This window comes from Citreimonas sp., from assembly GCF_042096055.1.
Taxonomy (GTDB): Bacteria; Pseudomonadota; Alphaproteobacteria; order Rhodobacterales; family Rhodobacteraceae; genus Citreimonas.
The window spans coordinates 1-54,506 of sequence record NZ_JBELMH010000009.1 but is presented as its reverse complement, the minus strand read 5'-3'; the positions used below and the strand labels follow the sequence as shown (position 1 = coordinate 54,506).

General features: G+C 69.3%; 55 protein-coding genes (1 of these 55 running past the window's edge). 30 read left to right on the top strand and 25 right to left on the bottom strand.

Annotation, left to right across the window (positions count from 1 at the left end):
- Positions 1-36: the final stretch of a 23S rRNA (pseudouridine(1915)-N(3))-methyltransferase RlmH gene (gene rlmH, locus ACFDTC_RS04125; RefSeq protein WP_375257604.1), read on the top strand. The gene continues 435 nt to the left of window position 1, outside the view; the window shows 36 of its 471 coding nt (coding positions 436-471); the start codon falls outside the window, past its left edge; the stop codon is at positions 34-36.
- On the opposite strand, the gene ACFDTC_RS04120 is transcribed toward rlmH, so the two are convergent.
- Positions 33-836 carry an undecaprenyl-diphosphate phosphatase gene (locus ACFDTC_RS04120; protein WP_375257603.1) on the bottom strand — a complete coding sequence of 268 codons (804 nt, stop codon included), beginning with the start codon at positions 834-836 and terminating at the stop codon, positions 33-35. The two genes, rlmH and ACFDTC_RS04120, sit on opposite strands and share 4 nt — an antisense overlap.
- Positions 837-1,057: 221 nt before the next feature.
- Here ACFDTC_RS04120 and ACFDTC_RS04115 point away from each other — a divergent pair, with 221 nt between their 5' ends.
- From ACFDTC_RS04115 to queG, 7 genes are all read left to right on the top strand, one after another.
- Entirely contained in the window at positions 1,058-2,494 is a 1,437-nt protein-coding gene (locus ACFDTC_RS04115; protein ID WP_375257602.1) for an NAD(P)-dependent oxidoreductase, read from the top strand.
- On the top strand, positions 2,491-2,916 hold the full coding sequence (locus ACFDTC_RS04110; RefSeq protein WP_375257601.1) for a GFA family protein: 426 nt from the start codon (positions 2,491-2,493) through the stop codon (positions 2,914-2,916). Before ACFDTC_RS04115 ends, ACFDTC_RS04110 begins: the two co-directional genes overlap by 4 nt.
- Positions 2,913-7,454 carry a glutamate synthase large subunit gene (gene gltB / locus ACFDTC_RS04105; RefSeq protein ID WP_375257600.1) on the top strand — a complete coding sequence of 1,514 codons (4,542 nt, stop codon included), beginning with the start codon at positions 2,913-2,915 and terminating at the stop codon, positions 7,452-7,454. The genes ACFDTC_RS04110 and gltB overlap by 4 nt, the downstream gene beginning before the upstream one ends.
- Before the next feature lie 277 nt (positions 7,455-7,731).
- Entirely contained in the window at positions 7,732-8,301 is a 570-nt protein-coding gene (locus tag ACFDTC_RS04100) for a hypothetical protein (RefSeq protein ID WP_375257599.1), read from the top strand.
- A 38-nt stretch (positions 8,302-8,339) separates the two neighbouring features.
- Complete coding sequence (mtgA, locus tag ACFDTC_RS04095) at positions 8,340-9,056, top strand: monofunctional biosynthetic peptidoglycan transglycosylase (RefSeq protein WP_375257598.1); 717 nt, start codon at positions 8,340-8,342, stop codon at positions 9,054-9,056.
- A 96-nt stretch (positions 9,057-9,152) separates the two neighbouring features.
- Positions 9,153-9,818 carry a glutathione S-transferase family protein gene (locus ACFDTC_RS04090; RefSeq protein ID WP_375257597.1) on the top strand — a complete coding sequence of 222 codons (666 nt, stop codon included), beginning with the start codon at positions 9,153-9,155 and terminating at the stop codon, positions 9,816-9,818.
- Positions 9,819-9,927: 109 nt separating this feature from the next.
- Entirely contained in the window at positions 9,928-10,938 is a 1,011-nt protein-coding gene (gene queG, locus ACFDTC_RS04085; protein WP_375257596.1) for a tRNA epoxyqueuosine(34) reductase QueG, read from the top strand.
- 129 nt (positions 10,939-11,067) lie between these two features.
- Here the strand turns inward: queG and ACFDTC_RS04080 are convergent, their stop codons facing one another.
- Positions 11,068-11,562, bottom strand: coding sequence for a hypothetical protein (locus ACFDTC_RS04080; RefSeq protein WP_375257595.1), 495 nt, complete (start codon positions 11,560-11,562; stop codon positions 11,068-11,070).
- Between the two features lie 162 nt (positions 11,563-11,724).
- On the opposite strand from ACFDTC_RS04080, the gene msrB reads away from it, so the two are divergent.
- Positions 11,725-12,174 carry a peptide-methionine (R)-S-oxide reductase MsrB gene (gene msrB / locus ACFDTC_RS04075; protein ID WP_375257594.1) on the top strand — a complete coding sequence of 150 codons (450 nt, stop codon included), beginning with the start codon at positions 11,725-11,727 and terminating at the stop codon, positions 12,172-12,174.
- Positions 12,171-12,680: a peptide-methionine (S)-S-oxide reductase MsrA gene (msrA, locus tag ACFDTC_RS04070; protein WP_375257593.1), complete on the top strand. Its 510-nt coding sequence runs from the start codon at positions 12,171-12,173 to the stop codon at positions 12,678-12,680. Before msrB ends, msrA begins: the two co-directional genes overlap by 4 nt.
- Positions 12,681-12,746: 66 nt before the next feature.
- On the opposite strand, the gene ACFDTC_RS04065 is transcribed toward msrA, so the two are convergent.
- Positions 12,747-13,922, bottom strand: coding sequence for an MFS transporter (locus tag ACFDTC_RS04065; RefSeq protein ID WP_375257592.1), 1,176 nt, complete (start codon positions 13,920-13,922; stop codon positions 12,747-12,749).
- A 131-nt stretch (positions 13,923-14,053) separates the two neighbouring features.
- Between ACFDTC_RS04065 and ACFDTC_RS04060 the strand changes: the two genes are divergently transcribed.
- From ACFDTC_RS04060 to ACFDTC_RS04050, 3 genes are all read left to right on the top strand, one after another.
- On the top strand, positions 14,054-16,066 hold the full coding sequence (locus ACFDTC_RS04060) for an FAD-dependent oxidoreductase (RefSeq protein WP_375257591.1): 2,013 nt from the start codon (positions 14,054-14,056) through the stop codon (positions 16,064-16,066).
- A 111-nt stretch (positions 16,067-16,177) separates the two neighbouring features.
- Positions 16,178-16,738, top strand: a complete 561-nt coding sequence (locus ACFDTC_RS04055) for a type 1 glutamine amidotransferase domain-containing protein (protein ID WP_375257590.1) — start codon at positions 16,178-16,180, stop codon at positions 16,736-16,738.
- Positions 16,739-16,938: 200 nt separating this feature from the next.
- Positions 16,939-17,844, top strand: a complete 906-nt coding sequence (locus ACFDTC_RS04050) for a LysR family transcriptional regulator (RefSeq protein WP_375257589.1) — start codon at positions 16,939-16,941, stop codon at positions 17,842-17,844.
- 1 nt (position 17,845) lies between these two features.
- On the opposite strand, the gene ACFDTC_RS04045 is transcribed toward ACFDTC_RS04050, so the two are convergent.
- From ACFDTC_RS04045 to ACFDTC_RS04030, 4 genes are all read right to left on the bottom strand, one after another.
- Complete coding sequence (locus ACFDTC_RS04045; RefSeq protein ID WP_375257588.1) at positions 17,846-18,760, bottom strand: OmpA family protein; 915 nt, start codon at positions 18,758-18,760, stop codon at positions 17,846-17,848.
- Positions 18,750-19,319 (bottom strand): peroxidase-related enzyme, encoded by a 570-nt coding sequence (locus ACFDTC_RS04040; RefSeq protein ID WP_375257587.1) that lies wholly within the window; start codon positions 19,317-19,319, stop codon positions 18,750-18,752. Before ACFDTC_RS04040 ends, ACFDTC_RS04045 begins: the two co-directional genes overlap by 11 nt.
- A gap of 84 nt (positions 19,320-19,403) precedes the next feature.
- The gene (locus ACFDTC_RS04035; RefSeq protein ID WP_375257586.1) at positions 19,404-20,138 is read right to left on the bottom strand and encodes a GNAT family N-acetyltransferase; all 735 of its coding nucleotides are present in this window, start codon (positions 20,136-20,138) and stop codon (positions 19,404-19,406) included.
- Entirely contained in the window at positions 20,135-20,857 is a 723-nt protein-coding gene (locus ACFDTC_RS04030) for a competence/damage-inducible protein A (protein WP_375257585.1), read from the bottom strand. Before ACFDTC_RS04030 ends, ACFDTC_RS04035 begins: the two co-directional genes overlap by 4 nt.
- A gap of 46 nt (positions 20,858-20,903) precedes the next feature.
- Between ACFDTC_RS04030 and sfsA the strand changes: the two genes are divergently transcribed.
- The 3 genes from sfsA (at position 20,904) to ACFDTC_RS04015 (ending at position 23,753) form a co-directional block, all read left to right on the top strand.
- Positions 20,904-21,608: a DNA/RNA nuclease SfsA gene (gene sfsA, locus ACFDTC_RS04025; protein ID WP_375257584.1), complete on the top strand. Its 705-nt coding sequence runs from the start codon at positions 20,904-20,906 to the stop codon at positions 21,606-21,608.
- Positions 21,609-21,691: 83 nt separating this feature from the next.
- Entirely contained in the window at positions 21,692-22,501 is an 810-nt protein-coding gene (gene map / locus ACFDTC_RS04020) for a type I methionyl aminopeptidase (RefSeq protein WP_375257583.1), read from the top strand.
- 31 nt (positions 22,502-22,532) lie between these two features.
- A complete protein-coding gene (locus ACFDTC_RS04015; RefSeq protein ID WP_375257582.1) occupies positions 22,533-23,753 on the top strand; it encodes an MFS transporter in 1,221 nt (406 codons plus the stop codon).
- Here ACFDTC_RS04015 and ACFDTC_RS04010 read toward each other — a convergent pair.
- The 3 genes from ACFDTC_RS04010 to ACFDTC_RS04000 form a co-directional block, all read right to left on the bottom strand.
- Entirely contained in the window at positions 23,720-24,715 is a 996-nt protein-coding gene (locus tag ACFDTC_RS04010; protein WP_375257581.1) for an MBL fold metallo-hydrolase, read from the bottom strand. The two genes, ACFDTC_RS04015 and ACFDTC_RS04010, sit on opposite strands and share 34 nt — an antisense overlap.
- A gap of 73 nt (positions 24,716-24,788) precedes the next feature.
- Positions 24,789-25,346, bottom strand: a complete 558-nt coding sequence (rsmD, locus tag ACFDTC_RS04005; RefSeq protein ID WP_375257580.1) for a 16S rRNA (guanine(966)-N(2))-methyltransferase RsmD — start codon at positions 25,344-25,346, stop codon at positions 24,789-24,791.
- Entirely contained in the window at positions 25,343-26,545 is a 1,203-nt protein-coding gene (locus ACFDTC_RS04000; RefSeq protein WP_375257579.1) for an NAD(P)/FAD-dependent oxidoreductase, read from the bottom strand. Before ACFDTC_RS04000 ends, rsmD begins: the two co-directional genes overlap by 4 nt.
- A gap of 78 nt (positions 26,546-26,623) precedes the next feature.
- Here ACFDTC_RS04000 and ACFDTC_RS03995 point away from each other — a divergent pair, with 78 nt between their 5' ends.
- Positions 26,624-27,112: a peroxiredoxin gene (locus ACFDTC_RS03995; protein ID WP_375257578.1), complete on the top strand. Its 489-nt coding sequence runs from the start codon at positions 26,624-26,626 to the stop codon at positions 27,110-27,112.
- Between the two features lie 112 nt (positions 27,113-27,224).
- On the opposite strand, the gene ACFDTC_RS03990 is transcribed toward ACFDTC_RS03995, so the two are convergent.
- Positions 27,225-27,539, bottom strand: coding sequence for a DUF1244 domain-containing protein (locus ACFDTC_RS03990; RefSeq protein ID WP_375257577.1), 315 nt, complete (start codon positions 27,537-27,539; stop codon positions 27,225-27,227).
- Between the two features lie 379 nt (positions 27,540-27,918).
- On the opposite strand from ACFDTC_RS03990, the gene pyk reads away from it, so the two are divergent.
- The 3 genes from pyk (at position 27,919) to rplT (ending at position 30,084) form a co-directional block, all read left to right on the top strand.
- Entirely contained in the window at positions 27,919-29,364 is a 1,446-nt protein-coding gene (pyk, locus tag ACFDTC_RS03985; protein WP_375257576.1) for a pyruvate kinase, read from the top strand.
- Between the two features lie 138 nt (positions 29,365-29,502).
- Positions 29,503-29,703, top strand: a complete 201-nt coding sequence (gene rpmI, locus ACFDTC_RS03980; RefSeq protein WP_375257615.1) for a 50S ribosomal protein L35 — start codon at positions 29,503-29,505, stop codon at positions 29,701-29,703.
- Positions 29,704-29,718: 15 nt separating this feature from the next.
- Positions 29,719-30,084: a 50S ribosomal protein L20 gene (gene rplT / locus ACFDTC_RS03975; protein ID WP_375257575.1), complete on the top strand. Its 366-nt coding sequence runs from the start codon at positions 29,719-29,721 to the stop codon at positions 30,082-30,084.
- 230 nt (positions 30,085-30,314) lie between these two features.
- On the opposite strand, the gene ACFDTC_RS03970 is transcribed toward rplT, so the two are convergent.
- Positions 30,315-31,973: a DNA polymerase Y family protein gene (locus tag ACFDTC_RS03970; RefSeq protein ID WP_375257574.1), complete on the bottom strand. Its 1,659-nt coding sequence runs from the start codon at positions 31,971-31,973 to the stop codon at positions 30,315-30,317.
- A 169-nt stretch (positions 31,974-32,142) separates the two neighbouring features.
- Positions 32,143-33,024, bottom strand: coding sequence for a hypothetical protein (locus ACFDTC_RS03965; RefSeq protein ID WP_375257573.1), 882 nt, complete (start codon positions 33,022-33,024; stop codon positions 32,143-32,145).
- A 150-nt stretch (positions 33,025-33,174) separates the two neighbouring features.
- On the opposite strand from ACFDTC_RS03965, the gene ACFDTC_RS03960 reads away from it, so the two are divergent.
- Complete coding sequence (locus ACFDTC_RS03960; protein WP_375257572.1) at positions 33,175-33,669, top strand: GNAT family N-acetyltransferase; 495 nt, start codon at positions 33,175-33,177, stop codon at positions 33,667-33,669.
- 40 nt (positions 33,670-33,709) lie between these two features.
- Here the strand turns inward: ACFDTC_RS03960 and ACFDTC_RS03955 are convergent, their stop codons facing one another.
- Together ACFDTC_RS03955 and ACFDTC_RS03950 are read right to left on the bottom strand one after the other, a co-directional pair.
- A complete protein-coding gene (locus ACFDTC_RS03955; RefSeq protein ID WP_375257571.1) occupies positions 33,710-34,312 on the bottom strand; it encodes an exopolysaccharide biosynthesis protein in 603 nt (200 codons plus the stop codon).
- A gap of 158 nt (positions 34,313-34,470) precedes the next feature.
- On the bottom strand, positions 34,471-35,298 hold the full coding sequence (locus tag ACFDTC_RS03950; protein ID WP_375257570.1) for a YdiY family protein: 828 nt from the start codon (positions 35,296-35,298) through the stop codon (positions 34,471-34,473).
- 348 nt (positions 35,299-35,646) lie between these two features.
- On the opposite strand from ACFDTC_RS03950, the gene ACFDTC_RS03945 reads away from it, so the two are divergent.
- Both ACFDTC_RS03945 and ACFDTC_RS03940 read left to right on the top strand, forming a co-directional pair.
- Positions 35,647-36,354 carry an NYN domain-containing protein gene (locus ACFDTC_RS03945; RefSeq protein WP_375257569.1) on the top strand — a complete coding sequence of 236 codons (708 nt, stop codon included), beginning with the start codon at positions 35,647-35,649 and terminating at the stop codon, positions 36,352-36,354.
- A 185-nt stretch (positions 36,355-36,539) separates the two neighbouring features.
- The gene (locus ACFDTC_RS03940; RefSeq protein WP_375257568.1) at positions 36,540-37,289 is read left to right on the top strand and encodes a B12-binding domain-containing protein; all 750 of its coding nucleotides are present in this window, start codon (positions 36,540-36,542) and stop codon (positions 37,287-37,289) included.
- On the opposite strand, the gene ACFDTC_RS03935 is transcribed toward ACFDTC_RS03940, so the two are convergent.
- The 7 genes from ACFDTC_RS03935 to ACFDTC_RS03905 all read right to left on the bottom strand — a co-directional run bounded on the left by ACFDTC_RS03935 (position 37,273) and on the right by ACFDTC_RS03905 (position 42,036).
- Entirely contained in the window at positions 37,273-38,205 is a 933-nt protein-coding gene (locus ACFDTC_RS03935) for an AEC family transporter (RefSeq protein WP_375257567.1), read from the bottom strand. The genes ACFDTC_RS03940 and ACFDTC_RS03935 overlap by 17 nt on opposite strands.
- Positions 38,206-38,235: 30 nt before the next feature.
- Positions 38,236-39,144 carry an ornithine cyclodeaminase family protein gene (locus tag ACFDTC_RS03930; protein ID WP_375257566.1) on the bottom strand — a complete coding sequence of 303 codons (909 nt, stop codon included), beginning with the start codon at positions 39,142-39,144 and terminating at the stop codon, positions 38,236-38,238.
- Entirely contained in the window at positions 39,141-39,761 is a 621-nt protein-coding gene (locus tag ACFDTC_RS03925) for an HAD family hydrolase (protein ID WP_375257565.1), read from the bottom strand. Before ACFDTC_RS03925 ends, ACFDTC_RS03930 begins: the two co-directional genes overlap by 4 nt.
- Entirely contained in the window at positions 39,758-40,216 is a 459-nt protein-coding gene (locus ACFDTC_RS03920; RefSeq protein WP_375257564.1) for a YaiI/YqxD family protein, read from the bottom strand. The genes ACFDTC_RS03925 and ACFDTC_RS03920 overlap by 4 nt, the downstream gene beginning before the upstream one ends.
- Positions 40,213-41,040 (bottom strand): S-formylglutathione hydrolase, encoded by an 828-nt coding sequence (gene fghA / locus ACFDTC_RS03915; RefSeq protein WP_375257563.1) that lies wholly within the window; start codon positions 41,038-41,040, stop codon positions 40,213-40,215. The genes ACFDTC_RS03920 and fghA overlap by 4 nt, the downstream gene beginning before the upstream one ends.
- An 88-nt stretch (positions 41,041-41,128) precedes the next feature.
- Entirely contained in the window at positions 41,129-41,743 is a 615-nt protein-coding gene (locus ACFDTC_RS03910) for a TetR/AcrR family transcriptional regulator (RefSeq protein ID WP_375257562.1), read from the bottom strand.
- Positions 41,744-41,862: 119 nt separating this feature from the next.
- A complete protein-coding gene (locus ACFDTC_RS03905) occupies positions 41,863-42,036 on the bottom strand; it encodes a hypothetical protein (RefSeq protein ID WP_375257561.1) in 174 nt (57 codons plus the stop codon).
- A gap of 284 nt (positions 42,037-42,320) precedes the next feature.
- Between ACFDTC_RS03905 and zapE the strand changes: the two genes are divergently transcribed.
- Positions 42,321-43,382 carry a cell division protein ZapE gene (zapE, locus tag ACFDTC_RS03900; protein WP_375257560.1) on the top strand — a complete coding sequence of 354 codons (1,062 nt, stop codon included), beginning with the start codon at positions 42,321-42,323 and terminating at the stop codon, positions 43,380-43,382.
- Between the two features lie 266 nt (positions 43,383-43,648).
- On the opposite strand, the gene ACFDTC_RS03895 is transcribed toward zapE, so the two are convergent.
- Positions 43,649-44,923: a bifunctional folylpolyglutamate synthase/dihydrofolate synthase gene (locus tag ACFDTC_RS03895; protein ID WP_375257559.1), complete on the bottom strand. Its 1,275-nt coding sequence runs from the start codon at positions 44,921-44,923 to the stop codon at positions 43,649-43,651.
- A gap of 10 nt (positions 44,924-44,933) precedes the next feature.
- Complete coding sequence (gene accD, locus ACFDTC_RS03890) at positions 44,934-45,878, bottom strand: acetyl-CoA carboxylase, carboxyltransferase subunit beta (protein WP_375257558.1); 945 nt, start codon at positions 45,876-45,878, stop codon at positions 44,934-44,936.
- 176 nt (positions 45,879-46,054) lie between these two features.
- Here accD and ACFDTC_RS03885 point away from each other — a divergent pair, with 176 nt between their 5' ends.
- The 6 genes from ACFDTC_RS03885 (at position 46,055) to ACFDTC_RS03860 (ending at position 54,151) form a co-directional block, all read left to right on the top strand.
- A complete protein-coding gene (locus ACFDTC_RS03885) occupies positions 46,055-47,311 on the top strand; it encodes an ABC transporter substrate-binding protein (protein WP_375257557.1) in 1,257 nt (418 codons plus the stop codon).
- Positions 47,308-50,031, top strand: coding sequence for a putative bifunctional diguanylate cyclase/phosphodiesterase (locus tag ACFDTC_RS03880; protein WP_375257556.1), 2,724 nt, complete (start codon positions 47,308-47,310; stop codon positions 50,029-50,031). Before ACFDTC_RS03885 ends, ACFDTC_RS03880 begins: the two co-directional genes overlap by 4 nt.
- Before the next feature lie 88 nt (positions 50,032-50,119).
- Positions 50,120-51,883 (top strand): dihydroxy-acid dehydratase, encoded by a 1,764-nt coding sequence (ilvD, locus tag ACFDTC_RS03875; protein ID WP_375257555.1) that lies wholly within the window; start codon positions 50,120-50,122, stop codon positions 51,881-51,883.
- A 41-nt stretch (positions 51,884-51,924) separates the two neighbouring features.
- Positions 51,925-52,473, top strand: coding sequence for a dihydroxy-acid dehydratase (locus tag ACFDTC_RS03870; RefSeq protein WP_375257554.1), 549 nt, complete (start codon positions 51,925-51,927; stop codon positions 52,471-52,473).
- 28 nt (positions 52,474-52,501) lie between these two features.
- The gene (locus ACFDTC_RS03865; RefSeq protein ID WP_375257553.1) at positions 52,502-53,116 is read left to right on the top strand and encodes a DUF6478 family protein; all 615 of its coding nucleotides are present in this window, start codon (positions 52,502-52,504) and stop codon (positions 53,114-53,116) included.
- Between the two features lie 120 nt (positions 53,117-53,236).
- Positions 53,237-54,151, top strand: coding sequence for a DMT family transporter (locus tag ACFDTC_RS03860; protein WP_375257614.1), 915 nt, complete (start codon positions 53,237-53,239; stop codon positions 54,149-54,151).
- On the opposite strand, the gene ACFDTC_RS03855 is transcribed toward ACFDTC_RS03860, so the two are convergent.
- Positions 54,148-54,506: NAD(P)/FAD-dependent oxidoreductase (locus ACFDTC_RS03855; protein ID WP_375257552.1), on the bottom strand; the 359-nt coding region annotated here is incomplete at its 5' end. The two genes, ACFDTC_RS03860 and ACFDTC_RS03855, sit on opposite strands and share 4 nt — an antisense overlap.

Below are 54,506 nucleotides of genomic sequence, written 5' to 3'. Positions count from 1 at the left end.
TCCATCCTAGCCGGCAGCCCGTACCACCGCGTCTAGGTGTAGGCGATCCACAGCAGGATCACGCCGAGAATCAGCCGGTACACTACGTAGGGCGTGAAGCTGACCGAGCGCAGCAGCCGCATCATCAGCGTCAGCGCCAGCAGCGCCGACACGAACGCGAGCGCGGCGCCGATCGCGCCGTCGCGCGCGGCCTGCAGGTCGGCGTCGGCCGCGACCTCGAGCCCCAGCAGCGTGCCCGAGGCGATGATCGTCGGGATCGACATCAGCATCGACAGGCGCGCAGCGTCATGGCGCGCGTAGCCCAGGCGGCGCGCCGCCGTGATCGTGATGCCCGACCGCGATGTGCCGGGGATCAGCGCCACCGCCTGCCACAGGCCCATGATCCAGGCGTCGCGCAGGCTCCAGCCCTCGGCGCGCTTTTCCTCGGCGCCAGTATGGTCGGCCCAGTAGAGTACGATGCCGAATATGATCATCGTCCAGCCGATCACCGCGACCGAGCGCATGGCGTCGTCGAGCCCGGTCAGGTTCAGCACGAAGCCCACGACGATGACCGGCACCGTCGCGATGGCCAGGCACAGAGCCAGGAACGCGCCGCGCGTGTCGACCTTGCCGCGCAGCAGGCGGCCGGTGCCGAACAGCGCCTCGCGCACGTCGGACCAAAAGTAGACGATCACCGCGCCCAGCGTGCCCACGTGCACCGCGACGTCGATGACCTGCCCCTGATCGGCCATGCCGCTGAGATTCGGCAGCAGGATCAGGTGTCCGGACGAAGAAATCGGAAGGAACTCTGTAATTCCCTGGATCAGTGCTATGATTGTCAGATGAAGGAAGGTCATTGCCGTGCGGTCCCAACCGGTGTTCCGCGCCTGTATAAATGACTGAATTGCCTGTGTAAGGGAATTATTGGGTCCGGTTCGTTACCTGCTTTTGAGCAAATTCCGGCGCGGCGTTCTGGCCGAGCGTAAAATAATGCTATATAGGTCAGTATAGGTGACTTTTATTCGCCGCGCGCACGCTGTAGACAGCGCGGACCCTTTCGGAGAACGGAGACGAGCCGATGGCAAAGCAGCCGATGCTGAAATTCGTGAACGTCGGGCGCGAGATGCCCGAGAAGCGCGATGCCGACAGCCGCCGGGAGGATTTCGACGAGATCTACGCCGAGTTCGCGCGCGAGAAGGCGGCCGAGCAATCCGGCCGCTGCAGCCAGTGCGGCGTGCCCTATTGCCAGAGCCACTGCCCGCTGCACAACAACATCCCCGATTGGCTCAAGCTGACGGCGTCCGGCCGTCTTCAGGAAGCCTACGAGCTCAGCCAGGCGACGAACACCTTCCCCGAGATCTGCGGCCGCATCTGCCCCCAGGACCGCCTGTGCGAGGGCAATTGCGTGATCGAGCAGTCGGGCCACGGCACCGTGACCATCGGCGCGGTCGAGAAGTATATCACCGACACCGCATGGGACGAGGGCTGGGTCGAGCCGATCAAGCCGGCGGCCGAGCGTCCCGAGTCGGTGGGCATCATCGGCGCGGGCCCCGGCGGGCTGGCGGCGGCGGATTTCCTGCGCCGTGCCGGCGTGCAGGTCACCGTCTACGACCGCTACGACCGCGCGGGCGGCCTGATGATCTACGGCATTCCGGGCTTCAAGCTGGAGAAGCACGTGGTCACGCGCCGCAACGACCAGCTGGAAGCGGGCGGCGTGAAGTTCGTGCTGAACTGCGAGGTCGGCCGCGACATCACCTTCCAGGAGATCCGCGACCAGCATGACGCGGTGATCATCGCCACCGGCGTCTACAAGTCGCGCGACCTGCCCGGGCCGGGCGCCGGCGCCAAGGGCATCGTGCGCGCCATCGACTTCCTGACCGCGTCGAACCGCGCGGTGAACTTCGGCGACGACGTGCCGGAATTCACCAGCGGCGAGCTGAACGCGAAGGGCAAGCGCGTCGTCGTGATCGGCGGCGGCGACACCGCGATGGATTGCGTGCGAACCTCGATCCGCCAAGGCGCGACCAGCGTGAAGTGCCTCTACCGCCGCGACCGGGCGAACATGCCCGGCAGCCAGCGCGAGGTGGCCAACGCCGAGGAAGAGGGCGTCGAGTTCCAGTGGCTGACCTCGCCCAAGGGCTTCAAGGGCGATCCGGTCAGCGGCGTCATCGTGCAGCAGATCCGCCTGGGCCAGCCCGACGCGACCGGCCGCCAGGCGCCGGAGATCATCGAGGGCAGCGACTACGAGGAACCCGCCGACCTGGTCATCAAGGCGCTGGGCTTCGAGCCCGAAGAGCTGCCGACCCTGTGGAACCAGCCCGAGCTGGAAGTCACCCGCTGGGGCACCGTGAAGGCCGAGTTCACTACCGGCCGCACCGCGCTGCCGGGCGTCTACGCGGTGGGCGACATCGTGCGCGGCGCAAGCCTCGTGGTCTGGGCGATCCGCGACGGGCGGGACACCGCCGGGGCGATTCTCGAGGACCTGACGGCCAGCGCGGCCGTCGCCGCCGAATGAGCGCGGCCGCGATCGAGGGGCGGTGCCTTTGCGGTGCCGTGCACGTCGCGGTGGGTGATCCGCCCGGCTGGGTCGGGATCTGCCATTGCGACATGTGCAAGCGGTGGTCGGGCGCGGTCTTCGCCTGTTTCGGCGCCTCGGACGTGACGGTGACAGGGCCGGTGGTCGAATACCGATCCTCGCCTAAATCGTTCCGGGCGTTCTGCGGCCAGTGCGGCAGCCACCTCTACATGGCCGACGAGGGGCGCGCCGAGCGCGACCTGATGCCGGGGCTGTTCGCCGAGACGAAGGACTGGCCCGTCCGGTCCGAGATATACACCGACCGCGCCCTGTGCTGGGCCCGGGTGCCGGGCGATCACGCCCGGGCAACCGAAGCGGAATACCAGAAGAAACATCCATCCCCACTGGGAGAGACGTCATGACCAAGTACGACGCCGATTGGGTCGCCGCCGAGGAGGCCAAGCGCCGCTGGCTGGCCGAGAACGGGCTTTATTCGGAAACCGACGAGCATTCCTCGTGCGGGGTCGGCCTTGTGGTCAGCGTCGAGGGCAAGGCCAGTCGCAAGGTGGTCGAGGCCGGGATCGACGCGCTCAAGGCGGTCTGGCACCGGGGCGCGGTCGACGCCGACGGCAAGACCGGCGACGGCGCGGGCATCCACGTGCAGATCCCCGTCAGCTTCTTCTACGACCAGATCGACCGCACCGGGCATTCCCCGCGCAAGGACGAGCTGATCGCCGTGGGCCAGGTCTTCCTGCCGCGCACCGATTTCAACGCGCAGGAGGCGTGCCGCACCATCGTCGAGACCGAGGTGCTGCGCATGGGCCATTACATCTATGGCTGGCGCCACGTTCCCGTGAACGTCGAGTGCCTGGGCGAGAAGGCCAACGCCACCCGCCCCGAGATCGAGCAGATCCTGATCTCGAACGCCAAGCGCATCCCCGAGGAAGATTTCGAGCGCGAGCTCTACGTCATCCGCCGGCGGATCGAGAAGGCCGCCGCCGCGGCCGGGATTAACGGGCTGTATATCGCGTCGCTGTCGTGCCGGTCGATCATCTACAAGGGCATGATGTTGGCCGAGCAGGTCGCCGACTTCTATCCCGACCTGATGGACGAACGGTTCGAGAGCGCCTTCGCGATCTACCACCAGCGTTACAGCACCAACACCTTCCCGCAATGGTGGCTGGCCCAGCCCTTCCGCATGCTCGCCCATAACGGCGAGATCAACACGCTGAAGGGCAACACGAACTGGATGAAGAGCCACGAGATCCGCATGGCCTCGGGGGCCTTCGGCGACATGGCCGAGGACATCAAGCCGATCATCGCGCATGGCGCGTCGGACTCGGCCGCGCTGGACGCGGTGTTCGAGGTGCTGGTCCGCGCCGGGCGCAGTGCTCCGATGGCCAAGACCATGCTGATCCCGGAGTCGTGGTCCAAGCAGGCGCTGGAACTGCCCGACGCCTGGCGCGACATGTATTCCTACTGCAACTCGGTGATGGAGCCATGGGACGGCCCCGCCGCGCTGGCGATGACCGACGGCCGCTGGGTCTGCGGCGGGCTCGACCGCAACGGCCTGCGCCCGATGCGCTACGTGCTGACCGGCGACAACCTGCTGATCGCGGGCTCCGAGGTGGGCATGGTCCCGACCGACGAGGCCACCGTGAAGGAGAAGGGCGCGCTGGGCCCGGGCCAGATGATCGCCGTCGACATGGACGAGGGCAAGCTCTACCACGACGTCGAGATCAAGGACCGGCTCGCCGCGGCCCAGCCCTTCGGCGAGTGGGTCGGCAAGATCAACGAGCTCGACGAACCGCTGGCCGCCGTCACCGAGAAGCCGCTGTTCGAAGGCGCCGAGCTGCGCCGCCGCCAGATCGCGGCCGGCTACACGATCGAGGAGCTGGAAAGCATCCTCGCGCCGATGGCCGAGGACGGCAAGGAAGCGATCGCCTCGATGGGCGACGACACGCCGTCCGCGGTGCTGTCGAAGAAGTACCGCCCGCTGTCGCACTACTTCCGCCAGAACTTCAGCCAGGTCACCAACCCGCCGATCGACAGCCTGCGCGAATTCCGCGTGATGTCGCTCAAGACGCGGTTCGGCAACCTCAAGAACGTGCTGGACGAGGACAGCAGCCAGACCGAGATCCTGGTGCTGGACAGCCCCTTCGTCGGCAACGCCCAGTTCGCCGAGCTGCGCACGCATTTCAACGCCCCCGAGGTCGAGATCGACTGCACCTTCCCGACGGGCGGCAAGCGCGACAGCCTGCGCAACGCGCTGGCCCGCATACGGTCCGAGGCCGAGGACGCCGTGCGCTCGGGCGCCGGGCACATCGTGCTGACCGACGAGCATTCGGGCGAGGGCGCCATCGCGATGCCGATGATCCTGGCCACCAGCGCGGTGCACAGCCACCTGACGCGCAAGGGCCTGCGGACCTTCACCTCGATCAACGTGCGCAGCGCGGAATGCATCGACCCGCATTACTTCGCCGTCCTGATCGGCGCGGGTGCGACGGTGGTGAACGCCTACCTGGCCGAGGACAGCCTGGCCGACCGCATCAAGCGCGGCCTGCTGGACGTGACCCTGACCGAGGCGGTCGGCCGCTACCGCGCCGCCATCGACCAGGGCCTGCTCAAGATCATGTCGAAGATGGGCATCTCGGTCATCTCGTCCTATCGCGGCGGGCTGAACTTCGAGGCGGTGGGCCTGTCCCGTGCCATGTGCGCGGAATACTTCCCCGGCCTGATCAGCCGCATCAGCGGCATCGGCCTCAACGGCCTGCAGCGCAAGGCGGAAGAGGTCCACACCCTCGGCTTCGCCGGCGGCCGCGACGTGCTGCCCATCGGCGGCTTCTACAAGGCGCGCAAGTCGGGCGAGACGCATGCCTGGGGCGCGCAGTCGATGCACCTCATGCAGGCGGCCTGCAACAAGGCCTCCTACGAGATGTGGAAGACCTATTCCAAGGCGATGCAGGCCAACCCGCCGATCCACCTGCGCGACCTGCTGGCGATCAAGCCGCTGGGCACCGCGATCCCGCTGGAAGAGGTCGAGAGCATCACCGCGATCCGCAAGCGGTTCGTCACGCCGGGCATGAGCCTGGGCGCGCTGAGCCCCGAGGCGCACAAGACGCTTAACGTCGCGATGAACCGCATCGGCGCGAAGTCCGACAGCGGCGAGGGCGGCGAGGACCCGGCGCACTTCGTGCCCGAGCCCAACGGCGACAACCCGTCGGCGAAGATCAAGCAGGTCGCCTCCGGGCGCTTCGGCGTCACGGCCGAGTACCTGAACCACTGCGAGGAACTGGAAATCAAGGTCGCGCAGGGCGCCAAGCCCGGCGAGGGCGGCCAGCTTCCGGGCATGAAGGTCACCGACCTGATCGCGCGGCTGCGGCATTCGACCAAGGGCGTGACGCTGATCTCGCCCCCGCCGCACCACGACATCTACTCGATCGAGGACCTCGCGCAGCTGATCTACGACCTCAAGCAGATCAACCCGCGCTGCAAGGTGACGGTCAAGCTGGTGGCGTCGTCGGGCGTCGGCACGATCGCCGCCGGCGTGGCCAAGGCCAAGGCCGACGTGATCCTGATCTCGGGGCATAACGGCGGTACCGGGGCATCCCCGGCGACCAGCATCAAGTATGCCGGCCTGCCGTGGGAAATGGGCCTGACCGAGGCGCACCAGGTGCTGTCGATGAACAACCTGCGCGGCCGCGTCACGCTGCGCACGGATGGCGGCCTGCGCACCGGCCGCGACATCGTCATGGCCGCGATGATGGGCGCCGAGGAATACGGCATCGGCACCGCCGCGCTGATCGCGATGGGCTGCATCATGGTCCGCCAGTGCCAGTCGAACACCTGCCCGGTGGGCGTCTGCACCCAGGACCCGGCCCTGCGCGAAAAATTCACCGGCAACGCCGACAAGGTCGTGAACCTCATCACCTTCTATGCGCAGGAAGTGCGCGAGGTGCTGGCCTCGATCGGCGCGCGGTCGCTCGACGAGGTGATCGGCCGGGCCGACCTGCTCAGCCAGGTCAGCCGCGGGTCCGAGCATCTGGACGACCTCGACCTCAACCCGCTGCTGATCCGCGTGGATGGGTCCGAGGACATCGTCTACGACCGCAACAAGCCGCGCAACGAGGTGCCGGATACGCTCGATGCCGAGATCGTGCGCGACGCCGCGCGGTTCCTGGAGGACGGCGAGAAGATGCAGCTGTCCTACGCGGTGATGAACACGCACCGTACCGTGGGCACGCGCGTGTCTTCGCACATCGTGCGCAAGTTCGGCATGCGCAACGCGCTGCAGCACGACCACCTGCACGTCAAGCTGACGGGCAGCGCCGGCCAGTCGCTGGGCGCCTTCGCGGCCCCGGGGCTGAAGCTCGAGGTGTCGGGCGATGCCAACGACTATGTCGGCAAGGGCCTGTCCGGTGGCCTGATCGTCGTGCGTCCGCCGCAGGTCAGCCCGCTGACCGCGTCCGAGAACACGATCATCGGCAACACGGTGCTCTACGGTGCGACGGGCGGCGCGCTGTTCGCCGCCGGCCGCGCGGGCGAACGCTTCGCGGTGCGCAACTCGGGCGCGCAGGTCGTGGTCGAGGGCTGCGGCTCCAACGGGTGCGAGTACATGACCGGCGGGGTCGCGGTGATCCTCGGCAGCATCGGCGCCAACTTCGGCGCCGGCATGACCGGGGGCATGGCGTATCTCTACGACCCCGAGGGCCTGGCCGAGGTGCTGATGAACAAGGAAGGCCTCGTGACCTGCCCGGTGAAGACCCCGGAATGGGAAGCCGAGCTGCGCGGCCTGATCGAGCGCCACGCCGCCGAGACCGGCAGCCGCAAGGCGCGCGACATCCTGCAGCACTGGGACCTCGAACTTCCGAAGTTCCTGCAGGTCTGCCCGACCGAGATGCTCGACAAGATCAAGCATCCGCTGGGCATCGAGGACAAGCTGGCGATGCCGGCGGAGTGATCCGGTCGAATTGACGCGAAAGGCCCGGGGGACACACCCCGGGCCTTTTTCGTTGCGTGGCGGCCGATTTCCCGTTTCGGCGCGGACGGTCGCTGTCCTACGCTCTCTGCAATCGGACGCCGCGCCGGGACCGCTTTCGAAGACCCGCGCGTAGCGAGTGAACAGGAGGGCCGGAATGTTCCCGGTTTGTAAGGACGACTGGGCGTGTTTTCGGCACGGCCACCAGGAACGCTGGCCGTAAATGGAAGGCGCTTCGTGGCAGAAAACGAAGGCCTGGATGCAGGCCCGCGCGCCGATTCCGCCGGAAGAGTATGCCGCCGGTGGGGGGCTTTGGACGTGGTTCTTTTGGGTCTGGCTCGGCGTCGCCGTCGCGATCTGCTATGCCGCAGCATTCTTGAATGCCGACGGGGCGCTTGTCTCGGCGGAGGCTGTCGAGCGCGTGCTGCCGCAAGCGGCGAAACGGATCGAATTGCTCGCCGCGCACGATCTCAGATCCTTGCACGCCTACACGGCGACCTTGGCCTCGGGACTCGTGATCGTTCCGCTGACCGTCGCGGTGTTCGCTGTCGGCTATTGGAAAACCGTGGTCTCACCGGGGCGCTGCCAGCCGGTCGGCGCGAGCGTCCTTATCCACATTTCCGCATGTCTTGCGTTTTCCTGGGGCTTCATGTGGGCCGTCTTTTTCGAGGAATGGCCGCTAGATACGCACGGAAAGGGTTTCTCCGTTTTATGGCCCGTTTTCCCGTTTTGGGCCGGTCCCACGCTGGCACTTGTCGGCAAGATTCTTTTGGTGGCGTTCGTAGGTCTGTTTAAGCTCATCCTTGGCCCGCGCGGACACAACCGCTGATCTGGACTTTGGCCCGGGGCGCGGGCAAGACGGCGGCGATGGCGAAGCAACGGAAAAAGAGCAAGGCAAAGCGCCGTTTCGCGCCGCTGCGGTGGCTGCGGCGCTGGCTGGTGCGGCTGGGTCTGGGTCTCGTGGCGCTAATGCTGGTCCTGATCGTGCTCTTCCGCGTGATCAACCCGCCCACGACCTTCACCATGCTCTCCGAATCCCGCCGCCTGGGCGGGATCGAGCGTGAATGGGTCCCGGTCGACCGCATCGCGCCGGTCATGCTGCGTAGCGCGGTGGCGGCCGAGGATGCGGGGTTCTGCACCCACTGGGGCTTCGACATGAACGCGATCCGCGACGCGATCGCCGACGGTGCCTCGCGGGGCGGCTCGACCATCAGCCAGCAGGTGGTGAAGAACGTCTTCCTCTGGCAGGGGCGGTCCTGGGTCCGCAAGGCGTTCGAGGCGGCGCTGACCCCGGTGGTCGAGGCGGTCTGGCCCAAGTGGCGCATCCTCGAGGTCTATCTCAACGTGGCCGAGTTCGACGAGGGCGTGTTCGGCATCGAGGCCGCGGCGCGGCACTATTTCGGCGTGGCCGCGGCCGATCTCAGCCCCGCCGAGGCGGCGCGCCTGGCGGCGATCCTGCCCAGCCCCAAGACCCGCAGCGCCGCCGACCCCACCGCCGCCACCCGCAGCCGCGCGGCGCAGATCGCCGACGGCGCGGTGGTCATCGCCCGCGACGGCCGCGCCGCCTGCTTCGAGGCGGAGTAGCGCCGATCCCCGCCCCGGGCCGAGTGCTGTCGGCTTGAACTGCGCCTGCCTTCGGGACTAAGACGGGCGCGATTTCCCCCAATCCGCGGACCTGCCATGGCCAAGCTCTACCACGTGCCGTTGTCGCCCTTCTGCCGCAAGGTCCGGCTGTCGCTGGCCGAGAAGAAGATCCAGTGCGAGCTGGTCGAGGAACGGTACTGGGAGAAGGACGCCGACTTCCTGCGCCGCAACCCCGCGGCGAAGGTGCCGGTGCTCAAGATCGACGGCAAGGTCATGGCCGAGAGCGCGGCGATCTGCGAGTGGATCGAGGAGAAGTACCCCGAACCGCCGCTGATGCCGCGCGCCGCCGACGCCCGCTACGAGGTGCGCCGCCTGGTGGGCTGGTTCGACGACAAGTTCCACAACGAGGTGACGTCGAAGCTGCTCTACGAGCGGGTCAACAAGAAGGTGATGAAGCAGGGCTTCCCGGATTCGACCAACGTCAAGTCGGGCGCCAAGGCGATCAAGTACCACCTCGACTACATGGCGTGGCTGCTGGACCACCGCCGCTGGCTGGCGGGCGACGTGATGACGCTGGCGGATTTCGCCGCGGCCGCGCACCTGTCTGCGCTGGACTACATCTCGGACGTGGACTGGAACCGCAGCGCGGCGGTCAAGGACTGGTACGCCAAGATCAAGTCGCGCCCGGCCTTCCGGTCGATCTTGGCCGACCAGGTGCCGGGCTTCCCGCCGCCGCGGCACTACGCGGATCTCGATTTCTGAGGATGACGGGACGGCGCGCGCCTGCGGCGACGCCCCGCCCGCCATCCCTTTGGCGCATCGCCCAGAGGAGACAGGTATCGCCGACCCGGAGGATCTGAAGCGCCGCGTCGTGGCGCGCGCGCTAAACGAGGGGTTTTCCGTCGCCCGGATCTGCGCGCCGGACGCGGTGCCGCAGGTGATGGACCGGCTGCGGGCGTATCTCGACCGCGGGTATCACGGGCAGATGGGCTGGATGGAAGATCGCGTGCATTGGCGCGGCGATCCGGCCGCCTTGTGGCCCGAGGCGCGCTCGGTCGTCATGCTGTCCGAGAATTACGGGCCGGATCACGACCCCTTGGCGGTGCTGGAACAGCGGGATCGCGCGGCGATCAGCGTCTACGCGCAGAACCGCGATTACCACGACGTGGCCAAGAAGCGGCTGAAACGGCTGGGTCGCTGGCTGATCGACGAGGCGGGCGGCGAGATCAAGGTCTTCGTCGACACCGCACCGGTCCCCGAGAAGGCGCTGGCGCAGGCGGCGGGGCTGGGCTGGCAGGGCAAGCACACGAACGTCGTCAGCCGCGAGTTGGGGTCGTGGTTCTTCCTGGGCTGCCTGTTCACGACGCTGGACCTGCCGAAGGACGCGCCCCAGGTCGATCACTGCGGATCGTGTCGGCGGTGCCTGGACATCTGCCCGACCGAAGCGTTTCCCGCGCCCTACCAGCTGGATGCGCGGCGCTGCATTTCCTACCTGACGATCGAGCACAAGGGTCCGGTGGACGAGGCGCTGCGCCCCGCGCTGGGCAACCGGATCTATGGCTGCGACGACTGCCTCGCGGTCTGCCCGTGGAACAAGTTCGCCGAGCGCGCCGCCGAAGCGAAGTACCACGCGCGCGTTGACCTTCTGGCGCCGCCGCTCGAGGAACTGGCGGCGCTGGACGATGCGGCGTTTCGCGCGCGGTTCTCGGGTTCGCCGATCAAGCGGATCGGGCGCGACCGCTTCGTGCGCAACGTCTGCTACGCTATCGGCAATTCGGGGACGTCACGGTTGATGCCGGCGGTTCAGGCGCTGTGCGAGGATCCCGATCCCGCGGTCGCCGACGCCGCGCGCTGGGCGGTGGCGCGGCTGCGCGGCACCTGAGCGCCTGACGCATGCCGGAACGAAGAAGGCGCCAGCCGGAGACCGGCCGACGCCCTTTGGTAGTCGTGCCTTGGGAGAGAAAGCCCAAGGCTCCTCAATTATCCGCTGAGTGGCGGATTGCAAGCCCCATCAGCCGCGCGTGTCGATCACGAGCGCGATTTCCGAGGCCGACGACCCGTAGGCGGCGATCACGTCGCCGGGCGTATAGCCGGCCTCTTCCACGGCGGCGCGCAGGGTGGGGCTGGCTTCGACGCCGGCGCGGATGCGGCCGATCTTGCCCGAGGCATCGGAGAGGGCGGGGTCGAGCCCCTCGACGTCGCCGGACAGGCTGTCGAGCATCACGGTCTCGACGTCGGTCATCGAGGACACGGACTGCCAGGCGATCTCGGGCAGGCCGCCGTCGGTGAGATCGGCGATCAGCGTCGCCATGTCGTCCGGCGCGCCCTCGGTCTCGGTCTCGTTCAGCGTGGTGGTGACGCCAAATTGCGCGGCGTTGCCGGACGAGCCGAAGGTGGCGACGCCGTCGTCCTGTGCCAGCGCGGGCAGCGCGAAAAGCGCGAACGCGCCGCCGAGAACGGCGCCGGTGCGGGAAGCGGTCGGGGCGATGGGCATGAAGCGTGACATTGTCTTCGTCCTCCTTGTCGGATTGTCGTCGTCGTTGTCGTCTTTCACGGGTACCGAACGCATGACGTGGGGGAAAGGTTCACCGCTCACACACGCGCGACGGGCGTTGCACGATCGCGTGTGCGGCCCACATAATGGGCAGGACAATGCAGGAGAACGGCAATGGCCAGATATGAGCGGCGCGCCGAAGTGATCGACACGCTGACGCCCGAACAGTACCGGGTGACGCAGCAGAACGGCACCGAGCGGCCCGGAACGGGTGAATACCTCAGCAACAAGGAACCGGGCATCTACGTCGACGTGGTTTCCGGAGAGCCGCTGTTCGCGTCGGCCGACAAGTACGAATCCGGCTGCGGCTGGCCGAGCTTCGTCAAGCCGCTGGAGCCCGCGCACGTGACCGAGCTGCGCGACAGCAGCCTGGGCATGATCCGCACCGAGGTGCGCAGCGCGCATGGCGACAGCCACCTGGGCCACGTCTTTCCCGACGGGCCGCCGGATCGCGGCGGGCTGCGCTACTGCATCAACTCGGCGTCCCTGCGCTTCGTGCATCGCGACGACATGGAGGCCGAGGGCTATGGCGACTACCTGGATCAAGTGGAGGAACGGGCATGAGCATGGAACGCGCAGTGCTGGCAGGCGGATGCTTCTGGGGCATGCAGGACCTGATCCGCAAGCTCGACGGCGTCGAGAAGACCCGCGTCGGCTATACCGGCGGCGACGTGAAGAACGCGACCTATCGCGACCACGGCACGCACGCCGAGGGGATCGAGATCTGGTTCGATCCGGCGCGCATCAGCTACCGGCGGATCCTCGAGTTCTTCTTCCAGATCCACGATCCGACCACGCTGAACCGGCAGGGCAACGACCGCGGCATGAGCTATCGCAGCGCGATCTACTACGTCGACGATGCCCAGCGGCATGAAGCGCTGGACACGATCGCGGATGTCGAGGCGTCCGGCATCTGGCCGGGCAAGGTGGTGACCGAGGTCGAGCCGGTCGGCGATTTCTGGGAGGCCGAGCCCGAGCACCAGGATTACCTGGAGCGGTTCCCGGGCGGCTATACCTGCCACTTCCCGCGCCCCGACTGGGTGCTGCCGCGTCGCGACGCGGCGGAATAGGACCGGTTCCGGCGGGCGGCTCTCGCCGCTGCGCGGCATCGCCCGCCCGCCGACCCTTTCAGGCGTTCAGTCCCCGACCGGACGTTCGCGGATCGTTGCCCGCATCAGAAGCAGAAGCGTGATCGCCGGCAGCGCCGCAATTGTCAGGAACATGGCGCCTCCGCCTGCGGCCTGCGACAGGAAGCCCGCGGCGGCCGGGCCGAGCGCGCTGCCGGCCGCCACCGCGAGCAACGCGGCGGTGAAGCCACGCGACGGCGCGTCGGGGTAGAGCCGTTCGGTCCAGAACGACAGCGCGGCACTGGTCATCATCACATGCGCGCCCTGAAGGCCCGCCGACAGCAGGACGGCGCTCCACATGGCCGGGGCGAGGGCCACCAGACCCGCCGAAAGCGCCGCGGTCGCCTGCAGCGTGTAGAGCAGCCGCGGCAGGCCGAGCCGGTCATGCAGCCAGCCGGTGAGCGCCCCGCTCAGGCCGAAAATGCCGTAGGCGAGGAAGACGACGCCCGGTGCGGCCGCAGGCGCGAGGCCGGGCAGACCGCCCGCCTGCTGTACGCGGTCGGCCGCGAACGAGATCCAGATCGCCGAGACGGTGCCGTATGAGGCCGCTACGCCGTAGATCGGCCAGGCGGCGCGATGGACGAGTTCCGCCAAGCAGCGGTCCGGACGCGGGCCGGGTCGCGCGGCCTCGCCGCCGAGGTCGAGCGCGTTGACTAGTGTCGCCAGCGCGCCGGCCAGCGCGAAGCCGGTCCAGCCGAGGCGCCACGACAGCCCGAGCATGTGCAGCGCCAGCGCCGTCAGACCGGCCGCGGCGACGCCGACGCTGGTGCCGGTGCTGACCAGCGACAGCGCGCGCGGGCGATCCTGATCGGCGATCACGCGGTGCGCGGCGTCGTTGAACGGTGCCCACGAGAACCCCGCGCTGGCCATCGCCAGCAGCACGCCCGCCGCCAGCACCGCCGCGTTCGGCGCCAGCGCGACCAGCGCGAAGCCCGCCGTCGCGGCACCGAGCCCCAGCGTCACCGGCCAGCGCGGCCCGCGGCGCGCCAGGAGGGCGTAGGCCACCAGCAGGCCGACGAGGAATCCGGAAAAGCCCAGGGTCGAGATCAGGCCCGCCATGCCGGTCGACAGCGAGAAATCGGACCGGAATTCGCCCAGGAACAGGCCGAAGCCCATGCGGGCCGGACCGTAGGTCATCGCGGTGGCCAGGAACCCCGCCGTCGAGATCGCCCAGAAGCCGGTCATGGCACCTCCGTCACCCGGGGAAGGTTTGCGGCAGGGGCCATGTTCCATCCGCGGTCCGCTCTGACGTCACGTGGCGCGTGACAGCGCGCGCGGGATCATGTGAGGCTCCCGCAAAACCGAAAGGCCCCGCGATGACCGCCTATCCGCACATGCTCGCCCCGCTCGACCTCGGCTTCGTGACGCTGCCGAACCGCGTACTGATGGGGTCGATGCACACCAACCTCGAGGAGAAGGGCGACTGGAACCGCGTGGCCGAGTTCTACGCCGCCCGTGCGCGCGGCGGCGCGGGGCTGATGGTCACCGGCGGCATGGCACCCAACGTCGAGGGCGGCGTGTTTCCGGGCGCGGCGGGGCTGTTCACGCCGCAGGACATCGCCAACCACCGGGTGGTGACGGACCGGGTGCACGACGCGGGCGGCCGGATCGCGATGCAGATCCTGCATGCCGGGCGCTACGCCTACGGGCCGAACTGCGTCGCGCCCTCGGCCATCAAGGCGCCGATCGCGCCGTTTCCGCCGAAGGAGCTGGACGAGGCGGGGATCGAGAAGCAGATCGCGGACATCGCCACCGCGGCGGTGCGCGCACGCGAGGCCGGCTACGACGGGGTCGAGGTCATGGGGTCCGAGGGCTATTTCCTCAACCAGTTCCTGGTGACCCACACGAACAAGCGCACCGACCGCTGGGGTGGGTCCTACGAGAACCGGATGCGCCTGCCGGTCGAGGTCATGCGCCGCGTCCGCGCCGCCGTGGGCGACGATTTCATCGTGATCTTCCGCCTGTCGATGATCGACCTCGTGCCCGACGGCTCGACACATGACGAGGTGGTCGAGCTGGCTCAGGCGGTCGAGGCGGCGGGCGCCACGATCATCAACACCGGGATCGGCTGGCACGAAAGCCGGGTGCCGACCATCGCCACGTCCGTGCCGCGCGCGGCCTTCGCCTGGGTGACGCGAAAGCTGATGGGCCAGGTCGGCGTGCCGCTGATCGCGTCGAACCGGATCAACACGCCCGAGGTGGCCGAGCAGGTGCTGGCGGACGGCTGCGCCGACATGGTCAGCATGGCGCGGCCCTGGCTGGCGGACGAGGCTTTCGTGAAGAAGGCGGCCGAGGGGCGGGCGCACCTGATCGCGCCGTGCATCGCCTGCAACCAGGCGTGCCTGGACCACACGTTCCAGGGCAAGGTCTCGTCGTGCCTCGTGAACCCGCGCGCGGCGTTCGAGACCGAGATCGTGATCGAACCGGCGGCCGAGCCCAAGCGCGTCGCCGTCGTGGGCGCAGGACCGGCGGGCATGTCCGCTGCGATCACCGCGGCGCAGCGCGGCCACGCGGTGACGCTGTTCGACGCCGAGGACTGCATCGGCGGACAGCTGAACATGGCCCGCGCCGTCCCGGGCAAGGAAGAATTCCACGGCCTCGTCGCGTGGTTCGACGCCACGCTGGACGAGGTCGGCGTGACGCGGCGGCTGGGCGCGTGGGTCGGTGCGGACGACCTCGCGGAGTTCGAGGCGGTCATCGTCGCCACCGGCGTGACGCCGCGCGACCCGCAGATCCCCGGCCAGGACCATCCCATGGTGGCCGGCTACGCCGACGTGCTGCGCGGTCGCGTGACGCCCGGCCGGCGCGTGGCGGTCGTCGGCGCCGGCGGCATCGGCTTCGACGTGTCCGAGTTCCTCGTGACCGACGAAAGCCCGACCGAAAGCCTGCCCGACTGGATGCGCGAATGGGGCGTCACCGACCCCGAGACGCGCTCGGGCCTCGCGCCCGAGGGGCCGCGGCCGGACCGTCCGGCGCGCGAGGTCGTGCTGCTGCAGCGCAAGGCGGAGAAGCCCGGCCGCCGGCTGGGCAAGACCACCGGCTGGATCCACCGCGCCAGCCTCAAGATGCGCGGCGTGACGATGCGCAGCGGCGTCACCTACGACCGCATCGACGACGCGGGGCTGCACGTCACGGTCGACGGAGCGCCCGAGCTGATCGCCTGCGACACGGTGGTGCTGTGCGCCGGGCAGGAAAGCGCCCGCGACCTGGCCGATGCGCTGCGGGCGGCGGGCCGCGATTGCCACGTGATCGGCGGGGCGGACGTGGCGGCGGAGCTCGACGCCAAGCGCGCGATCGACCAGGGCGTCCGGCTGGCCGCGACGCTCTGACGGGCACACTCACGCGGATGCGATGACGCGCGTGGAACCCGGCCCGCGGGGGTCCGGTTGGCGGGGTGAATGCAGCGACACGCTGCACCACACACGCAAAGGAGGTTTCCCATGACCGCCATCGCAGACGCACGCATCCTGATCATCGCCACCAACGGCTTCGAGCAGTCCGAGCTTGAAGTGCCGCGCGACACGCTGCGCGAACAGGGCGCGACCGTCGAGATCGCCACCACCGACGGCAAGGCGATCAAGGGCTGGGACGAGACCGACTGGGGCCGCGAGGCCGAGGCGGATCTGAAAATCGAGGACGTCGATCCGAACCGCTACGACGCGCTTGTCCTGCCCGGCGGCCAGATCAACCCCGACCTGCTGCGCGTTCACGCGCCGGCGATCGCCGCGATCAAGGCCTTCGCCAAGCAGGACAAGATCATCGCCGCGATCTGCCACGCGCCGTGGCTGCTGATCGAGGCCGAGCTTGTCGCCAGCCGCGAGCTGACGTCCTACCACTCGATCAAGACCGACGTCGTCAACGCGGGCGGCCGCTGGATGGATGCCGAGGTCGTCGCCGACAACGGCCTGATCACCTCGCGCAACCCGGGCGATCTGAAGGCGTTCTGCAACAAGATCGTCGAGGAGATCGAGAGCGGCCACCACGCGCGCAAGGCCGCCTAAGCCCTGGCCGTCGGGGCAACGCGCCCCGACCGATCCGAAGACCCCGCGCGGTTCGCCCGTGCGGGGTTTTTCGTCTGCGCCGGCTGTTTCTCCTGCACCGACAGCGCCCGCAATCACCCCGCAATTGTCTGCGCGGCGCCACGGTTCAGCCCGATTTGAACCGGATACCAGGCGCATCGGGACGCAGACGGGAGACGGGCATGGATCGCCTGACCGAGATGGAGGCTTTCGCGACGGTGGTCGATCAGGGCGGCTTTACCGACGCGGCGAAAAAGCTGGGCATCTCGAAATCCGCGGTGTCCAAGCACGTCTCGAGCCTCGAGGCGCGGCTGGGCGCGCGGCTGCTGAACCGCACCACGCGCCGCGTCAGCCCGACCGAGATCGGTCTGGCCTATTACGACCGTGCGCGCCGGGTGCTCAACGACGCGGGCGAGGCCGACGCGCTGGTCACCTCGATGCAGTCGGCGCCCTCGGGGCTGCTGCGCATCAGCGTGGCCACCGATTTCGGCGTGAACCACCTGTCGCCGGTGCTGGGCGACTTCCTGTCGGAATTCCCCGACATCACCGTGAACATGGTCCTGAACAACCGCTACGTCGAGTTGATCAGCGAAGGCTTCGACATGGCGATCCGGATCGGCGATCTGGACGACAGCACCCTGCGCGCCCGCAAGCTGACCGAGACGACGAAGCGGATGATCGCCGCACCGCGCTATTTCGAGAAGTTCGGCCGCCCGGCGCGGATCGACGACCTGAACGCGCACAAGCTGCTGCACTATTCCAACCAGTCCTCGGGCAATGTCTGGAAGGTCACGGCACCCTCGGGCGAGAAGCGCCAGGTGCGCACCGCGGGATGGCTGTCGGTCAACGACGGGCAGTCGCTTCTGAACGCCTGCATCGCCGGGCTGGGGATCGCGTATCTTCCGTCCTACCTGTACCATGACGCGATGCGGAAGGGGCTGGTCGAGGACGCGATGCCCGACCTGCCGGTCGAGACGCAGGGCATCTACGCGGTCTACCCGCCGGGCCGGTTCACCCAGCCCAAGGTGCGCGCCTTCATCGATTTCCTCGTGCACGCCTTCGCCGAGAAGGGCCCGCAGGTCTGGTAGGTCACTCGACCGGCAGCAGCACCGCGTCGACCCGCCTGTTGGCGCGCCGTCCGGACTCGGTCAGGTTGGACGCGACCGGCGCAAGGTAGCCCGCGCCCTCGGCCGAGACCCGCGCCGGCCCCAGATCGTGGCGCGCGCGCATGTAGTCAACCGCCGCCTGGGCGCGCTGCCGCGACAACGCGCGGTTCGCCTCGAGCGAGCCGGTGGCGTCGGTGTGCCCGACGAACAGCACCCGCCGGTCGGGGTGGTCGCCGAGGTAATCCGCCAGCAGGTCGAGAGACTCGACCGCGCCATCGCCCAGGCCGGCGTCGCCGGTGGCGAAATCCAGGTCGCGCAGCGTGGCGCGGCCGTCACGCTCGAGCCGCGCGATCAGGCCGGCGGGGTCCTCCGCGACGGGCCCGGCCTCGACCTCGGGCGCCGGGGTGCGCTCGGTGGTGTCGGCGCGGATGATCTGAAGGTAACCGGCGCCGGGATCGGTGCTGGCGATCGCCGAGACACCCGAGCCGTCCGGCGCGATCGCGGAGACCGCGCGATATTCGCGCAGGTCCACGAACATCGCCGGCGCCGCGATCACCCGCGTGCCGAAGCGGAAGTCGAAGCCGCCGCATTGCTCGGCGCCGCAATCCAGCACGATGGTCCAGCCGGCCTCGCGCAGCGCCTCGCGGATGGGGCGGATGATCTGCTGCGGCGTCAGCCCCGGCGGCACGCGCCAGGCGCTCTCCTCGACCGCGCCCTCGATCACGGTGACGGGCACGCCCTCTCCGGCCTCCCACGGGCCCGACGGCAGGGCATAGCGGCCTTCCTCGAACACCTGCGTGTGCGTCAGGCTGGCCCCGCGCGGCAGCGGCAGGCTTTGCGCCTGTGCCCCACCCGCCAGGGCCACGGCCAGCGCGACCGCCCAGCCCCTAGCGATCAAGCCCGTGATAGGCGTCATTGGGACGCATGTCTGTGGCGCTTGCGACCCGGTTGGTCATGTTGAAGAAGCCCGCGACGTTGGCGATGTCCCAGATGTCGGCGTCCGAAAAGCCCGCGTCGCGCAGCGCCTCGCGGTCGTATTCGGCGATCTGGGACGAGTTCAGCGTCATCTTCTCGGCGAAGGACAGCATCGCGCGCTGCCGGTGGTCGAGGTCCGCGACGCGCCAGTTCATCACCAGCATCTCGCCCAGCTTCGGGTCGCCCGAGAGCGCGCGCACCGCCTGGCCGTGCGCGGTCAGGCAGTAGAAGCACCGGTTCACCGCCGACACGACCACGGCGATCATCTCGCGCTCGAGCTTGCTCAGCCCGCTGTCGGCCAGCATCAGCTGGTTGTAGATCCCGGCGAAGGCGTCGAGCTTGTCGATGTCGTGGGCGTAGGCCTTCAGCACGTTGGGCACGAGGCCCAGCTTCTCCTGGCAGACGTCGAAGTATTTCTGCGTCCGTTCGGGCAGCGGGTCGACCATGGGCAGGTCGAGCGCGGTGGGCTTGTCGTCGCTCATGCATCCTCCTCGGGCGCGGAGCACTCGGCCGCGCGTCTTGCCGACGCCCGTGCGGGCATCTGGATCAACGCCCGGGTGGGCGTCCTACCGCGCCTCGGGCGCCATACGGTAGTGGTAGCCGCCCGCGCGCTGCATCCGCAACCGATCATAAAGCGCGTTGGCGCCGGAATTGGCCTCGGTGCACAGCACGGCCATCCATTCGGCACCCTGCTCGCGTGCCCAGAACGCCGCCTGCCGCATCATCCAGGCGCCCAGACCCTGCCGCCGGAAAGCGGCGGCGATTTCCAGAGCGTGGACCATGGCGATACGGTCGTGCACCGCGCAGAAACCGGCGCCGGCGGGCTGGTCCATCGTCCGCCCGAAGAGGCCTGTCTTGGGGCCGCCAGCACGCTCCATCACCTGCACGCGGGCGGGGCCGATCCCGCCGGCTTCCCAGATCTCGCGCATCACCGCCAGCGGCTCCCCCACGCAGAAGGCGGTGAGGCGCGGCACCGCGCGGTTGGTCAGCCGGTCGACCGGGCACAGCCACAGCACCGTCGGATCGGCGACCGTGTAGCCGCGCGTGGCCAGCGCGGCGTCGAGCGCGTCCGCGTCCGCAGGGACCATGAACAGCGGGGCCTGCCCGGCCTCGCGCATCGCCGCCTCGGCCGAGTCGATCCGCGCCTCCAGTGCGTCCCCGTCCCCGTCCCACGTGGCGGCGGAGACGCGCTTGCCGCCGCCCGCGCCGTCGCGCAGCGTGAAGCCCGCCACGGGCCATATCCGCGCCGCGGGCCATGTCGCGTGGATCGCGCCGAACAGCCGGTCGGGGCCGGGTGTCATTCCTGCATCAGCCGCGACAGCCGCGTCATCGCGGCGTCGATCCGCGCCCCGTCGGTGCCGCGCACCACCACGTTGGCCCCGAACGCGCCGTTCTTCTGGAACGGGTACGAGCCGAACTGCAAATCGTCGAACTCGGCCGCAAGCTCGCCCAGCGGACCGGCGATGTCGCCCTCGCCCCGGTCGATGCGCAGCGTCTGGGACAGAAGTGGTTCGCCCCCCGTCAGGGTCGGCAGCACGCTGGCCACCATCGCCTGGAACACCGACGGCACGCCCGCCATGACATGCACGTTGCCGATGGTGAAGCCGGGCGCGGCCGAGACCGGGTTCTCGATCAGCGTCGCCCCGTCGGGGATGCGCGCCATGCGCAGCCGCGCCGCGTTCATCGTGCTGCCTTGCCGGTCGTAATGCGCCTGCAGGATCGCGCGGGCGTCGTCGCGCACGTCGATGCCGACGCCGAAGGCGCACGCGACGCAATCGGCGGTGATGTCGTCGTGCGTGGGCCCGATGCCGCCCGAGGTCACGACCGTGTCGTGGGCTGCGCGCAAGGCGTTCAGCGCCGCCACGATGGCATCCGGATCGTCGGCGACCACGCGCACCTCGCGCAGGTCGATGCCGTGGCGGGTGAATTCCTGCGCCAGGAAGTGCATGTTGGCGTCGCGGGTGCGCCCGGACAGGATCTCGTCTCCGATCACCAGCATGGCGGCGGTGGGGTTGGGCATGGGTCGCTCCTTGCGGGCTTTCGGCCTTCGGTATAGGCCGCGCGCCATGCGCTTTCAAACCCCGCTGATCCGGGCCACCCTGCTGCGCCGGTACAAGCGCTTCCTGGCCGATTGCCGGCTTCGCGACGGGCGCGAGATCACGGCGCACGTGGCCAATCCCGGTTCGATGCTGGGCCTGGCCGATCCGGGCATGACGATCTGGCTGGAGCCGAACGACGATCCGAAGAAGAAGCTGCGCTTCGCCTGGCGGCTGGTCGAGGACGCGCGGGGCGCATTGGTGGGCGTCGACACCGGCGCGGCGAACCGCATCCTGCGCCCGGCGCTTCAGGCGGGCGCGGTGCCGGGCCTAGAGGGCTACGACACGCTCCGGCCCGAGGTCCGCTACGACGAGGGCAGCCGCGTCGATTTCCTGCTGTCGGCCGAGGGCCGCCGCGACGCCTATGTCGAGGTCAAGTCGGTGACCCTGTCGCGCGCGCCGGGATTGGCCGAGTTTCCCGACTGCGTCACCGCGCGGGGCACGCGCCACCTGGGCGCCCTGGCGCGGATGGTCGGACAGGGGCACCGCGCGGTGATGCTGTACCTCGTGCAGCGCGACGATGCCGACCGGATGGCGCTGGCGGCCGATCTCGACCCGGCCTATGCCGCGGCCTTTGGCGCCGCCCGCGCCGCGGGGGTCGAGGCGCTGGCGCTGGGCTGCGCGCCGGGCCCCGAGGGCATCGCGCTGTCTTCGCCGCTGCCGCTTGTGTCATGAGGCCGCGGCCATGCTGCGCCGCCGCACTGGCAAACCGCGGCCGAAGGCATTAAATATGATGCAAACGCAAGGGAAAGCATGCCGTGAACCATGATACCGGTGGCCGTCTCACCCGGGACGGCATCCGCATTTACCAGAAGGACGACTTCGCCGGGATGCACCGCGCGGGCGAACTGGCCGCGCGCATCCTCGACGAGGTGGCCGAGCTGGTCGAGGTGGGCCAGACCACCGGCGCGCTCGACGACTTCATCCGCAACCGGGTGGAGCAGGCGGGCGCGACCTCGGCCACGATCGGCTACAAGGGCTACCAGCACGCCAGCTGCATCAGCGTGAACCACGTGGTCTGCCACGGCATTCCCGGCGACAAGAAGCTGAAGGACGGCGACATCCTCAACATCGACGTCACGGTGATCGTCGACGGCTGGTTCGGCGATACCAGCCGCATGTTCGTCGCCGGCAAGCTGCCCCGCAAGGCCGAGCGGCTGATGGACGTCACCCACGACGCGCTGATGCACGGCATCGACGCCGTCCGCCCCGGCGCGACCTTCGGCGACATCGGCTACGCGATCCAGAGCTTCGTCGAGGCGCAGCGCATGTCGGTGGTGCGCGATTTCTGCGGCCACGGGCTGGGCCGCGTGTTCCACGCGCCGCCCAACGTGCTGCATTACGGCCGCCCCGGCACCGGTCCGGTGCTGGAAGAAGGCATGTTCTTCACGATCGAGCCGATGGTGAACCTCGGCCGCCCCGAGACCAAGGTGCTTGCCGACGAATGGACCGCCGTGACGCGCGACAAGTCGCTGTCGGCGCAGTTCGAGCATTCGGTCGGCGTGACCGCGGCCGGGGCCGAAATCTTCACCCTGTCGCCCGCGGGCCGATTCCACCCGACCTACTGATGCGCGCCGCGCCGGACCCGGCGGCACGCGCATGAGCGCGGCCGAGGACGCCGCGCCCGCACCGTCGTGGATGGCCGTCGTCGCCATCCTGTCGGCGTGCAACTTCACCATCGGCATCGGCGTCTTCACCGTCGTCGGTCTGATCCCGAACCTGGCGGCCGCGCTGGACGTGCCGGTCACCGCGACCGGCGGGCTGCTGACGATCTACGCGCTGGCCTACGCCGTGGGCTCGCCCGTTCTGGTGTCGCTGACCGGCCATGTGGGCCGGCGGCGAGTGCTGCTGGCCGGCCTTGCGATCTTCGGCGTGGCCAGCGCGCTGGCCGCCGTGATGCCGAACCTCGGCGGTCTGTTCGGCGTGCGGGCCCTGGCTGCGGCGGGGGCCGCGCTGGTCACCCCGGTCAGCACGGCGGTCGCCGCGGCGATCAGCCCGCAGGCGCGGCGCGGCCGGGCGCTGGCCTTCACGATGTTCGGCCTGACGGCGGCGCAGGTCGCCGGTCTGCCCGCCGGGGCCTGGATCTCGGCGCAGTTCGGATGGCACGCTGTGTTCGCCCTCGGCGCGGCGTTGACGGTGCCGTGCCTGTGGCTGGTGGCGACTCGGGTGCCGCGCGGGTTGCGCGTGCGCCCCGTCTCGCTGCCGGACCTGGGCGCCACGCTGCGCGACGGCGTGACCATGGGCGCGGTGCTGTTCACCTCGGCCTATCTCGGCACGATCTACGTCGCCTTCACGCACCTGCCCACCCTGCTGACCGAGCGGATGGGCTTCGGCACCGGGGCGGTCTCGCTGACGCTGACGCTGTTCGGACTGGGCTCGGTCACGGGCAACCTGCTCGGCGGGCTGCTGGCCGACAGGCTGGGGCCGAAGCCGACCTCGGTGGCGCTGTGCCTGGGCCAGATCCTGATCCTGCCGTGGCTGTCGGGCCTGCCGCTTCCGGCGGCGGTGTTCTTCCCGTTCGTCTTCGTGTGGGCGATGACCGGGTGGAGCTTCATCGCGTCGCAGCAGGTGCGGCTGATCGGCATCGACCCGGCGCGCACCAGCGTGATCCTGGCGCTGAACTCGTCGGCGATCTTCATCGGCATCGCAGGCGGCTCGGCCTTCGCGGGCGCGGTGCTGACGCGGTTCGGCCTGGACGCGCTGGGTGCCGCGGCGGGCTGCGCCGCCTTCGCGGCGCTGCTTCACCTGCTGGCCAGCATCCGGGCCGAGAACCTGCGCGCGGCGACCTACCAGCGCCAGAGCGCAGGGATGAAGCGGTAGGCGTCGCCCTCGGGCTTGACGTGGCCCACGCCGGGGAAGGGGAAGTGGTAGCCCAGCACGGCCATCTCCTCGGTCGCGGCCATGTCCAGCAGCCGGCGGCGCGTGGCGACCGTCTGCTCGCCGTCCATGTCGAACTCGTTGTACCACTCGGGGTGCACGAAGTTGGTCCAGACGTGGCTCATTGCGTCGCCGAGCGCCAGCAGCGGGCGGTCGCCGGTGTCGATCAGCACCGACATGTGCCCCGGCGTGTGGCCCGGGGTGCTGATGACGCGGACGCCTGGTGCTATCTCCTGGTCGTCCTCGAGCAGCGTCCAGTCGGCGCCGTCCACCTCGATCGAATTCTGCGCCCCGAGGACGAATTGCTGCATCTCGGCCGGCACCTGGTCGACCAGCCCGTCCTGCATCCAGAAATCGTGCTCGTCCCGGCCGATGAAGTACCGAGCGCCGGGCACGATCGCCTCGTCGAAGCCGTCACGCACGCCCCAGATGTGGTCGGGATGCGCGTGGGTGATGACCACGTGCGTGATGCTGTCGCGGTCGATGCCCGCAGCGTCCATGTTGTCCCACAGCCGGCCCGCCGTCGGCAGGAAGCGGTCGCCCGACCCGACGTCGATCAGCACCTTCGCGTCGCCGCGTTCGATCAGCAGGTGGTTGGTGTGCGAGTAGTTCTGCTCGGTCGACAGGGCGTAGTCGCGCAGGAAGGCCTCGACCGTTTCGGGGTCGGCGTTGACGCCCAGCCCCGAGGCGGCCAGTTCCAGGTGTCCGTCCGAGATCACGGTCAGTGTGGCGTCGCCCAGGCTGAAGCTGAAATGCGCGGGGTTGCCGGCGGGCGGCGCGCCCAGCAGTTGCGCGCGCCCGGCCACGGGCAGGGTCAGCGCGGGCATGGCGGCGGCCATCGACAGCAGGTCGCGGCGGGTCGGTCGGTAAATCACGGCATCCTCCCTGAATTCACGTATTCGCATAGGATCGTACCAGCCGGGACGCCAAGCGCCACGCGGAATCTTCGGGCGCGCGCATCCTGGCGCGGGCGACGGATCAGTCCGCGCGCAACAGCGTGACGGTCGTGTCGCCGTAGCGGCGGGATTCGAGCGTCCCGAACCCCTCGGGCGCGACCTGCGCCGCCGCTTCCTCCCACACGACGAGCGCCCCTTGCGCGATCCAGCCGCCCGCGCGCGCGGCGGTCAGCGCGGCCGCGCCCAAGGCCTTGCCGTAGGGCGGGTCGAGAAAGATCAGGTCGCACGGGGCATCCGCCGCGGGCAGGCGCGCGGCATCGTGCGCGATCAGCCGGGTCTGGGCGGCGGCGTCCAGGGCGGCGATGTTCTCGCGCAGCAGGCGCCCCGCCACGCGTCCGTCGTCGACGAAGGTGACATGTGCGGCACCCCGCGACAGTGCTTCCAGCCCCAGCGCGCCGGTGCCCGCGAACAGGTCAAGCACGCGCGCGCCGGTGATCGGCTCGCCGAAGCGGCCGCCCTGCAGGACGTTGAAAAGCGCCTCGCGCACGCGGTCGGTGGTGGGGCGCAGGTGCGCGCCGGCGTCGCCCTTGCCAAGCGCGGCGAGCTTGCGGCCCCGGTGCGTGCCGCCGACGATCCTCATGCCTTCAGCAGGGCCTTGAGGTCGGTTTCCGGATCGGCAATCGCGGCGGGGTCGGGCGCCTTGCCGGCCTCGATCAGACGCTTGCCGACCATGTAGGCGCGGCTGTCGTTCATCGCGTCGATCGCAAGCAGGCTGTCACCGGCGTAGTACCAGTGCGACCGGCCCGCGCCGTCGCGCACCACCACCCGGTCGTAGCCGGCGCTGAGGCCGGCGATCTGCAGCTTGACGTCGTACTGGTCCGACCAGAACCACGGTGCCGCGGCGTAGTCCCGCTCGGCCCCCATGAGGTTGTCGGCCACCAGTTCGCCCATGTCGATGGCGTTGCCGACCGATTCCAGACGCATCGCGCCGCCCGCGCCGGGGAAGGATGCGCAATCGCCGGCCGCCCAGACATGCGGGTCGGACGTGCGGCCGTGCGCGTCGACCGCGATGCCGTTGTCGATCCGCAGGCCGGCGGCCTCGGCGAGTGTGGTACAGGGCGCGATGCCGACGCCGACCACCACGAAGTCGACCGCGATCTCGCGCCCGTCCGACAAGACCGCGCCCGAGACGTGGCCGTCGCCGGTCAGGCGGTCCAGCCCGGTGCCTTCGAGGATCGTAACGCCGTGGGTCTCGTGCAGCGCGCGGAACCAGTCGGCGGTCTCGGGGGCCGCGACGCGGGACAGGATGCGATCGGCCGCCTCGACCAGCGTCACGTCGAGGCCAAGCGTCGCGGCGACCGCCGCCGCCTCGAGCCCGATATAGCCGCCGCCGACGATCAGCACCCGCGCACCTTCCGCGAAGCGCGGCGCCATGGCATCCACGTCGGCCAGCGTGCGCACCACGTGCACGCCGTCCAGCTCGCCGCCGATCCGTGCCGGAAGCCGGCGGGGCGCCGAGCCGGTGCACAGGATCAGGTCGCCGTAGGGGATGGCCTCGTCGCCGACGCTCACGGTGCGGGCGTCGGTGTCGATCGCTGTGACGGGCTCGCCCAGCATCAGGTGCACGGCGTTGTCGCGGTAGAAGGCCTCGGGGCGCAGGAACAGGCGGTCCAGCGCCATGTCGCCCAGCAGGTAGGCCTTGGACAGGGGCGGGCGCTGGTAGGGGGGCACCGGCTCGTCCCCGATCAGGGTGATTGAGCCGTCGAAGCCCTTGGCGCGCAGCCGCGCCACCGCCGATGCCGCCGCCTGTCCGCCCCCAACGATCACCACGTCCGCCATCGTCCGCCTTCCGGTTTTCCTTTTGTCGCCGCACCCTATAATTCGCCGCACAACAAGTGCAAACGAGAGAGACAGGACATGAGCATTTCCGCGGGTGACGCCCTTCCCGGCGCGACGCTGACGAAAATGGGACCCGACGGCCCCGAACAGGTCGATCTGGCCAAGATCACCAAGGGCCGCAAGGTGGCAATCTTCGCCGTGCCGGGCGCCTACACGCCCACCTGCACCATGGCGCACCTGCCCAGCTTCATCCGAACCAAGGCGCAGTTCGACGAGAAGGGCGTGGACGAGATCGTGTGCATCTCGGTCAACGACCCCTTCGTGCTGAACGCCTGGGGCGAGGAGACGGGCGCGCATGATGCCGGCATCACGATCCTGGGCGACGCGGAATCGGCCTTCACCACGGCGATCGGCATGGATTTCACCGCCCCGCCGGCCGGCCTGATCGCGCGGTCCAAGCGCTACGCGATGCTGGTCGAGGACAACGTGGTCAAGGTGCTGCACGTCGAGGACAGCCCCGGCACCTGCGAGGCGACCGCCGGAGAGGCGCTGCTGGCCGAGCTCTGAGGCCGGTCCGGGAAAGAAGGAGGGGGCGCTGCCCCCTCTTGGCCTGCGGCCAATTCACCCCCGGGATATTTCCAGAGAGAAGAAGACGCGGCGGGTCGGTCGCCGCGTGCGTTCAGCCCTTGTCGGTCACGTTTTCCTTGAAGGATTTCTCGAACGCGGCCTGCTGGTCCGGGGACGCGTCGGTCTGGCTTTGCGCCTTCCACTGGTCGTAGGGCATGCCGTAGAAGATCTCGCGCGCATCTTCCTTGCCCATCTCGATGCCGCGTTCGGCCGCGGCCTCCTGGTACCAGCGCGACAGGCAGTTGCGGCAGAAGCCGGCCATGTTCATCAGGTCGATGTTCTGCACGTCCGGCCGGTCCTGCATCAGGTGCTGGCGCAGGCGGCGGAAGGCGGCGGCCTCGAGTTCGGTGCGGGTGGCGTCGTCCATTTGTCTCTCCTTCGGATGTCGATGGGTATGCGAGCGGCAAGGTCGTCGGGCCCGGAACCCTGTCGCGCGTCGCTTCCTGTGTGATATGGGGGTTATGTCACGGCGTCGCCAGCCGTGCCAAGGCGTCCCGGGTGGCCGCGCCGGCAAAGGGAATTGCGGCCCGCCCCGCTAGCGTGCTACCGGAGGCGCGACGCGCGTTAGCGATAACGCTGAAAGATTGAGCGCCCTGGGCGATTGAAACCGGGGCGAAACGAATGAAAATGGCGGCGAAGCGAACATCCCGGGCGACCGGTGGCGTCGCGCAACCGCCGCGCCGGGACGATGCGCCGCGGCGTGGGGCAACAGGATCGTTCGGGGTGCCGGGCAAGGAGACAGCGACATGAAACGCAGCCGAAGAGTGAAGATCGTCGCCACGCTGGGGCCGGCGTCGTCGACTTACGAGATGATCCGCCAGTTGCACGAGACCGGCGCCGACGTCTTCCGCCTCAACATGAGCCACGGCTCGCACGCGGACATCGCCGAACGCCACGCGATCATCCGGCAGGTCGAGAAGGACCTGGACAGTCCGATCGCGATCCTCGCCGACCTGCAGGGGCCGAAGCTGCGGGTTGGCGAGTTCGCCAACGGCTCGGAAGAGCTGGAATGGGGCGCGTCCTTCCGGCTGGATCTCGACACCACGCCCGGCACGCAGGACCGCGTCTGCCTGCCGCACCCCGAGATCTTCGCCGCGCTCGAACCCGGCGCCACGCTGCTGATCAACGACGGCAAGCTGCGCCTGCGGGTCGAGGAATGCGCCGAGGATCACGCCAACTGCACCGTGGTGGCGGGCGGCACGATCTCGAACCGCAAGGGCGTGAACGTGCCCGACGTGGTGCTGCCGCTGGCGGCCCTGTCCGAGAAGGACCGCAAGGACCTGGAATTTGTCGCCGAACTGGGCGTCGACTGGCTGGCGCTGTCCTTCGTGCAGCGCGCCGCCGACGTCGAGGAGGCGCGCAAGCTCTGCGGCGGCCGCGCGGCGATCCTGTCGAAGATCGAGAAGCCCGCCGCGGTCAAGGCCTTCGACGAGATCCTGGCCGTGTCCGACGGGATCATGGTGGCGCGCGGCGACCTGGGCGTCGAGCTGCCGGTGCAGAACGTGCCGCCGATCCAGAAGCGCCTGGTGCGCAAGTGCCGCGCCGCGGCCAAGCCTGTGATCGTGGCGACGCAGATGCTGGAATCGATGATCGAAAGCCCGATGCCCACCCGGGCCGAGGTCAGTGACGTCGCCACCGCGATCTACGAGGGCACCGACGCGATCATGCTGTCGGCGGAATCCGCGGCCGGCAAGTACCCGATCGAGGCCGTGGCGACGATGGACAACGTCGCGCGAGAGGTCGAAAGCGACCAGACCTACATCGAGGTGATCGAGGCCAGCCGCATGGCCAAGCGGGAATCGGTGGCCGACGGCATCGTCGCCGCCGCGCGCCAGATCGCCGAGGCGACGGACATCAAGGCAATCTGCTGTTTCACCTCGTCGGGGGTCACCGCGTCGCTGGTCGCGCGCGAGCGTCCCTGGGTGCCGATCATTGCGATGACCAGCCTGCGCGGCACCGCACGGCGGCTGTCGCTGACTTGGGGCACGCAATGCGTCATGACCGGCGAGCTCGAGCGCTTCAAGCAGGCGGTGGTCAATGCCGCGCGGGCGGCGCGCGCCCTGGGCTATGCCGAGGAACACGACCAGATCGTCGTCACTGCCGGCGTGCCGTTCAACACCGCGGGCACCACGAACATCCTGCGCGTCGCGCCCTGCGACGAGCGGCTGATCTATCGCACCGATCCGGGTTGACCGGAAAAAGGGGCGGTGCACACCGCCCGCCCCGCTTGCCAAGCGCGCCGCATGCCCCTATACGGCGCCTCTGATCCGCGCGGCCGGCCGAAGTGGCATGCCGAGTCGCGCGAGTGGGTCGAGAAGAAGGAGACCGAAATGCCCAAGATGAAGACCAAGTCGAGCGCCAAGAAGCGCTTCAAGGTGAGCGCGACCGGCAAGGTCATCGCCGGCCAGGCGGGCAAGCGCCACGGCATGATCAAGCGCACCAAGAAATTCATTCGCGACGCCCGCGGGAGCACTGTGCTCAGCGAACCCGACGCCAAGATCATCAAGGGCTTCATGCCCTACGACCGCTGAGAAGGAGGATAACAGATGTCCCGAACCAAAGGCGGAACCGTCACCCACGCACGGCACAAGAAGGTCATCAAGGCGGCGAAAGGCTATTACGGCCGTCGCAAGAACACCTTCCGGGTCGCGGCCCAAGCCGTCGACAAGGCCAACCAGTACGCCACGCGCGACCGCAAGAACCGCAAGCGCAATTTCCGCGCCCTGTGGATCCAGCGTATCAACGCCGCCGTGCGCGCGCATGACGAAAGCCTGACCTATTCGCGCTTCATCAACGGCCTGTCGCTGGCCGGGATTGAAGTGGACCGCAAGGTGCTGGCCGACCTCGCCGTGCACGAGCCCGACGCGTTCAACGCGATCGTCGACCAGGCGAAGGGCGCGCTGGCGGCCTGACCGCCCGGCCTGACTCTGCAATTCGAAGGGGCATGGACCGATCGGTCCGTGCCCCTTTTTCGTTCGCGCAATCAACGATTTCGCCGGTTATCGCCGAGGGGAGGGGGTTGATTGCGTCGGGTGACCCGGCCGGTCTGGGCTGACCCGAGGGAAGAGCCGGGCAGGCGTGGGCTTGTTCGTGCAGTATCGACGCGACATCGGCGGGTTGCGCGCGCTTGCCGTGTGCGCGCTCAGGCAAAGGCGCCGTGGCAGAACCATCCCGGCGACAGGGTCGCGCCGTGCGCGTAGAACAGCCACAGCCTCTCGCCGCGGTCGGTCTCGAACCGCCAGTAATCCCGCGCGCCCGACCGCCAGGCCGGGTCGTCCAGCCACCATTCGGGCGCGATGCGCTCGGGGCCGGTGGCGCCCTCGACGACCCAGTCGCGCCCGCGCCAGCGGAACGTAGCCGGCGGGTCGGGGTGGTCGGGGGCCTGCACCGGTTCGGGCAGCGGCCACAGCGTCAGCGGCCGCGGCACCGCGGGGGCGGGCCAGGCGCCGCAGGGCTCGGACCACGCGGCGGCCAGGGTCAGCGCCTCCTTCTCGGGAAGGTGGCTCTGGCCCGGGTGCCGGCGGGTGATCGCCTCCATCCCCAGCCGGGCCCCCAGTCGCCCGATCAGGTCCTCGAACGCGACGGATTGCCCGGTGCGGGCGGTGGCGCGACTGGCGGCCTCGGCATGGCCGGCGGGGGTGCGGTCGTGGATCGGCTCGGTCCGCTGCGCCTCGAGCCGCAGCATGTCGATGCCCTGCCCGGCGTCGAGGTCGTCGAGCTTCATCGCCAGCAGCGGCTTGAGGCGCGCGGCGTCGAAGCTGGCCACCGCCGCGGTCACGCCGCGGTCGGTCATCGTGCCGTCGCAGCGCCATGCCTCGAGCCGCAGGACACGCGCGCCGACGGCCCGCCGGCGCAGGCGGCCGCAGAGATGCTCCAGCAGCCGGTCGAGCGCGGCCTCGACGTCGTCGCGCAGCCCGATCGGGTCTGGGAAAGACAGGCGCACGGCGAAGCGGTGCGGTGCGGCGGCGGGCGAGATCGGCTCGGGCGCGGCGCCGGTCGCCTGGTCGAGCCGGTCGACGAGGCCACGCCCGAAGCGGCGTGCCAGCCCGGCGCGCGGCTGGCCCAGCAGGTCGCCCACGCGGCGCAGCCCCAGCCGCGCCAGCTGCGCCTGCGTGTCGGGCTCGAGCCGAAGGGCGGCCACCGGCAGCGGCGACAGGGCCTGCCAGCTTTGCCCCGGCGGCGCGATCCGGCCCTGCGCGGCCGAGGCCGCCACGACCGGGGGGGCCGCGCCGCCGCGTTCCCAGTGTCGTCGCTTGCCGGCGCGGGCGCGGGTGGCGCGGGCCTCCTGCTCGATCGCGTCGCCGGTGCGGTGCGCGCCCGGGGCGGCGCCGGCGTAGCGGGCCAGGGCCCAGGCCGCGCCCAGCGTGTCGGCCAGGCCCAGCCGCACGGTCAGGCCCAGGTCGGCGCAATCCTGCGCCACCTGTTCGGCAAGCGCGCTTTCGCCGCCGAAGAGGTGCGCACAGCCCGTGAGGTCCACCACCAGCGCCTCGGGCCGCTCGGCCGACACCCAGGGCGAGAACTTGCCCGCCCAGCGGTGCAGCGCGTCGAGAAAGGCCCGCTCGGCCCGGCTGTCGCGGGGGCGGGTGACCAGGTCGGCGCACATGGCGGTGGCGTCGCGCAGGGGCTGGCCCCGGTGCAGGCCCGCGCCCGAGGCCGCCAGCGAGAGCGAGGAGAGGACCTGCGACGGGCCGTCCTGCTCGACGATGGCAAGCGGGCGGTCGGCCAGAAACGGTTCGGTCCGGATCGCCCGTTCGGCGCCGAGGCGGGGAAACCAGAGCGAGAGGATTCGGCGGTGGGGCATGGCGGCGGCAGCGTTTGTTCACGACCTATTCTAGGTGCCGCAGCGCCATGAGTCGAGTCCCCGCGAGGGCCGAGATCCTAACGAAGTCTGAATCCGTCTCTGCAAGCCATTGATTTTCCTTGCGCGCACAAATGTCCCTTCGTGGGACACCCCAGATCGCCCCCCTCGCTCAGCCGGCGCGGTTCGACAGGGCCGCCGCGCTGCCGACGACCCGGGTCACCGCGCGATCGACGGCGCCGGAGGCCGGCCAGGCGGGGTCGGGCTCGATATGCCGGCCGAGGTCGAGATGCGACCGCACCGCGACGGCCACCATCGCATCGTCCCGCCCCTGGTTTTCGAGGATCGTGTTGGCCGTGGTCAGGACCGTGTCCGCCGCGGCGGCCATCCGCGCGCCCTCGGCATCGGGCAGCGCCGCGGCCATCGCGCGCAGCGCCTCGGCCAGGGCCAGCACCTCGACCACGTGGGCCTGCACGGGGTCGCCCGGGTCCAGGTCGGCAGCCGTCGCGACCGGCGCGACGTAGGCCTGCGCGGACGGGGCGGGCGGGGCATCCCACGGCGTCGGCCCGACCGTGTCGAGCGTGACGGCCTCGGTAAAGGCGGGGGTCCAGAACTGGACGAAGAATTGCGTGCCGCCGCCCACCAGCCACCAGTCGGGCAGCACGACGCCCTGCTTGTCCATCGCCGGCTGGGACTCGATGGTCCCGGTCCAGCATTGCAGCGCGGCATCCTCCTTGACGGTCAGGGCCTCGACCTCGGTCCCGTCGTTCCAGGCGGGCACCACGGCGTTCGAGGCGCGCCATGCGCCCTCGGTCGTGCCGGGGGCCGGGGCCTCGGGCGCCCAGAAGCCGCCCTTCGCGGCTGCCTTGCCGCCGAAGACGCGGTAGAGCTTGTCCCCCGGTTCGAGCGTGACGGGCTTGGCGCCGGTGAAGGTGACCGCCTGCTTGCCCAGAAGCGTGAAATACCCCTCGGCGTCCAGCGGTCGATCGGGCAGGCCGAGCAGCAGCATCGCGTTCATCTCGGCGCCGGGAATGGGGGGCGTGGGATCGGGCATGGCAATTCTACCTTAGAATGAATGATGAAATAGAACTTCATCCTAAGACAGATCGTCTTCGCGCGCGCGTGTTTCCTGCAAACGTCTTGAATACGTCGCCGACCGACCGAGGTGCTTTTCCCGGCCGGCGGAACGTGGCACCAGACGGGGATGAGCACGCTGACGATCCGCCCTTACACGCCCGAAGACGGTCGCGCGGTGACCGCCATGCTGATGCCGGTCTTCCGGGCAGGTGAGACCTATGCCATCGACCGCGATATCGCCGAGGCCGACGCGCTGGCCTACTGGACCGGCGGCGGGCGCGCGGTCTTCGTCGCCGAGGACGCGGGCGACATGCCGCTGGGCACCTTCTACGTGGTGCGCAACCAGGCGGGCGGCGGGGCGCATGTGTGCAACGCGGGCTTCGTCACCGCGCCGGACGCGCAGGGCCGCGGCGTGGCGCGCGCCATGCTGGACCGCGCCTTGGCCGAGGCGCGGGCGCTTGGCTTCGCGGCGATGCAATTCAACTTCGTGATCGAGACCAATGCCCGCGCGGTGGCCTTGTGGCAGCGCGCCGGGTTCGAGATCGTCGGCCGCCTGCCGGGCGCGTTCCGGCACCCCGACGCAGGCGCGGTCGACGCGCTGGTGATGTTCCGCGGGCTTTAGCCGCGACTTCGGACGCGCGGCAGCCGGCCGCTGTGCCGCCTCAGCCGCTTCCGCCGCCGGCGAGCAGGCCCCAGGCGCCGCCCGCGATGGCGATCGCGGCGCCGGCGAAGCCCAGCAGCATCAGCAGCCCGTCGCGGTAGAGCAGACCCAAGCCGAAGATGGCGATGACGATCATCGGGCCGGAGGTGGCGAACGGGATAAGCTCGAGCGGCGGAACGGTCAGCAGCAGAAGCAGGATCACGATGCAGGCGGCGCGGCGGCCGGTCGGGCCGGCGAAGCGCTTCACGCGCTCGTGCAGCTTGGCGTCGATGCGCAGCGACACGGGCTTGAGCCATTCCAGGGACGTCATCACCTTGTCTGAATCGAGATGCCGCCGGCGCACCCATTGCGGCGCCCAGAAATGCTCGTAGCCCATCAGCAGGCGGATCACGATGCTGGCCAGCGCCAGCGCCAGCAGCGTCGGGAATCCGGGTATGCCGCCGATGGGCGTGAGTTCGATCAGCGGCAGCACGGCGAGGGCGGGGCCGTAGCCCCGATGGTCGAGCGCGTCGATCAGGTGGCCGACCTGTACCTTGTCCTCGTTCCGGGACGCCTGCTCCAGCTCGTCGACGATGTCGGTGAGCGCGCCTTGCTGCTGTTTCATGCATGCACTCCTTTAGCGGAGAACGTGGCGTGTCACGGCGTGTTCCGCCGGTGCGTGCCGCGCAGGCAGGGGCGCACGAAAAGGGGCGCACGGTTGCCCGTACGCTCCTGTCCGAAGCGGGCACGCGGAAAGTCCGCGCGCCCGGATGCGGGATCGCCTTAGTTCAGGCCGATCACCAGCGACACGCCCAGCGTGTTGTCGGTGTCGTCGAAGCCGTCCTGCGGGTCGGTGTGATACTCGGTCCCGAGGCTGGTGCGCAGCGCCAGGGTATCGTTCAGCGCGACGTTCAGGCCGATCTCGTTGTAGATGACCGTGTCCGACTCCGACCCGATGATGTCGGTGTCGTTGGTCATGAACGTGGTCGGCGAGATCTGGTAGGAGAACGCCGAGGACAGGCTGAGCGCCTCTTCCTCGAAGTCCGCGTCCAGCGCGTCGTCAAGCTCGGCCACGCGGTAGCCGGGGCCACCCTGGACCGCCCACTTGATGGTCGGCTGGTCGTAGATCCAGTAACCGGCACCGATACCGACGAAGGTGTCGCTGTCATAGGCCGAGAACTCGTCGACCGTGCCCTGCACCTTGGCGAAGCCGTAGGCGCGGCTGGTGAAGTCGCGGGTGTACTGGAAGTCGTAGAACAGGCTTTCCTCGGTCGTGTCGCCCTCGTCCTCGGCATAGGTGTAGTTCAGACGCAGGGTGTAGCCGTTGGTGCCGTCGTAGTAGCCCAGGTTCGAACCGATCCCGAGATAGACGTCGTCGCTGTTGCCGCTGGTGGCCGAGCCGCGCAGCGCGACCGAGCCGTCGAAGCCGAGCGCGCGACCACGGTTGCCGAAGTCGTCGATGTCCCGCTCGAAGTCATCCTCGATGTCCTCGGCCAAGGCCTCGTTGCGGTCTTCCGCCATGTTGGTGTTGTCGAACGCCGTCTGCGCGAAGGCAGGCGTGAAGGCGACGATGCCGGCCAGCGTGATGTATGGCAGTGTGCGGTTTCCCATGGGACTCCCCTTTCGATTGGTGTCGCGGTTTGAACATGCCCACCTAGCGGGTTGATCCGCCGGGTAAGGCCCGCCCGCGGGAAGTGTTGCGCGGTTGCTACGGTGCGGGTGGGCGTGATCCGACGGCCACGGTCGTGGAAATTCCTTTAACCGCATGATTTTGAATGATATAATTTTAGGCGTCGCTGGCCGCGACGTGTCCTGTAAAGAAGATGTGAATGTTTTAATGGAACCGCTTGGTTGCATCCCGATTCCGGCGGGCGCGTCCCGCGGGTGCCAGGTCGCGCGGCCATGCCCCCTCGTCACGCGGGGCGCGTCAGGGTACAAGGCCGCAACAACGGAGGCCCCATGCCAGACGAGACCAAGCTGCTTGCGGTGTTGATCGACGCCGACAACACCTCGCCCAAGTACACCAAGGCGATCTTCGACGAGATCGCATCCATCGGCGAGGCGTCGGTGCGGCGCTGCTACGGCGACTTCTCAAGCCACCAGATGCACGGCTGGTCCAAGGTGCAGGCCGAGTTCGGGCTGGTCCCGCTGCACCAGCCGGCCAACACCGTGGGCAAGAACGCCAGCGATATCGCGTTGGTCATCGACGCGATGGACCTGATGCATACCGGCCGCTTCGGCGGGTTCGTGCTGGTGAGTTCGGACTCAGACTTCACGCGGCTGGCCTCGCGCCTGCGCGAGCAGGGGCTCGACGTCTACGGGATGGGGATGCAGAAGACGCCAGACGCGTTCCGCAAGGCGTGCAAGCGGTTCATCTACCTCGAGAACCTCGACAACGCGCCGGAGAAGGCCGAGGGCGAGCGCCCCGCGCCGACGGGCGACCTTAAAGAAGCGCGCGACCTCATCTTCAAGGCGATGGCCGGGCTGGACCAAGATGACGAGTGGTACGCGCTGGGCCCGCTGGGCCAATACATCACCGCCGCGCATCCCGATTTCGACACGCGGACCTACGGCAAGCGCAAGCTGTCGGACTTGGTCGCCGACCTGAAAGTGTTCGAGACGCGCCGCGGTCCTGGGAACCAGTTGCTGGTCCGGCGTGTTGACTAAGCCCGCCTGCGCCATAACCTGTGGTTGACGGGACCCCCTGCCGCGGCGCACCGTGAACCACGGGCGAGCCGCCCGGCGTGCGAGGGTCGCGGTCCGGGGGGGACAGGATGGCCGATCTGCCAGTACGGACATTCGGGCACGACGGCGAAGCGGCTGCACGGGTCGCGGCGCTTCCAGACTCGGTTTTGATCACCTTCGCGCACGAGGTCATCTCGCGCCTCGCGCGCTGGGCCGACGACGTGGATCGCGCGCGGCACGAGGCCGAGCGGCCAAGGCAGCAGCCCGACGTGCCCGAACTGTGCCGCGCGCTGATCTCGCTCGACCCGCAGGCCGCCCGCAAGATGATCCTCAAGGCCCACGACGAGGGCGCGAGCCACGCGGACCTGTGCCTGTATCACATCAGCCCCGCCGCGCACCGCCTGGGCGTGCTGTGGGACCTGGGACGCGTGTCGTCGTCCGACATGCGGCTGGCCGGCGCGCGCACGCTGACGCTGCTGCGCGACCTGCGCGACCTCGCCCCGCCGTTCGAGCCGCGCCGCGGCCGCTGCGCGCTGTTCGCCACAGTGCCGGGTGAGGATCACGTACTGGGCATCACCATGGCGTCGGACCTGTTCCGCGACGACGGCTGGGACGTGCACCTGGAACTGGGAACCACCGAGGAACGGCTGGTCGAAATGGTCAAGCGGGCCCGCTTTCCCATCGTCGGGTTGTCGGCGGGCAGCCTCGAACGGCTGCCGGCTCTGGCGCACGTGATCGTGGCACTGCGCGTCGTTGCGCCCAAGGTGCTGGTCTTCGTGGGCGGCCGGCTGGCGCGCGACGATGACGGGCTGGCCGCGCGGGTGGGCGCGGACGGGGCGGCCTGGCAGATGGAGCATTGCCGCACCGAGCTCGAGCGGCTGCACGGTCTGCTGCCGGGCCTCAGCCAGAGCCGCTGACCAGCGCGATCACCGCGCTGACCGTCAGGATCGACGCCGTGGTCGAGATCAGGATCGACGCCGACACGCGCTGAGGCGCGACCCCGTAATGCTGCGCCAGGATGAAGACGTTGCCGGCCACCGGCAGCGCCGCGGCCGAGATCGCGACCGACGCCTTGTAGGCGTCGACCGGGAAGACGAAGAACGCCGCCAAGGCGACCAGCGCCGGGTGCAGCACCAGCTTGCAGAAGCTGAGCCACCCGGCGATCTGCAGCCGCTCGGCCGATTTCGACGCCAGCGATGCGCCGATGGCGAACAGCGCGCCAGGCGTCGCGGCGTTGCCGAGGATGGTCAGGAAGTCGTTGACCGGCGCGGGCAGCGGCAGCCCGGTCCAGGCAAAGGCAAGCCCCGAGACGATCGCCACGATCATCGGGTTCTTCACCAGCCCCAGCAGCACGGTCCGCACGATCGCGCCCGCGCCGCCCGTCCCGCGCGAGCCGGTGACCAGGATCACCAGCGCCGACGAGAACACGATCAGGTCGATGGACAGCACCAGGATGATCGGGCCGACCGCCTCCTGCCCCAGCAGGACGGCCAGCATCGGCACGCCGAGAAAGCCGGTGTTGCCGATCGCCGCGCATTGCGACTCGATCGCCGCGGTGGGGGTGTCGAGGCCGCGCAAAAAGGCCACGAGCATGGCGATGCCGTAGACGAAGGCGGTGCCCCACAGATACGCCATGGCCAGCCGCGCGTCGAAGATCTGGTCGATCGACAGCGTGGCCGAGAACCGGAACAGCATCGCCGACAGCGCGAAGTAGAAGACGAACTTCGTCAGGTAGGCGGTCGCCTCTTCCGAGAAGAAGTGCGTGCGCGCGGCGCCGTAGCCCAGCCCGATCAGGGCGAAGAAGGGCAGGGTCTTCAGCAGGATCTCAAGCATGGGCGCGGCCGCGCGCGAGCGGGCGGATCATCAGGGCGCGTCCACCGCGTCGAGGATGTGGCGCGCGACCATGAGGTCGAGATGCGCGCCACCGCCGTTCTTGAACAGCGTGATCTCGTCGTCGCTGGTGCGTGTCATGCGGTCCATGTCGTAGTAGTCGGCGATCACGTGGTCGGGCGTGAGGACGCCGGCCTCGAGCGGGATCTTCAGCTCTCCGATATGGCCCAACGTGGTGTCGCGGCTGTCGACGAAGACACGCGCGCGTTGCAAGGCGGTGTCGTCGGCCTCGCGCATGTCGGGCCGGTAGGCGCCGATCAGGTCGACATGAGTGCCGGGGCGCAGCCAGTCGCCCTTCAGGAAGGGTTCGGTCGCCATGGTCGCGCAGGCGACGATGTCGGCGCGGCGCACGGCCGGTTCCAGATCCTCGGTCCAGTCGATCCCGTGGGCGTTGGCGAAGCCGCGCGCCTTGGCGGGCGTGCGGTTCCAGACGGTGAAATGCGCGTTCGGGAAAACGGCGGAATAGGCCGCGACAAGCGAAGCGCCGACCGTGCCGGCGCCGGCGATGACGATTTCGCGGCTGCCGGGCCGCGCAAGGCGGCGGGCGGCCAGCAGGCTGTCGCCGGCGGTCTTCCACTTGGTCAGCAGGTGGAAGTCGACCACCGCCGCCAGCGTGCCGGAATCGTCGTGGTAGAGCGTGGCCGCCCCGTTCACCACCGCGCGTCCCGCATCCGGGTTGCCGGGAAAGATCGTGGCCACCTTGACCAGCAGCCCCAGCCCGTCGATCCAGGCCGAGCGGTTCAGCATCGTGTCGCGCCCGCGGTAGAGGAAGACGTCCGCGATCTCGGCCTTCGGCAGCCGGTGGCCGACCTCGATCGCGTCGGTGAGCTTCAGCCAGTCGAGGCGCCGCTCGCCCTCGGCGAAGGAGATGGTGCGCGTCATCGGGCCTGTTCCGTCGTCAGCAGGCCCTCGACCACCAGGCGCTGGGCCCAGCCGTCCGAGCCGGTGAAGAGGTGCGTCAGCCAGCCGCGCGCGTTGGCGGCGGCGATGTTGTCGGGCTTGTCGTCGGTGAACAGCAGCGCCTGCGGGGGCAGGCCGCAATCGGCCTCGACGCGTTCGTAGATCTCGGGCTCGGGCTTGATGACGCCCATGTGCCCCGAGACGTAGGTGCGGTCGAACTCGGACAGGAAGTCGAACTCGGGTGTGGCGACGGCCCAGGTGCTGATGCCGAAGTTGGTCAGCGCGAAGACCGGCACACCGTTGGCGCGCAGCGCGCGCAGCAGGCGGACGGAATGGTCGATCCGCGGCTGGGCCAGCTCGAGCCAGTTGTCGTGCCACATGCGGATGGCCTCGGCCCACTCGGGGTGGCGGTCGGCCCAGGCGTAGATCGTGTCGCGGAAGTCGCCGCCGCGGTCGACGTGGTCGTTCATGCCGTGCAGGTCGACCTCGGCGAACATCGCGCGGCGGGCGTCCTCGCCGATCACGCGGTCGTAGTACCGTTCCGGCTGCCACTCGATGAGGACGTTGCCGATGTCGAAGATCACCGCCTGCGGGGTCATGTCGTCTCCTTCACGGCCTTGCGCAACGCGGTTTCCAACGCGTCGAGGAAACGGCTGCGATCGGCCTTTGTAAAGCCCTTGCCGCCGCCCTGCCGGAACGGGTCCGCTGCGCGCAGGTCGGCCATCAGGTCGCGGGTGGCCAGCTGCTGGCCGATGTTGCGCGCGTCCAGCACCGAGCCGTCGTGACGCAGCACCTGCGCACCCGCCTCGACGCAGCGGGCGGCCAGCGGCATGTCGGCGGTGATCACCACGTCGCCGCGGCCGGCGCGCTCGGCGATCCAGATGTCGGCCGCGTCGGGACCGTCGGGGACGAAGACATGCTCGACCAGCGCGTTCTCGGAGGGGCGAAGCCCGCCGTTCGAAACCATCTTGAGCAGGACGCGGTGGCGGGTCGCCACGCGCTCGGCCTCGCCCTTCACGGGGCAGGCATCGGCATCGACGTACAGGATCGTCACGCGAACAGCGCCTCGGCGTGGAAGTCGACGTGGTCCTCGATGAAGGACGCGATGAAGAAATAGCTGTGGTCGTAGCCCTTCTGCATGCGGAAGGCGCCGTCCTGCCGGGCGCCGGCCATCGCCTCGGCCAGCGCCTCGGGCATCAGCTTGTCGAGGAACTGGTCGTCGCTGCCCTGGTCGATCAGCACGGGACCGTCAAAGCCGCCCTGGCGCATCAGCAGCGTGGAATCGTGCGCGGCCCAGGCGGCCTCGTCCTCGCCCAGATAGGCGATGAACTGCTTGCGGCCCCAGTCGGACTGCGTCGGATGCGCGATCGGCGCGAAGGCCGAGACGCTGGCGAAGCGACCCGGGTTGCGCATCGCGAGCGTCAGCGCGCCATGCCCGCCCATCGAATGCCCGGTGATGGCCTGCCGCTCCATGTCCACTGGAAATTGCGCCAGCGCGGCGGGAAGCTCGTCGGCGACGTAGTCCCACATGCGGAAATGCGGCGCCCAGGGGTCCTGCGTCGCATTGACGTAGAAGCCGGCGCCCTTGCCGAGGTCGAAGGCGTCGTCGTCGGCCGCATCCGCCGCGCGCGGCGAGGTGTCCGGGAAGACCAGCGCGATACCGGCCTCGGCCGCCCAAGCCTGCGCGCCGGCCTTGGTCATTGCATTCTCGTGCGTGCAGGTCAGCCCGGCGAGGAACCACAGCACCGGCACGGGGCCGTCCTGCGCCTCGGCCGGCAGGAACAGGCCGAAGGTCATCGGCCCGCCGCAGGCGTCGCTGTCATGGGTGTAGACGCGTTGCGTGCCGCCGAACGCGCGGTTTTCCGATTTCAGTTCCATCGCCCGTGCCCCTCGCTGGTGCCGTCTCGTCCGCTGTATAGCGGCGCGCGCGGCAATTGGCCACGCGGGCGGCAAGGAAACGCCGGGATCAGGTGCCGAAGCGTGCCATGAAGGTGTCGAGCGCGCCGTCGACGATGCGCTCGATCTCGGCCTCGGAGAAGTCCTGCTGCACGCCGAAGAGCAGCCGGGGCCAGAGATCGGCCTTGCACAACTCGGCGAACTGGTCGGCGGCCAGATCCATGTCGTCGATGCGCAACTCGCCCCGATCGCGGGCGGCGGTCAGGTAATCCACCAGCGCCTTGCGCATGGTCATCGGGCCGGATTTGTAGAATTCGCAGCCAAGCTCGGGGAAGCGGTCGGATTCGGCGACGCAGATGCGGAAGATGCGCTGCCCCATGCCCGAGAAGATGAAGCCGAGAAAGGTCTTTGCCGCCTGACGCAGCACGACGCGCGGCGGTTGCGACAGGTCCATGGTCATCATCGCCTCGTCGGCCTGCCGCTTGCACTGGGCGGTGGCGACCTCGATGAACAGCAGGCGCTTGTCGGGGAAATAGCTGTAGAGCGTGGCCTTCGACACGCCCGCTTCGCGCGCGATGTCGTCGACGCTGGCCCCTTCGAAGCCGTCCCTCAGGAACACCTCGCGTGCGCCGGCGAGAACCTGGTCGAACTTGCGACCCTTGCGCACAAGTGCCTGTGCCGACATGCCACCTCCACCCGTTGCGGAGCACCAACGTACGCCCGGTGGTTCAGGTCTGGCAAGACGTGCCGTCGCGGAGGCGGGACGGAGCGGCGGCGGCCCCGAGGGACCGTCGCCGCACAGGCTCAGCAGGATTCGGTCGGCTGGCAGGTCGGGGTCGTCTGGCTCGACTGGCTCGACACGGTCGGCGCGCTGTCGGGCGCCGGGAAGGTCAGGTCGGGCAGGAACATCGGGCCGATATTGGCGTGGCCGGCTGTCCCGGCGACGGCGAAAAGAGCGGCAAGCGCAATGCGTTTCATATGGTTCTCCGGTGTCGAATTTCTGAACCGAACAGTTCAGTTCGGTTTAAGTAAACCGTGCGGTTCACTTTGGCAATATGTCCCCACGCCCCGCACGGCTGAAAATGCCGCTCATTCGAAGCGTGGTTAACCTTACGTTAACCTTTTTGTTGACGCTGGGGAATACAACATCGGCTTTGCCAGGGCGATTTTTCCGCCAGCACCCGCGCGAAGCGGTGCTTCGCTGCCGGATTGGGCATCGCGGGGCCTACACCTTCGTGCCGGCGCGGCGTATGACGCGAGGCATGACCACCGTGCCCGATCTTTACCGCCAGCGCGCCGAAGCGGGGCTTTTGACCCCGGATGCGGCGCAGGAGGACGCGCTGCCCGAGCTCGAGCGCATACGCGCGGCGCTGGACAGCCCGCCCCGCCGCGGCCTGTTCCGCCGCGCGCCCGAGCCACCCAAGGGCCTATACCTGTGGGGCGGCGTCGGGCGCGGCAAGTCGATGCTGATGGACCTGTTCGTCGAGACGCTGACGGTGCCCGCGAGGCGGGTGCATTTTCACGCCTTCATGCAGGAGATCCAGTCCGAGATTCACCGCCTGCGCCAGCAGGGGCGCGACGATCCGATCGCGCCGGTCGCCGCCTCGGTCGCCGACAGCGTGCGGGTGCTGGCCTTCGACGAGATGCAGATCACCGACATCGCCGACGCGATGATCGTCGGGCGGCTGTTCGAGCAGCTGTTCGCGCGCGGCTGCGTGGTGGTCACGACCTCGAACAGGGTGCCGGACGACCTCTACAAGGACGGGCTGAACCGGCAGCTGTTCCTGCCGTTCATCGACCTGATCAAGGAGCGGCTGGTGGTGCACCAGTTGGCCAGCGACCGCGATTACCGGCAGGACCGGCTGACCGGCGCGCAGGTCTACTTCACCCCCGACGGCCCCGAGACGCGCCGTGCGATCGACGCGATCTGGAAGGACCTGACCGGCGGGCAAGAGGAGGCTCTGACCCTGACCGTGAAGGGCCGCGCGCTGGAGCTGGCGCGCTACCACAACGGCGTGGCACGGACGCGGTTCTACGACCTGTGCGGCCGTGCGCTGGGCCCCGCGGATTACCTCGCGCTGGCCGACGCGGTGCGTGTGCTGATCATCGAGGACATCCCCCGCCTGTCGCGCCGCAACTTCAACGAGGCGCGGCGCTTCGTCACCCTGGTCGACGCGCTCTACGAGGCGCGCGTGCGGCTGATCGTCAGCGCCGCCGACACGCCGGAATCGCTGTACGTCGAGGGGCCGGGCACCTTCGAGTTCGAGCGGACCGCATCGCGCCTGCGCGAGATGATGGCCGAGGGCTGGGGCGAGCGGACGTGAAAAAAAGGAGGTCCCGAGGGACCTCCGATACTGCTCTTTTTTTGGTTCTGCCTGCCGTGAATTCGGGTCGCACGGATCCGCAAAGCGACGCTGTCGCGCCCCTCGGCCCGTGGATGGAATGGGTCGGGAAGGTTGGTGGCTGGATCCACCGTTGGTCTCCAACACGTAGCGAATCAGCGTGCACCGGTCAACATCTAGTGTGCGGCCGCGAACAAAAAACTACCGCCATGCGGGAACGCTAGATATGGCGTTCTGTTAACGGATGATTAACCTTCGGTGCGCAGCACGTGGCCGGCCAGGTACAGGGACCCGCAGATCAGCACGCGCGCGCGCGGATCGCGGGCGGAGATCGCATCGAGCGCGGCGGCCACGCTTTCGGCAACGCAGGCGTCGTGGCCCGTCTCGGCCGCAAGGCGCGCGGTCTCGTCGGCGGGCAGGGTATTGGTCTCTCCGGGGATCGCGACGGCGGTCAGGCTGCGCGCCAGCGGCGCCAGCGGCCGCAGGAAGCCGCGCGCGTCCTTGGTGTTCAGCATCCCGCAGATCAGGTGCGTCGGGCGCTCCGGCAGGCCCGACAGGTGCGTGGCCAGCGCCTGCCCGGCGGCCGGGTTGTGCCCGCCGTCGAGCCAAAGCTCGACCCTCGGGGCCCGTTCCGCCAGGGGGCCGGTGGCCAGGCGCTGCATCCGTGCAGGCCACTGCGCGAAGGTCACGGCGGCCTCGGCCGCTGTGTCGCCCATGCCCAGCAGGCGCAGCACGGCCAGCGCGGCGCCGGCGTTGTCGATCTGGTGCGCGCCCGGCAGGTTGGGCGGCGGCAGGTCCAGCAGGCCGCGCTCGTCCTGGTAGACCAGCCGGTCGCGTTCGCGCGCCGCGTGCCAGTGCTGCCCCTGGGCCAAAAGGGGCGCGCCGAGGCGCATCGCCTGCGCCTCGATCACGTCCGTAGCGTCCGGCTGCTGGCGAGAGACGATGCAGGGCACGCCGCGCTTGATGATGCCGGCCTTCTCGCCGGCGATCTTGGCCAGCGTGTCGCCCAAGTACTGTTCGTGGTCCATGCTGACCGGCGTGATGACGGTCGCGGCGGGTTTTTCGAGCACGTTGGTGGCGTCCAGACGTCCGCCCAGCCCGACCTCGAGCAGCGTGAAGTCGGCTGGCGTGCGCGCCATCGCGAGGATTGCGGCCACGGTTGTGATCTCGAAATAGGTGATCGGCGCGCCGCCGTTCGCGGCCTCGCATTCGTCCAGAACCGCCGACAGCGCCGTCTCGTCGATCAGGTCGCCGGCCAGGCGGATGCGTTCGTGGAAGCGCACGAGGTGCGGCGAGGTATAGACGTGGCAGCGCTTGCCCGCGCCCTCGAGCCCCGCGCGCAGCATCGCGATGGTCGAGCCCTTGCCGTTGGTGCCGGCCACGTGGACCACCGGCGGCAAGTCGCGCTGCGGGTTGCCGAGCGCGTCCAGCAGTCGCCAGACTCGGTCGAGCGTCAGGTCGATGATCTTGGGGTGCAGCGCCATCATCCGCGTCAGGATGATGTCGGACGTCCCGGCCATCATGCGGCCCCGGTCATTTCGTACCGGCGCCTTTCGCGGCCTCGGGCGCGGGTGCCACCGCAGGCGCGTCCTCGGGGCCCGGCGGCGGCAGGTCGCCCCAGGTGGCGGGCGGCGCCTTCATCAGCATGCGCGTCAGCACGATCAGCTCCTCGCGCATCTTCCGGCGGTCGGTCACGCGGTCGAGCATGCCGTGCTCCAGCAGGTACTCGGCCCGCTGAAAGCCCTCGGGCAGCTTCTCGCGGATGGTCTGCTCGATGACGCGGGGGCCGGCGAAGCAGATCAGCGCGTTCGGCTCGGCGATCTGGACGTCGCCCAGCATCGCGTAGGAGGCGGTGACGCCGCCTGTGGTGGGGTGCGTCAGCACCACGATGTAGGGCAGGCCGGCCTCTTTCAGCATCTGCACGGCGACGGTGGTGCGCGGCATCTGCATCAGGCTCAGGATGCCCTCCTGCATGCGCGCGCCGCCGGCGGCCGAGAACAGGATCAGCGGGCGGCCCAGTTTCACCGCCTCCTGCGCGGCGGCTATGATGGCGTTGCCCACGTACATGCCCATCGAGCCAGCCATGAAGCTGAAATCCTGCGCCGCCGCGACGATCGGCATGCGACCGATCTCGCCGGTGGCGACCAGCATGGCCTCTTTCTCTCCGGTCGAGCGCTGCGCGGCCTTCAGCCGGTCGGGATAGCGTTTCTGGTCGCGGAAGTGCAGCGGGTCGGTCACCGGCTCGGGCACGGCGACCTGATTGAAGACGCCGCCGTCGAACAGCGCGGTGAAGCGGTCGCGCGGCGTGATGTGCATGTGGTGGTCGCAGTTGCTGCACACGTTGAGATTGTCGCTAATCTCGCGGTGGAACAGCATGGTGCCGCAAGCATCGCATTTCGACCAGAGGTTCTCGGGCACCTCTCGGCGCGAGAAGATCGAGTTGATGCGCGGGCGTACGTAGTTCGTGATCCAGTTCATGCGGGATCCTGCTGCGGCTGACAGGCCGGACTTACGCCCCGCAACGGAGGAATGCAATCCGGGCGGGAACGTGCGCATTAACAACTTTGAAGCCTGTTGGTCGGTACGGTGCCCGCAATCTAGAGGCAGCGGACGGGTTTCCCCGAATGAACATGCCACGACACGCGGACAGGCGCATGCGCGCCCGGCTGGCCGGGCTTGGCGCGGCCGTCCTCGTGTGTCTGGTGGCTTTGGCGGGGGAGGCGCTGGCGCTGCAGGAGCGGTGGCGGGTCTATCTGGACGCGGATTTTACCCACACTCCGGCGGTCGCGCGGGGGATCGAGGCGGGCCTGCGCGCCGCGCTCGAGCATCACGGCGCGGCGGACGAGATCGCGATCCTGACGCAGGACCACCGGGGCAATTCGCGGCGCTCGGTCGACACGATGCGCACGGCGGCGTCGGATCCGCTGGCGATCGCGGTCATCGGCGGCATGCAGTCGCCGCCTTACCTGACGTATAACGCCGACATCAACGCGCTGGGCATCCCGGTGCTGCTGCCCTGGTCGTCGAGCGCGCCGATCACCCGCAGCGCGCCAACCTCGCGCAACTGGATGTTCCGCGTCGCGGTCGACGACAAGACCGCGGCGCCGTACCTCGCGGGGCAGGCTCTGGGATCTGGCTGTCGCGCACCGGCGATGGTTGTGGTCGACACGCCCTGGGGCATCGGAAACGCCGTGGCGCTGAGCCGCGAGTTCGAGCTCGCGGGCCTGCCACCGGTGGGGGTCTGGCGCATGCCGCAGGGGGCCGGGCAGGCGGTGGCCGCCGGCGTCGTCCAGCAGATGAGCGACGCGGACTGCGTGATGCTGGCCGCGGACTCCTTCAACGCGGCCAACCTGTTGCAGGAACTGGCCCGGACCGACCGGCCGCCGCGGGTCTTTTCGCACTGGGGCATCTTCGGTGACGTTGACCTGTTCGAGCAGATCCGCGTGCCGCTCGCGCGCGTCGACCTGCGCATCCTCGGCTCCTGCGCGCTGCGCGACGCGGCGATCGCGGGCGATCTGGCGCGCGTCGTGGCCGAGATCGTCCAGAGCGGCGGCACAGTGCCCGATTACGGCGGGCTGCCCGCTCCGCATGCGTTCTTTCACGGGTTCGACGTGGCGACCCTGCTGATCGCGGCGCTCGACGACGCCCGCAAAAGGCCCGGGTTCGATTCGTTCCCCGCCGCGCGGCGAGCGGCGATCCGGCAGGCGTTCTATCACCTGGACGCGCCGCTGCAGGGCCTCATCAAGACTTACAAGGCGCCGTTCTCGCCGTTTCATCCGCACAACCCCGACGGCCACGAGGCGCTGACCGGTGACGATTTGTGCATGAGCCGTTTCGACGCGCTGGGCCGGCTGCGGCCAAGCCTGCGCGGGCCGGAGGCCGGCGCGGTCGCGTCGGCCGGGCACGAATGACCTCGGCGGTCGCCGACCGCCGGGGACGCGCCGCGCGCCGCAGCGGTGGACCCGCGCGGATCGCGGCGGCACGGTCGAGGCTGGCCGACGGCAAGATCCTGGGCAAGCGGTTCACGTGGGTCGTGCTGGCGGGCTACATCGCGGCGATCATCGTCGTGGGTTTCGGCGTGCGCTTCAGCGCGCAGCCCTTCCTCGACCAGATGCAGCGCGAGGCGATGACCGAACGCGCGGCCGCCCGCGCGCGGGAGATCGACGCGCGCATCGCCGAAGTCGTCGAGACGATCCTTCACCTGAAAAGCGACGAGTCGATCTCGCGGCTGGTGCTGGGCTTCGACCGCGTGACCTACAAGGCCGAGGACGTGCTGGCCGAGCTCGACGGCCAGAAACACGTCCGCCACGCGATCCTGGACTACAAGGGCACGCCGATCCTGCGCTCGCCCGGCTTCATGCTGCGCGAGAGCAAGGCCGCCTTCTCGGCAATCGAGTTCTACAGCGCCGCCCGCCTGCTCAGCGTCGAGCGGCCCTTGGCCGAGGCGGTACGCCTGCGGATGTCCGACGACGATGGCATGGCGCACCTGCTGGTGGTGCTGCCCATCGCCTCGCGCGGACTGGTCGAGGGCGTGCTGATCGTCGAGCGGGTGATCGAGCTGCCGACGGTGGCCTCGGTCGGGCTGACCGCGCCGTTCTCCGACAGCGACTGGGTCGTCATGTCGAACTTTCAACTGGGCATGATCGGACAGTGGCGCGACCTGTCGACCAGCCCCATCCACGCGCGGATCGGCGACACCGGTTACAGCCTGGTGCGGCTGGCCAACCACGAGGAGATCGCCACGCTGGGCTGGGACCTGGTGCAGAGCGTGCTGTTCGTCGTGGTCTGGGGGATGGCCGTGCCGTTCCTCGGCATGGTCGTCTTCGGGCGCGGCGTCATCTCGAAACCTTACGAGGCGCTGGCCGCGTCGCGCCAGAAGCTGGCGCGCAGCCAGAAGGAGGTGGCGGAACTGGCGCAAATCGCCACCATGTCGCACGAGGCGATCCTGGTCACCGACCGCGACCAGCGGATCATCTGGCACAACCCGGCCTTCTCCGTGCTCACCGGCTATGCCGAGGAAGAGGCGCTGGGCCGGCATCCCGGCCGCCTGCTGCAGGGGCCTGACACCGATGAGGAAACGGTCGCGCGCCTGCGGGCCGCGATCGCTTCGGCCCGTCCGGTGCGCGAGGAGCTGGTGAACTACCGCCGCGACGGCAAGCCCTACTGGGTCTCGCTGTCGATTTCGCCGCTCAGCGGCGAGGATGGCGTGGTCGATCGGTACGTGGCGATCTCGTCCGACGTGACCCACAAGAAGCTGGCCGAGCGGCGGCTCGAGGATGCCCGCCGCCAGACCGAGCATCACGCGCTGCACGACGCGCTGACCGGCCTGCCCAACCGGCGCAGCGTCGATGGCTTGCTCGAGGCCGAGATCGGCAGCGACGACGGCGCCCGCACCTTGGTGCGCGTCGATCTGGACCACTTCAAGGCGGTGAACGACACCCACGGTCACGCCGCCGGCGACCACGTGCTGAAACACGTCAGCGACGCCCTGTGCGCCGAGATCCACGAGACCGACTTCGCCGGCCGCATCGGCGGCGACGAGTTCGTCATCGCACTCGGCCCCGGCCGCAGCGCCGAGGACGGCGTCGCGCTGGCCGAGCGGCTGCAATCGGCGATCCGCCGCGACGTGGTGTTCGAAGGCAAGACCTGCCGCGTCGGAGCCAGCTTCGGGGTGGCCAGTTCCGAGGACGGGCTGATCAGCAACCGGCAGCTGCTGGTCGCCGCCGACGCCGCCCTTTACGAGGCCAAGGAGCACGGCCGCAGCCAGACCGTCCTCTACACCCCCGAGATCCACGCCGGCGTTCAGGACAAGCGACGCCTGTCGGTCGAGATCGAGCGCGGCATCGAGAACGAGGAATTCGTGCCGCTCTTCCAACCGCAGGTCGACGCGGTGACGGAACGTGTCGTCGGTGCCGAAGTGCTGATGCGCTGGCAGCATCCCGAGCGCGGCGTGCTGACACCCGATCAGTTCCTGCCGATGGCGACGCGGCTGGCCCTGGTCCCCGAGATCGACCGCATCATCTATCGCCAGGGCTTGCGCGCCGCCGCCGAGATGGAGCGCATCGGTCAGGGGCTGCCGAAGATCTCGTTCAACGTGGGCTCGGCGCAGATCGAGGATCCGGTGCTGATCTCGGTCGCAGACCTCTACGACATCGAAAGCACCACCGTTGCCTTCGAGATCCTCGAAAGCGTGCTGGTCGAGGAGCAGTCGAGCAATTTTCGCCTCCAGGTGGACCGGCTGCGCGACCGCGGCTACCGGATCGAGGTGGACGATTTCGGCTCGGGGCACGCATCGGTGGTGGGGCTGATGCAGCTCAACCCCGATGCCATGAAGATTGACCAGCGGCTGATCATCCCGATCATCAGTTCGGCCAAGACCCGCGATCTGGTGCGCCACATCGTCGGCATCGGCCGGTCCTTCGGCATCTCGGTCACCGCCGAGGGGGTCGAGACCGCCGAGCACGCTGTGATCCTGCGCGAGCTGGGTTGCAACACCCTGCAGGGTTTTCACTACGCCCGACCGCTGAACGTGGTCGAACTGCTGGACATGGTCGAGGAGCGCGGCACGATCCGCCCCGGCCAGACGGGCGACGACCCACTTCCCGCAGGCCATTCGGAGAGCACCGCATGAGCATCGGGACCGCGACGGCATCGCGCTTGAACGGTGCAGGGGCGTTCGCTATGCCGGATCGGAACACGCGATCCGGGAGAGAAACGCCATGCTGAAACGCCGCTTCGACAAGTCCAAGCTGCCCAGCCGTTACGTGACCGAGGGCCCCGAACGGGCGCCGCACCGGTCCTACTACTACGCCATGGGCATGACCGAGGACGAGATCCACCAGCCCCTGGTCGGCGTCGCCACCTGCTGGAACGAGGCCGCGCCGTGCAATATCGCGCTGTCGCGGCAGGCGCAGGCGGTCAAGGGCGGCGTCAAGCAGGCCTACGGAACCCCGCGCGAATTCACCACGATCACCGTGACCGACGGCATCGCGATGGGCCACGAGGGCATGCGCTCCTCGCTGGCGAGCCGTGAGGCCATCGCCGACACGGTCGAGCTGACGATGCGCGGTCATTGCTACGACGCGATCGTCGGCCTCGCCGGCTGCGACAAGTCGCTGCCGGGCATGATGATGGCCATGGTCCGGCTGAACGTGCCGTCGGTGTTCATCTACGGCGGCTCGATCCTGCCGGGCCGCGCCCCGCAGGTCGACGAGATCCCCGAGGATTTCCGCACCCGGGACCTGACCGTGCAGGACATGTTCGAGGCCGTGGGCCGTCACCAGAACAACCAGTTGTCCGACGCGGCGCTCGACATGCTCGAACGTGTGGCGTGCCCGTCGGCGGGCGCATGCGGCGGCCAGTTCACGGCCAACACCATGGCCTGCGTGTCCGAGGCGATCGGGCTGGCGCTGTTCAACTCTTCCGGCATGCCGGCGCCGTACGAGTCTCGCGACCAGTACGGCGAGGCGTCGGGCCAGGCGGTGATGAACCTGCTCGAGAAGAACATCCGCGCGCGCGACATCGTCACCCGCAAGGCGCTGGAAAACGCGGCGCGGGTCGTCGCCTGCACCGGCGGCAGCACCAACGCCGGCTTGCACATGCCCGCCATCGCGCACGAGGCGGGGATCGAGTTCTTCCTCGACGACGTGTGCGAGATCTTCCGCGACACGCCCTACTTCGTCGATCTCAAGCCGGGCGGCCAGTTCGTGGCCATGGACCTCTACGAGGCGGGCGGCGTGCCGGTCGTGATGAACGAGCTTCGCAAGGCGGGCCTGATCCACGAGGATTGCATGACCGCCAGCGGCTACTCCGTCGGCGAGGAACTGGACAAGGTCACCCGCAAAGCGGACGGCAAGGTCATCCACGCGATCGAGAACCCGATCACCAAGACAGGCGGCGTCGTCGGCCTCAAGGGCAACCTCGCGCCGCAGGGTGCCATCGTGAAGGTCGCCGGCATCAAGGCCGAGGACCAGGTTTTCACCGGCCCCGCGCGCGTGTTCGAATGCGAGGAGGACGCCTTTGCCGCCGTCAAGGCGCGCAAGTACGAGGAAGGCGAGGTCATCGTCATCCGCAACGAGGGCCCCGCAGGCGGCCCCGGCATGCGCGAGATGCTGTCGACCACAGCCGCGCTTTCGGGGCAGGGCATGGGCAAGAAAGTCGCGCTGATCACCGACGGGCGCTTCTCGGGCGCCACGCGCGGGTTCTGCGTGGGCCATGTCGGTCCCGAGGCCGCGCATGGCGGGCCGATCGCGCTGCTGAAGGACGGCGACATGATCACCATCGACGCCGTGCAGGGCACGCTGTCGGTCGACCTAGACCAGGAGGAACTCGACCGCCGCCGCGCCGCCTGGGGTGGCCCGCGCGAGACGATCTACGCGTCGGGTGCGCTCTACAAGTACGCGCAGCTTGTCGGCGAGACCTACAAGGGGGCGGTGACGCATCCCGGTGGGGCGGCCGAGAAGCACGTCTACATGGACCTGTAACCGCGTTGCGCCCGGTCCGTCGTCTTGTCTGCCTTCTCGCGGTGCTTGCCACCGCCGCCATCGGCGAAGAGGACGAAACGGCGGACCGGGTCTATCCGCTGACGCGAACGATGCTCGCAGGCGGCGAGATCGCCGTCGCCGGGCCGCCGGGCTACTGCATCGACCGGCAGACGCGCCGGGACGACGGCCTCTCGGGGTTCGTGCTGATCGCGCCCTGCACCCACACCGACGACGGCGCAGAGCCGGAAGAGACGGTGGAACCGCTCATCGTCAGCGTCACCGTGGGCCCGCGAGGCGCGGCGCGGGATCTGCCCGAACCCGCCGCGCTGGCCGAACTTGCCGGCGCGCCGCTGATCGAGGGACAGACCCTCGACGGGCTGTTGCTGGTGCACCTGTCCGACGGCGGACGCAGCGCCATCCCCGACGGCGACGCGCGGCACTGGCGCGGCGCCTTCCTGCAGAATGGGCACCTGATCGGGCTGGCCCTCTATGCGCCAGAGGGCAGCACGCTTGCGGACGCCGGAGGAGCCGCGTTCCTGGCGTCACTGCGCGCCGGGATCGAGGCGATGAACCGTATGGGGCCGCGGTGACGGCCTGGCCGGCGTCGGACGGGGCCGCATGATCGGCGGCTGGCGTTTGCCGGGGCGACGCGTCCCGCGCCGCGCGGCCGATGGCGCTGCCGCCGCACAGTGGACGCAGTGGCGACCCGAGGCCTGGCTGCGCCATCTCGACGCACCCCGCATGACCGGCGCGACCAGCCCCTCAGCCTTCGGCACTGGCCTGACGCTGTTCCACGATTGCCCGCTGTCCGACATCGCGCTGGCACAGTCGGGTAGCGACGCGGCGGAGTTGACGCCTTCGGTGGAGATTTCGGTCGCGCAATTCGCAGGGTCGTACCTGTCGCTGGTGATCGATGTTCCGCCGGACAGGGCGCAGCCGCTGACGGCCGAAGACATCCTTTGCCTTGCCCTGCGCCTGACTGACGACCGTGCGCATCATGTCTCGGCGCGGCTGAACCTGCGCACGGGTCCGAACCTGATCACCATGACGCGCATGCCCGTTGCGGACGGCGCAGAGGGTCGGCTGCTGGTGGAATTCGACCTCGGCCGCTCGGACCTGGGCGAAAGGCGTGTCTCGGCGGCCTGGCTGGACTTGATCTTCGACGCGCCGAAACCCGGCCGGATCGTGGTCGCCGACCTTGGCGTAAGCCGCCACCGCCGTGCCGGGTTCTGAGCCGCCCCGGCCGAAAACTCGGGTCACCGCCGCCCCTCCCCCGTGCCGGGGTGGGATCGCGTTGACGTTCCCGTGGCCGCGGTTCACGGTGCGCCCACCGCTGTCCGAACTGGGGCCTTGATGTTTCCGCTGCGCGGGATTGCGCTGAAGCTGTCCTCCGTCTTCCTGTTCACCATCATGGCTGCACTGGTGAAGGCCAATGCCGATGCCGTGCCGCCGGGGCAGGCGGTGTTCTTCCGTTCGCTCTTCGCGCTGCCGATCATCGTCGTCTGGCTGGCGATGCGGGGTGACCTGAGGACCGGCCTGAAGGTCCAGCGCCCGATGGGCCATGTCTGGCGGGGCGTGATCGGCGTGGGGGCGATGGGCTTCGGCTTTGCCGCGCTGGGCCTGCTGCCGCTGCCCGAGGTGACCGCGCTGGGCTACGCCTCGCCGATGCTGACGGTGCTGTTCGCCGCGGCGCTTCTGGGCGAACGGTTGCGTCTGTTCCGGCTGAGCGCGGTGGCGCTGGGGCTGGTGGGCGTTGCGGTCGTGATGTGGCCGCGGCTGACGCTGGACCAGCTTCAGGGCGCGGCGACGCTTGGCGTGATCTGCGTGCTGGCCTCGGCGGCGCTGCGGGCGCTGGTGCAGATCCATATCCGCCGGCTGGTCGCGACCGAGGAGACCTCGGCCATCGTGTTCTACTTCTCGCTGACCGCGACGCTGCTGTCGCTGCTCAGCCTGCCGTTCGGCTGGACGATGCCGAGCGCCGAGGTCGCCCTGATGCTGGTCGGCACCGGGCTCATCGGGGGCGTGGCGCAGATCCTGCTGACCTCGGCCTACCGCACGACCGAGGCGGCGGTGCTGGCGCCGTTCGACTATGCCTCGATCCTGTTCGCGATCCTGTTCGGCATGGCCTTCTTCGACGAGGTGCCGGGGTCGAACGTGATCGTGGGGTCGGTCATCGTGATGGCGGCGGGCGTCATCATCGTCTGGCGCGAGAGGGCGTTGGGCCTGCAGCGCGGCAAGGCGCGCCCCAACATGACACCGCACGCCTAGAGGTCGAAGGCCTCGCCCAGCCAGTAGGCCGGCAACAGCGCCGCGCGGCGGAACGGCCCCAACGGAAAGCGCCCCGGGGTGGCCTGCATGAGGCGCGGCCAGGGACGCCGGGGCGCGCGGCCCTGCGCCACGTCCGCCATGAGCGCGCCCGTGTAGCTGGCCATCGCGACGCCGTTGCCGTGATAGCCGAGCGCGGCGAACAGACCCGGATGCTCCGGCACCGGCCCCGCGAAGGGCGTCAGCCGCGCCATCAGGCACACGAGGCCCGCCCATTCATGCGTGATGCGCGCGCCCTGCCACGCCGGGAACAGGCGGGCGAAGTCGGCGCGGATCTTCTGCGCGATCGCCGCCTGCG

Coding starts and splice junctions, on each gene's coding strand:
- ACFDTC_RS04065 (WP_375257592.1), bottom strand. CDS start 13,922: ATGACCGGCTTCTGGGCGATCTCGACGGCGGGGTTCCTGGCCACCGCG.
- ACFDTC_RS04050 (WP_375257589.1), top strand. CDS start 16,939: ATGGATCGCCTGACCGAGATGGAGGCTTTCGCGACGGTGGTCGATCAG.
- ACFDTC_RS03925 (WP_375257565.1), bottom strand. CDS start 39,761: ATGACCCCGCAGGCGGTGATCTTCGACATCGGCAACGTCCTCATCGAG.
- ACFDTC_RS03965 (WP_375257573.1), bottom strand. CDS start 33,024: ATGCCCGATCCCACGCCCCCCATTCCCGGCGCCGAGATGAACGCGATG.
- fghA (WP_375257563.1), bottom strand. CDS start 41,040: ATGGAACTGAAATCGGAAAACCGCGCGTTCGGCGGCACGCAACGCGTC.
- mtgA (WP_375257598.1), top strand. CDS start 8,340: ATGGCGAAGCAACGGAAAAAGAGCAAGGCAAAGCGCCGTTTCGCGCCG.
- ACFDTC_RS04120 (WP_375257603.1), bottom strand. CDS start 836: ATGACCTTCCTTCATCTGACAATCATAGCACTGATCCAGGGAATTACA.
- ACFDTC_RS04100 (WP_375257599.1), top strand. CDS start 7,732: ATGCAGGCCCGCGCGCCGATTCCGCCGGAAGAGTATGCCGCCGGTGGG.
- rpmI (WP_375257615.1), top strand. CDS start 29,503: ATGCCCAAGATGAAGACCAAGTCGAGCGCCAAGAAGCGCTTCAAGGTG.
- accD (WP_375257558.1), bottom strand. CDS start 45,878: ATGAACTGGATCACGAACTACGTACGCCCGCGCATCAACTCGATCTTC.
- ACFDTC_RS03860 (WP_375257614.1), top strand. CDS start 53,237: ATGTTTCCGCTGCGCGGGATTGCGCTGAAGCTGTCCTCCGTCTTCCTG.
- msrA (WP_375257593.1), top strand. CDS start 12,171: ATGAGCATGGAACGCGCAGTGCTGGCAGGCGGATGCTTCTGGGGCATG.
- ACFDTC_RS04110 (WP_375257601.1), top strand. CDS start 2,491: ATGAGCGCGGCCGCGATCGAGGGGCGGTGCCTTTGCGGTGCCGTGCAC.
- zapE (WP_375257560.1), top strand. CDS start 42,321: ATGACCACCGTGCCCGATCTTTACCGCCAGCGCGCCGAAGCGGGGCTT.
- ACFDTC_RS04000 (WP_375257579.1), bottom strand. CDS start 26,545: ATGGCGGACGTGGTGATCGTTGGGGGCGGACAGGCGGCGGCATCGGCG.
- ACFDTC_RS04060 (WP_375257591.1), top strand. CDS start 14,054: ATGACCGCCTATCCGCACATGCTCGCCCCGCTCGACCTCGGCTTCGTG.
- ACFDTC_RS03935 (WP_375257567.1), bottom strand. CDS start 38,205: ATGCTTGAGATCCTGCTGAAGACCCTGCCCTTCTTCGCCCTGATCGGG.
- ACFDTC_RS04040 (WP_375257587.1), bottom strand. CDS start 19,319: ATGAGCGACGACAAGCCCACCGCGCTCGACCTGCCCATGGTCGACCCG.
- ACFDTC_RS03970 (WP_375257574.1), bottom strand. CDS start 31,973: ATGCCCCACCGCCGAATCCTCTCGCTCTGGTTTCCCCGCCTCGGCGCC.
- ACFDTC_RS04015 (WP_375257582.1), top strand. CDS start 22,533: ATGAGCGCGGCCGAGGACGCCGCGCCCGCACCGTCGTGGATGGCCGTC.
- sfsA (WP_375257584.1), top strand. CDS start 20,904: ATGCGCTTTCAAACCCCGCTGATCCGGGCCACCCTGCTGCGCCGGTAC.
- ACFDTC_RS04030 (WP_375257585.1), bottom strand. CDS start 20,857: ATGCCCAACCCCACCGCCGCCATGCTGGTGATCGGAGACGAGATCCTG.
- gltB (WP_375257600.1), top strand. CDS start 2,913: ATGACCAAGTACGACGCCGATTGGGTCGCCGCCGAGGAGGCCAAGCGC.
- ACFDTC_RS03990 (WP_375257577.1), bottom strand. CDS start 27,539: ATGGACGACGCCACCCGCACCGAACTCGAGGCCGCCGCCTTCCGCCGC.
- ACFDTC_RS04080 (WP_375257595.1), bottom strand. CDS start 11,562: ATGTCACGCTTCATGCCCATCGCCCCGACCGCTTCCCGCACCGGCGCC.
- ACFDTC_RS04035 (WP_375257586.1), bottom strand. CDS start 20,138: ATGACACCCGGCCCCGACCGGCTGTTCGGCGCGATCCACGCGACATGG.
- ACFDTC_RS03945 (WP_375257569.1), top strand. CDS start 35,647: ATGCCAGACGAGACCAAGCTGCTTGCGGTGTTGATCGACGCCGACAAC.
- ilvD (WP_375257555.1), top strand. CDS start 50,120: ATGCTGAAACGCCGCTTCGACAAGTCCAAGCTGCCCAGCCGTTACGTG.
- ACFDTC_RS03865 (WP_375257553.1), top strand. CDS start 52,502: ATGATCGGCGGCTGGCGTTTGCCGGGGCGACGCGTCCCGCGCCGCGCG.
- ACFDTC_RS03885 (WP_375257557.1), top strand. CDS start 46,055: ATGCGCGCCCGGCTGGCCGGGCTTGGCGCGGCCGTCCTCGTGTGTCTG.
- ACFDTC_RS04055 (WP_375257590.1), top strand. CDS start 16,178: ATGACCGCCATCGCAGACGCACGCATCCTGATCATCGCCACCAACGGC.
- ACFDTC_RS03955 (WP_375257571.1), bottom strand. CDS start 34,312: ATGAAACAGCAGCAAGGCGCGCTCACCGACATCGTCGACGAGCTGGAG.
- msrB (WP_375257594.1), top strand. CDS start 11,725: ATGGCCAGATATGAGCGGCGCGCCGAAGTGATCGACACGCTGACGCCC.
- ACFDTC_RS04115 (WP_375257602.1), top strand. CDS start 1,058: ATGGCAAAGCAGCCGATGCTGAAATTCGTGAACGTCGGGCGCGAGATG.
- rsmD (WP_375257580.1), bottom strand. CDS start 25,346: ATGAGGATCGTCGGCGGCACGCACCGGGGCCGCAAGCTCGCCGCGCTT.
- ACFDTC_RS04090 (WP_375257597.1), top strand. CDS start 9,153: ATGGCCAAGCTCTACCACGTGCCGTTGTCGCCCTTCTGCCGCAAGGTC.
- ACFDTC_RS03995 (WP_375257578.1), top strand. CDS start 26,624: ATGAGCATTTCCGCGGGTGACGCCCTTCCCGGCGCGACGCTGACGAAA.
- ACFDTC_RS03910 (WP_375257562.1), bottom strand. CDS start 41,743: ATGTCGGCACAGGCACTTGTGCGCAAGGGTCGCAAGTTCGACCAGGTT.
- rplT (WP_375257575.1), top strand. CDS start 29,719: ATGTCCCGAACCAAAGGCGGAACCGTCACCCACGCACGGCACAAGAAG.
- pyk (WP_375257576.1), top strand. CDS start 27,919: ATGAAACGCAGCCGAAGAGTGAAGATCGTCGCCACGCTGGGGCCGGCG.
- ACFDTC_RS03895 (WP_375257559.1), bottom strand. CDS start 44,923: ATGATGGCCGGGACGTCCGACATCATCCTGACGCGGATGATGGCGCTG.
- ACFDTC_RS03880 (WP_375257556.1), top strand. CDS start 47,308: ATGACCTCGGCGGTCGCCGACCGCCGGGGACGCGCCGCGCGCCGCAGC.
- ACFDTC_RS04010 (WP_375257581.1), bottom strand. CDS start 24,715: ATGCGAATACGTGAATTCAGGGAGGATGCCGTGATTTACCGACCGACC.
- ACFDTC_RS03950 (WP_375257570.1), bottom strand. CDS start 35,298: ATGGGAAACCGCACACTGCCATACATCACGCTGGCCGGCATCGTCGCC.
- ACFDTC_RS03905 (WP_375257561.1), bottom strand. CDS start 42,036: ATGAAACGCATTGCGCTTGCCGCTCTTTTCGCCGTCGCCGGGACAGCC.
- ACFDTC_RS03930 (WP_375257566.1), bottom strand. CDS start 39,144: ATGACGCGCACCATCTCCTTCGCCGAGGGCGAGCGGCGCCTCGACTGG.
- ACFDTC_RS03960 (WP_375257572.1), top strand. CDS start 33,175: ATGAGCACGCTGACGATCCGCCCTTACACGCCCGAAGACGGTCGCGCG.